A 57,671-nucleotide genomic window follows, 5' to 3' on the forward strand; every position below is an offset into this window, starting at 1 on the left:
GCGGCAAGATATCGGCAGTGCGCTCGCGAAGTGGACGCCAGGCCAGGGGGAAAACCGACAGACGGTAAAAAAGGTCTTCACGAAAACGCCCTGCCGCCACTTCGCCGGCCAGATCACGGTTGGTGGTGGCGACCACGCGAATATCCAGGCTGATCGGCTTGCGCGCACCGACGCGCTCGACTTCACGCTCCTGCAGCACCCGCAACAACTTGGCTTGCAGACCCAGGGGCATTTCGGAAATCTCATCGAGCAGAATAGTGCCGCCATCGGCCTGTTCGAACTTGCCGACCTGCGCCGCAATGGCGCCGGTGAACGAGCCCTTCTCGTGCCCGAACAGGGTGGCTTCGAGCATGTTGTCGGGAATCGCCGCGCAGTTGATCGCAATGAACGGCTGGCTGGCGCGATGGGATTGCTGGTGAATGTAGCGCGCCAGCACTTCCTTGCCGGTGCCGGACTCACCGGAGATCAGCACCGTGGAATCGCTACGCGCCACCCGCGCCGCCAGTTCGAGCAACTGTGCACTGGCTGGCTCGACCGCCACCGGACCTTCACCCTCCGTCACATTGATGCAACCCAGAGCATGCCGCGACACCAGGTCCAGCAGAGCCTTGGGCTCGAACGGCTTGACCAGATAATCCGCCGCGCCCTGACGCATCGCATCGACTGCACGCTCGACCGCGCCGTGCGCAGTCATCAGCAGCACCGGTAATTGCGGCTGCCGCGCACGCAGCAAACCGAGCAGTTGATGGCCATCCATACCGGGCATGTTGACGTCGCTGACCACCAGACTGAACGCTTCGCGCTCGACCGCCTGCAACGCCTCTTCGGCGCTGCCGACCGCATGGTAGTCGTGGCCCGCCAGCAACAGCGTATCGGCCAGCGCTTCGCGCAACGAGCGGTCATCCTCGACCAGTAAAACCTTGATGCCCATGACGTTTACTCAGCTCCCTGTACAGCGGAAAACAGCGGCAGGATCACCTGCGCGCACGTGCCGCGCCCGACTCGCGAACGCAGCTGCAATTCTCCCTGATGTGCCCGGGCCACAGCCTTGACCACGGTCAGGCCAAGACCGGTGCCGGTCACTTTGGTAGTAAAAAATGGCTCACCGAGACGCTCGAGCACCACCGGATCAATGCCGCTGCCGCTGTCGCTGACGCACAGGCGCAGGCTGTTGTCGCGGGTGTAGCAATGCACTTTCAGGCGCACGCTGCCATCGCTGGCCTGAATCGCGTTTTCGATCAGATTGAGAATCGCCCCGACCAAGGTGTCGCGGTTGCACAACAGTTCGCCTGCATGGCTGTCGCACTGCCAACGAATGGGCAAATCCTGCACATGAGTCAGCGCCGCCGCTTGCAGCGCCTGCATCAGAGTATTCGGGGTGATCCGGTCGGTCAGCGGCAGCTCGCCACGTGCGAACACCAGCATGTCGCGCACCTGATGTTCCAGCTCATGCAGGCGCTCTTTGAGGCGGCCGGCGAAGCGCTGCTGGGTGGCGACGGGCAATTCCTGCTCAGTCAAATGGCTGGCGTAAAGCAACGCGGCGGACAGTGGCGTGCGGATCTGATGGGCCAGCGAGGCGACCATCCGTCCCAGCGACGACAGGCGCTCATGGCGCGCCAGTTGATCTTGAAGATGGCGGGTTTCTGTCAGGTCGTTGAGCAACACCAACTGGCCCGGCTCGGCATCCAGCGAGCGGGTGGCGATCGACAGGCGTCGACCGTTTTTCAAGGAGATTTCATGACCGTCGTCTTCACGCGGGGCGAAGCAACGCGCGATGACGTGGCGCCACAACTCGCCTTCCAGCGGCAGCCCCAACAGGTCGATCGCCGCCGGATTGGCTTCGCGGACCATGCCGTGGCCGTCAATCACGATGACGCCACCGGGCAACAGATCAAGGAGGTTTTGCAGGCGATTGGCCAAGCGTTCTTTTTCTGCCAGCTCCTGCATGCGCTGGGCACTGACCACAGCCAGCTCGCCCTTGAGTTCGGTGACCCGGGCTTCAAGCATGCTGTAGGAGTCGGTCAACTGGCTGGACATCTGATTGAACAGCGCGAACGCCTGCTCAAGACCCAGGCGGCTCGTCTGCTCTACGGACGACGGTTGCCCCTCGGCATTGGAGGCAGATGACATCTGGGCGTGGGGCATTGTGTTCTCTCGCTTGGCTGACCGTCAGTTAAACGGAACGTTGCGAGGGATGTAGCAATACCCGTGCCTAAAAAAAACTGCTTATAAATGAGGGAGTTGAAAAACAGGCGTCAATCATCCGCCTGTTCGTCACCTTCGCGCCGGCTCATGCCGTACTTGCGCATCTTCTCCACCAGCGTGGTGCGTCGAATACGCAGGCGTTCGGCGGCACGCGCCACAATGCCATTGGCGTCGTCCAGCGCCTGCTGGATCAGGCCCTGCTCCAGACCACCGAGATAGTCCTTGAGGTCCAGGCCTTCCGGCGGCAGCATCGCGTTGGCGGTGAAGTCCGGCGTATGACCGTTGATCGCCACGCGCTCTTCGAGATCGCTGCGCAGACTGTCGACCATCTGCTCGTCTTCGTCGTCGACGTAGCGGAATTTCTTCGGCAACTCGACCACGCCGATCACCCCGTACGGATGCATGATCGCCATGCGTTCCACCAGGTTGGCCAGCTCACGGACGTTGCCCGGCCAGCCGTGACGGCACAGCGACATGATCGCTGCCGAATTGAAACGGATCGAACCGCGCTTTTCGTGCTCCATGCGCGAGATCAGTTCGTTCATCAACAGCGGGATGTCTTCGACGCGCTCACGCAGCGGCGCCATCTCGATCGGGAACACGTTCAGGCGATAGTAGAGGTCTTCGCGGAAGGTGCCGATCTCGATCATGCTTTCGAGATTCTTGTGGGTCGCGGCAATGATGCGCACGTCGACGCTCTGGGTCTTGTTGCTGCCCACGCGCTCGAAGGTGCGCTCCTGCAGGACGCGCAGCAGCTTGACCTGCATCGGCAGCGGCATGTCGCCGATCTCATCAAGGAACAGCGTACCGCCGTTGGCCAGTTCGAAACGTCCGGCACGGCTGGTGATCGCTCCGGTGAAGGCGCCCTTCTCGTGGCCGAACAGTTCGCTTTCCAGCAGCTCGGCCGGGATCGCCCCGCAGTTGACTGGCACAAATGGCGCATCGCGACGCTTGGAATGGTAATGCAGGTTGCGCGCAACCACTTCCTTGCCGGTGCCGGACTCGCCGAGGATCAACACGCTGGCGTCGGTATCGGCCACTTGCTGCATCATCTGACGGACGTGCTGAATCGCCCGGCTGGTGCCGACGAGGCTGCGGAACAGGTTGGGTTCGCGATGACGGCCGCGCTCGCGGGCCTGGTCGTACATCTCGCGATAGACCTGGGCACGGTGCAGGGAGTCGAGCAGCTTGCTGTAGCTGGGCGGCATTTCCAGGGTCGAAAGCACACGGCGGCGCTGGTCTTCCGGCAGGTCGACGGAAGAATTATCGCCCATCAGCAAAACCGGAAGGAACTCATCCCATGTCGAGAGTGTCTTTAACAAGCCCAAAAGTGCACCCGGAGCATTTACCGTCCCGATCAGTACACAGATGACTTCACGACTCGATGACAAAGAGCCGACAGCCTGCTGCCAGTCATGGCTGCCGCAGGGTAAATTTTCTTCGCCGAGAAAATTTAAAATCACCGCCAGGTCGCGGCGGCGGACGCTATCGTCATCGATCAGCAGAATTTTGGTTTCACGCCACATGCAATAGCAACTTCCCTAGTCAACTCAATGCCCGAAAAATGGGGCAAGCGAGACGCTTGCAGGACACCTTGTGCCTGTAGACGCCTGAAATCTGAAAACAGCCACTAGTTAAGTCAAAAAACCGTGCACAGTCAAATTTATGGCGCACATGTCTGGATTAACTGGGGGTTAATTAACCAAACAGATGGTAAACCTTTGCCGCCTTTTGCGCTTGGGTGATCTGCGACATCTCGTTGGCTATCGCCTGCCGCTCACCCATCGCCGCCTCCAGAAGCTCCTTGTAGACATGGAGCAACTCCTCAAGGTTACTGCGCAAGGCCTCCTCATCCAGCGAGGCCTCGGCCATGACGTCTTCCATGCAGGAACGGCAAGCCAGATCCAGCTCACCAATGGCTTCCCAGTTGCGTTCGGCCAGCGCGCTGACCAGCGCTTCACGGGTGTCGGCAATTCGCTGCAATACAAGACTCATGGTGATCTCCTTAAAACTGAGGGCCTGGCGGAGCAATGCCGTCCCAGCCTTCCTTGACGGTGCGCAGCAGGCCGGCAACTTCGTCGAGTATCTTCGGATCACTCTTGACGTTGGCCTCAGCGAGTCGCTTCATCATGTAGATGTAAAGCTGGTTGAGCTCACCCACCGAGTCCGCACTGTTTTCCAGGTCCAGGCCTTCACACAAACCACCGATGATGCCGACGGCCTTGCTGATCGCCGTGCACTTGGCAGGAATATCCTTGCGCTCGATAGCGCCCCTGGCCTGAGCGATGCGCTCCAGACCACCTTCCATCAACATTTGCACCAGACGGTGCGGGCTCGCCTCGGATGTCTGGGCGTGCGCGCCGACTTTCTGGTATTGCCGAAGGGCTAACATTGGATTCATGTTCTACCTCATTTGCCACATTGACTCGTATAACCAGTGTATCGCCAACGAGCCACAGAACTTTAGATCAAAAGACAAAAACCCGGCGCACGCCGATAAAGCGTAGCCGGGTTTTTGTCGTTCCTGCCTGTTACTTCGCGGATTGCTGAGCGTTCAGCGAGCTGAAGAACGACGTGATGTTGCTCGCCGTGGCCTTCATCTGCCCGACCAACAGGTCCATGGCGTTGTATTTTGCCGTCAACGTCTTGGTCAGGTTGGCAACACGCAGATCCAGCGCCAACTGCTGTTCAGTCAGGCTTTTGGTGTTTTTGGTGAGAATGGCCATACGCTGATCAAGCAAACCGGTACCGGACTTATTATCCGCCGGTGGCTTGAGGTACGGGTCCACCGCCTTGCTCATACGCGCCAGCAGACCATTGGTGTCATCGGTGCCGGTGAACAATTGCTGAACCTGACCGGTCATGCCTGGCTGCGCCATGGTTTTGGTGAAAGCAGCGGTATCAAACGTCAGATTACCGGTGTTGCGATCGGTCATTACACCCAGCTGGGACAGCACGGCCAACGGACCGCCAGCACCTTTCGCCGTCAACTCACCACGAATATCGGCAATCAGTGCGCGCGGCATCGCATCGCCTGTGAATGCCGCTTGCACGGTCAGCTTGCCATCGGCATCCGGCGTCGCCTTGGACAGCGTATCGATGGTGGTCTTCAACGTGTTGTAAGCGTCGACAAACGACTGAATCGACGTTTGCAGGCCTTTGGTATTGGCATCCACGCTGACAACCGTCGGCTTGCTCGGCGGCGTGCCCTCGCTGACAGTCGTCAGATTCAGGGTCAGCCCACTGATTGCGCCGGAAACCGTATTGCTCTTGCTGCTGACCTGGAGGCCGTCGATGGTCAACTGGGCATTTTTTGCAACGCCGTTGACGGCGCCCGAATCACCTGCCGCCGGGGTGCTGCTCATCGCCTTGGTGCCGTCAATTTCCAGACCGGCAATACCGCTGACGGTGAGGTCGGAACCTTCGCCGGTCTTGCTCGAACTGATCACCAGACGCGAAGCGCCATTGGCGTCGGTCACGATGTTGGCGGAAATTCCGTTGGCGCCCTGGGCCTTGTTGATGGCATCACGGGTGCTCTGCAAGGTGGCATCGGCCGGGATGTCGACGTTGTAATCAGTGCCATTCTGACTGATTTTCAGGGTACCACTCGGAATGGCACTGGAGGCGCCGCCAGCGAAAGAGGCACTGGCAACTTTCGAGCCCGTGGCCAGCTGAGTCACGACAACGTTGTAGCTTCCCGCTACCGCGGTGCTGTCGGCAGTGGCGTTCAGAACCGCCGTATTGGCCGAAGTGGCGCTGAAGCCGGCAAACGCAGGGTTGGTTTTGCTGCCCAGATTGGTCATTGCCGTCTGGAACGCAGTCAGCGCGCTCTTCAACGAACCAATACCGGAAATCTTCAGCGTGTTGGCTTTGGTCGCAGTATCGATCTGCGTCTGCTTCGGAGCCTTGTCGGCATTGACCAGCGCAGTAACGATCGCACCGATGTCCAGGCCGGAACCCAGGCCCGTACCCGGTAAAATTGGACTTGCCATGTGCATCTCCCTTCAGATTGCTGCCGTTCTTTTGACCCTTCCCGGCGTCATTAAAGAAAGACAAACACTATTCATGCCAGCTCTCAGACCTTGGCGTCGAACAATACGTGACTCGCGTTGGCGAGACTGTCTGCCAGCTTGAGGGCTTCTGCGGAAGGGATCTGTCGAACGACCTCACCCGTCTCGCTTGCGATCACCTTGACGATGACCTTCCCGGAATGCTCGTCGATAGAGAACTCCAGATTGCGCTTGATCGACTGAACAAACTTTTCGATCTCCTGCACCGCCAGTTTCAACTTGGCACCGTCCGTGTCCTGACTCTTGGCCGCGACCGGCGCTTGCACCTTGGCAACTTCAGGCGTCGCTGACGGTTTGTCAGCAACCGGAGTTACTGGCTTGGGAGCCGGATAAGACTGGTTAAGCTTCACGCTCATGTCCATGCTCATCACCTCCTAACGTAAAAAGGCGAGAGAGCACGACTAGCGCACTCCCCCGCCCGAACTCATTCCGAAATTACTGAAGCAGCTTCAGTACAGCGGAAGGCAGTTGGTTGGCTTGAGCCAGAACGGAGGTCGAAGCCTGCTGCAGAGTTTGCTGCTTGGTCAGGTTAGCAGTTTCTGCGGCGAAGTCGGTGTCTTGTACACGACCCTGTGCAGCAGTGGTGTTCTCAACGATGTTCTGCAGGTTGGCGATGGTGCTGGTCAGACGGTTTTGCGAAGCACCCAGGCTGGCACGGGTATCACCGATCGCAGCGATAGCAGCGTCGATTGCAGTGATAGCGTTGTCGATGTTGGAGCCAGCGGTAGCAGCGTCAGTACCGGTCAGAGCCAGAGTACCTTTGTCCACGGACAGGTTGACGGCGTCGAACTTGGAGCTCAGTACCAGGTCGATGTGGTTGGCAGTACCGGTGTTTGCGCCAACTTGCAGAGTCACAGTACCAGCCGAACCGTCCAGCAGGTTTTTGCCGTTCAGGTTGGTGGAAGCTGCGATACGGGTGATTTCGTCCGACATGTCGGCGAATTCTTTGTTGGTCGCTTTCTGGTCAGCAGTGCCGTTGGTGCCGGTACGTGCTTTAACAGCCAGTTCACGCATACGCTGCAGAATGTCGGTAGTAGCTTGCAGAGCGCCTTCAGCGGTCTGAGCAACGGAGATACCGTCGTTGGCGTTCTGGATAGCCTGGTTGCCACCGCGGATTTGCGATTGCATACGAGTGGAGATCTGCAGGCCAGCGGCGTCGTCTTTAGCGCTGTTGATTTTCAGGCCGGAAGACAGGCGCTGCATCGAAGTCGACAGAGCGTCGGAAGCGCGGTTCAGGTTTTTCTGAACGTTCAACGATGTGGTGTTGGTGTTTACTGTTAAAGCCATGACGAATTCCTCGTTGGTTGGGTACTGCGGCTTCCGGCCCTGGCAACCGCCGGGTATGGCCTAGAGAACCTTCGTAATAGTTATCGTCGGGTTTGCAGGTTGCTTGAGGGCTTTTTGAAAAAAATTTGCCATCACCCTGCCACCCCCGAGAAAACAAGGGCTTAGCGCCCTCCCAACCGCGAAAAACTGACGCCATAAAACTGACCCGAGCGCAAAGCCGCGGGCCAGTGCGGTCGCTCACGCTGCCAATCGTGCTTTTTGCAACACTTCGATCAACTCGTACTCCATCCAGTCAGCCAGCCCCAACCAGTCCTGACGCTCCTGACAGTCGAGCATCTGCGTGAGTACAAAGGCCCAGTCCTGCTGAATCGGCGCAGGCGCAGCTTTCAGCAACTGCTGCGCACCCTCGAACACATCGACCATATCCAGCGCCGCCTCGACATCACGCCCCAGACGAAACAGCCCGGCGCACTGACGGCACTCGTCGACGCACTGCTCAATCGTCGTCATTGCACAAACTCCTGATTGAACTGCGTCCCGGCGATCATTGCGCCTGCCCGACTGCTGTTGAAAAACTGCACCTGCGGATGCGCGGCGATATAACGCTCCAGCACGCACAGGTAACCGCGAAAGTTCAGCTGGGTGCTGACTCGTCGGCCATGGCCGTCCTGCACCCAATGCCGCGCCTGATCGACGCTCGGCCCCAGATCGCCGTCGTTCCAGCCGGCATGGGTCTTGTTCATCGGGAACGCGAAATCGGCGCCAAACAGGGTAATGCGCGACGCGCCCATTTTCACCGCCAGATCCACCGCCGGATGAATCACGCTGCCACCGACATGCAGTTGTCCGCGCGGATACTGCTCGCGCAACGCGGCGTAAACCGGACTGGCCGAGTAACCGCCGTAGCGCTTGCCCTTCCAGGCGGTCAGCACCGCAGGATCGCTCATGGGCAGATACACCAGCGGAATGCCAGCGGACTCCTCGAACGGCAAATGCCGAAAGCTGATGCGCTGATCGATAGTGACCACCAGATCCGGGACGATGCCGTGTTCGCGCAGTGGCCGGTAAGCGGTATCGACGCATATCAACAATGCACGTTCAGCCTGTGCGTGCACCGCCGCCAGACGCTGGAAATGCCCTTCCAGGGTCGGCCCGGTGCCGATCACATAGATTTCCCGGCCCTTGGCGCTGCCGAACAACTGCGCCACATCGTCATCGCCCAGCAACACCGGCAGGCAGTCCTGCAAGCGCTGTTGAATGAACGGCAAGTGCGGATCGAACTCACGATTGTTGAAGCTCAGGTGCACTTCACTGACCAGCCGATCACGGATCTTCGCGTTGAAGTCATCAGCCAGCAGCATCTCCGCCGGCAGGGCGAAAAACGGCGTGCAGATGTCTGACAGATCACCGGCATAGAACAGCTGCACGCGCGGATCTTCCAGCCATTGCCGTTGATCGAGGAGTTGCAGCACCAGCGCGAACAACGCGCCATTGAGGATATGCACGTACAACCGCTCAAGGCCAGCGCGCTCCAGCAGCACCGTCGGCAGATCACCGAGGCCAGTGCCATAGACATGCAACTGCGGTTTTTCCACCAGGCTGGCCGCCTGGATTCGGGCTTCGTGGACGCGGTCGTGGCGGCTGGTCAGTTGCACGCCATTGACGCTGAGCGTCGAGCCCAATCCCTGCACCAGTTCGGCTTGAACGACTGAGGTGTCTTCCGCCAGCAACCGCTCGAACAACGCCGGCCAGCGTTGCTGGATAACCTGGGCATTGGGTTGGAAAAACTCGCTCATGACGCCTCGCGTTTCGTTCGGGCAAAAAAATAGCGTTCAAGGGTAACCTTGAACGCTATTTTTGTATCCGCCGTTTTTAACCGACTCAAGGACGATAGATGATCGCCGAGCCCCACGACAGACCGACACCGAAACCGCTCAGGGCAATGCGCTGCCAGTCGGAATCGAGTACGTGTTTCTCCAGCAGCAGCGGGATGCTCGACGACACGGTATTGCCGGTCTCGACCATGTCCTTGATGAACTTCTCCGGCTCGCCTTCGAAACGTCGCGCCACCGCATCGACGATCGCCGCACTGCCCTGGTGAATGCAGAAGGCGTCGATGTCGTCAGCCTTGAGGCCGGAGTCGTCGAGCAATTCGTGCAAGTGCGCCGGGACTTTGAGCAGCGCGAAGTTGAACACCTGACGGCCGTTCATGAAGAACACACCATCGGTGACTTTCAGGTGCGGTGCGCCGGAACCGTCGGTGCCGAACTTGGCCTTGCCCAGCGCCCAGGACGGGTCTTCGCCCATCCAGGTGGCGGTGGCGGCATCGCCGAACAGCATGGTGGTGTTGCGATCTTCCGGGTCGACGATTTTCGAATACGGGTCAGCGGTAATCAGCAGGCCGTTCTTCAGGCCGGCGGCTTCCATGAAGCCCTTGATCGCGTAGATGCCGTAGACGTAACCGGAGCAGCCCAGGGAAATGTCGAACGCCGCGACATGGGTCGGCAGACCGAGTTTGTCCTGGACAATCGCCGCGGTGTGCGGCAGACCTTCTTCGTCACCGTTCTGGGTGACGACGATCAGTGCGTCGATCGATTCACGCTTCAGTTCAGGGTTGCTGGCAAACAGCGCATTGGCCGCTTCCACGCACAGATCGGAGGTTTCCTGTTCAGCGTCTTTGCGCGGCAGGAAGGCCGAACCGATTTTGCCGAGGATGAATTCTTCATCCTTCTCGAATTTTGCACCTTGTGCGTAATTGTCCACGCCGGCTACAGGAACGTAGCTCGCAATGCTTTTTATGCCAATCATTACGGCTTCCCAATAAAAAACAGCCCAAAACCACCGCTCGCAAGGATTCGAGGGGCGCCGACAAACAGAAAACGGCCGCCACGACGGGCAGCCACGGGGAGCGCAAAGGGCTATCACTGGAACCGATTACACGGCCAGGCGCCATCTCCCCGGTCAATACAATACAGTGAAGATGCGCGTTATGACTCGCAGGTCACGCTATTTTGCCGAATCGGGTGCAGATCGGGTTATTCGACCAACGACCAGTCCAGCGGCGTGCCACGTTTGATCGCCTGACGAGCGCGGCGACCGAGGACGGCATCGGTGTGCTTGGGCGGCAGACCGAGGCCGGGGCGAATGGCGCGCAGGTTGTCCCGAGTAAAGGGATCACCCGCGGCCATGTCGGCGGCGATGTACAGCGAACGGCGATACACCACCGACTTGAGTTCGGCTTCCGTAGGGCCGTATTGCACGTGGCCCAAAGCCTGCCAGGCACGCTCGGTTTCCAGTACCAGGCTGGCCATTTCTACAGGCTCCAGCGAGAAACTGGCATCCACCCCACCCGCCGAACGGTCGAGGGTAAAGTGCTTTTCCACCACCGTCGCCCCGAGCGCCACGGCGGCCACGGACACGCCAACGCCCATGGAGTGATCGGACAGCCCCACCTCGCAACCGAACAGCTCACGCAGATGCGGGATCGTGCGCACATTGCTGTTGAGCGGCGTTGCCGGGTAAGTGCTGGTGCACTTGAGCAGCACCAGATCCTTGCAGCCTGCCTCACGGGCAGCGCGCACGGTTTCGTCGAGTTCGGCGATGCTGGCCATGCCGGTGGAGATGATCAGCGGTTTGCCGGTCGCGGCTACACGGCGGATCAACGGCAGATCGGTGTTTTCGAAACTGGCGATCTTGTACGCCGGCACATCGAGGCTTTCGAGAAAGTCCACCGCCGTGTCATCGAACGGCGTCGAGAACGCGAGCATGCCCAGCTCTTTGGCCCGGGCGAAAATCGGCGCGTGCCATTCCCACGGGGTGTGGGCCTTCTCGTACAGCTCGTACAGCGAAGTACCGGCCCACAGACTGTTCGGGTCCCTGATGAAAAACTCGCCCTCGGCCAGATCCAGGGTCATGGTCTGCGCGGTGTAAGTCTGCAACTTCAAGGCATGCGCGCCAGCCCTGGCGGCGGCCTCGACAATCTGCAGGGCCACCTCCAGCGACTGGTTATGGTTGCCGCTCATTTCGGCAATGATGAACGGCGGCGCATCGGCACCGATCAGACGCTCGCCAATCTTGAAACTACTCATCGCGGTGATCCTTCAAAACCTTGGTGAACGCGCAGGTACTCTGGGTGAATCCGGCGTCACGAAACACATTCAAAGACGGACGATTGCCCGGCAGGACCTGAGCGGTAATGGCGGTCATCTGCGGCCAGTGCTCGCGGGCGAACACCTCACCTCGCGCCAGCAGCGCCCTGCCCCAACCCAGACCGAAACGTCCGTCCAGCAGATACAGCGACACTTCAGCCTCGAATCCACGCAAGTCATAGCGCAAGACGCCAACCGCGCCGTCATCGGCCTCGGCAATCAACAGCAGGCGCTGCGGGTTGCACAGGCTCGCATTCAGCAAGCCCAAGTGCTGCGGCCATTCGATTGCAGCCGTGTCCAGTGACCAGCGCCGTACAGCCTCGGCATTGCGCCCCTCGAACAGCAATTGCGCATCACCGAGGGTCGCCGGGCGCAGCTTGAGCACCGCACCGGCCAGCGCCGCCGCCACGCGCAACGCACCGCGCCCATCGACCAGTTGGCGTGAACGCTCGGCCAGACTTTGGCGCAGATAGACATTGTCGACGACAAAACCGATGGCGTCGCGCAATTGCTCGACGCTGACCTGTTCACGGGCGCCCAGGAACACATGCGCCCCCGCCGCCGCCATCACTTCGCCGTTGACCTGCTGATTGTTCGATACCGCGATGCACAGAGTTGGCAGGCCCAGAGCCGCACGCTCCCAACTGGTGCCGCCACCGGCACCGATAAACAGATCGGCCGCGCTCATGCGTTGCTGGAAATCGCTGACGAAACTGTGCAGGCGCCAATGCGGCCGTGTTTCGGCCAGTGCCTGCATTTGTGCCCACGCAGGATTGTCTGCACCGGCGACGAAATCCACTTCCAGCTCGGTGAAATCCTTCAGTGCCAACATCGCGTGATGAGTCTGCATCGCCGCGTCGAAACCACCGAAATTCACCAGCACCCGGCGGGCCTTGGGTTTGATCTCGATGGCCGGGCAGACGAATTCTTCACGCAGCATGGCGTAACGCGGGCCGAGCAAGGTGCGGCAATCGGCGGGCAGCAGCGGCGCGTAGTTTTCGCTGAGACCGGACAGGTTCTGATTGAGCAGCAGATCAACGCTGTAATGCCGGGTGGCGAGATCGTCCACCGCCGCGATCCGAGGCGCCCAACGACGGGCAGCGGTCTGCCACTGATAGTCGAGGCCGTAGTGGTCGGCAATGATCCAGTCGAATGCGGCGTGACCTGCCAGCAAGGCGTCCAGAGCATCGATGTCAGCCTGCCATGGCAGCATCGATTCGATGGCTTGCTGCGGGTCTTCGTCAGGGTAGACATCCGGCAATGCGAAGGTCTCGAAACCTTCGGCAGCCAAGGCATCGAGCCGATGCCCCGGCAACCGCCGGCAGGCAAAGGCGACATGACTGCCCTGTTTGCGCAGCACTCGCGCCAGCGTCAGGCAGCGGGCGATGTGGCCACTGCCAATGGTCGGCGAAGCGTCAGCGCGGATCAGCACTCTCATTGCAGTTCTCCGCCGGCCTTGAGCGCGGCGTAGAGGTATTCGGCGCGCTTCCAGTCTTGCAGCGTATCGATGTCCTGCACCAGATGCCGCGGCAGTATCACCGGCAGGCTGGCGGGTGAATACAACACATCACCGCGCAACCACGCCTCGCTACGGCCCCAGTAGAACTGGCCGGCGTCCTGAAAGGCGTCGGGCAGATCCTGCGAGCGGGTGTTGCGAAATTCCGGGTACAACGCGGTAAGCGCGCCCTCTGCGTCCAGCGTCAGCGCCCGCTGCACCGGGAAACCAAAGCTGCACACTGAGAACGTGAAGGCTTTGTCCGGGTGCTGCTGCAGCAGCTCAAATCCTTGCCGCAGAAATCGCGCCTGCAACAACGGCGCGGTGGCGTATACGCAGCAGGCATATTCAAAGACCGGCAATTGCTGCAAGGCATGCACAATCACCGCAGCGGTGCCGGTGAAATCATCCGCCAGTTCAGCCGGGCGCAGGAACGGCACTTGCGCGCCATGGGCTCGCGCCAACTCGGCAATTTCGGCGTCATCGGTACTGACCACGACCTGTTCGAACAGGCCACTGTCGAGCGCCGTACGGATCGAGCGAACAATCATTGGCACGCCGTCGAACGGCAACAGATTCTTGCGCGGGATGCGCTTGCTGCCGCCACGGGCCGGGATGATTGCAACGCTGCTCAAGGACGTTTTTCCAGCAGGAACCAGGTGACGTCGTCCGCCGGGAATTGCGGATCACGGTGATAAACAAAGCCGTAATCGAGCAGTTGCAGATCCGGATAGCGATCAAGTATTTCGCCAGCGAAATCGCGCTTGAACAGTTTGCCGCTGTTGCCGCGATAGGACACTTCCACCGGCGCCGGATTGTAATACTCGGCGATCAGGATGTAGCGCTGGCTCAACGCATACAACTGCGCATAGGCGGTCGGCAGCAGCTCCGGCGCCAGATGGATCAGCACGCCTTTGCTCAGGGTCAGGTCGTAATTGCGCTCGCGGAGAAAGTCGAACAGCGAGCCGTGCCAGATCTGCGCGATGCCCAGTGCCCGCGCCTGAGCACAGGCGTTTTGATTGATCTCGACGCCGAACAATTCACTGTGCGGCAGCAGTTGATGCAGCGCCTGCAGGTTGTTGCCGGCATTGGTGCCCAGCTCAACCACACTGTCGATGCGCCCGGCGCGGCTCAGGGCCTTGGCGAACAGCGCCAGATTGGCCGCCACCAGCGGCTGACCGACGTTGCGATCGACGTACTGGTTGCCGAAATCGCCCTGCCAGAATTTTTCCTGCTCACTCAGATCACGCATTGCACAGTCTCATTCACCGCCGCAGCGGGATTTATTCGGTCAGCCGGCGCAATTGCTCGACCACATGATCCTGCTGCTCATCACTGAGCAACGGATACAGCGGCAGGCTGATCGCCTCGGCGTAATAACGCTCGGCTTCGGGGAAGTCACCTTCGGCAAAACCCAGGTCGCGATAGTACGGCTGCAAATGCACCGGAATATAGTGCAGGTTCACGCCGATGCCGGCGGCACGCAAGCCTTCGAACACCTGACGGTGGGTCAGGCCGATGCGCTCGGTCTGCAGGCGCACCACGTACAGGTGCCACGCCGATTCTGCCTCCGGCTGCGCGCCGGGCAAGGTCAGCGGCAGATAGGCCAGCAAACGCTCGTAACGCGCGGCCAGTTCGCGACGACGGGCGATGAAACCGTCCAGTTTGGCCAGTTGCGACAGACCCAGCGCCGCCTGCAAATCGGTGATCCGGTAATTGAAGCCCAGCTCGATCTGCTGGTAATACCACGGGCCGTGGCTGGGTTCGCTCATTTGCTGCGGATCGCGGGTCATGCCATGGCTGCGCAGGCGTTGCAGACGCTCGGCCAGTTGCGGGCGATTGGTCAGCACCATGCCGCCTTCGGCGCTGGTGATGATTTTCACCGGGTGAAAACTGAACACGGTCATCGCCGCAAATTCCCCGCAACCCACCGGACGCCCGGCGTAACTGGCGCCCACCGCATGCGAGGCATCTTCGATCACGGTGAAGTTGTAGCGCTCGGCCAGTTCGGCAATCTTGCGCAGGTCGCAGCTCTGCCCGGAGAACGCCACCGCCACCAACACTTTCGGCAGCGTGCCGTCCTGCTCGGCCTGATCGAGCTTCGCGGCGAGGGCGAAGGCATCGAGGTTCCAGGTCAGCGGATCGATGTCGACGAAATCGACGTCGGCGCCACAATAGCGCCCGCAGTTGGCCGAGGCCAGAAAAGTGTTCGGCGTGGTCCACAAGCGATCGCCCGGGCCCAGGCCGGCAGCAAGGCAGGCAATGTGCAGCGCCGCGGTGGCGTTGCACACCGCCACCGCGAAGTCGGCCTGGCAACGTTCGGCCATCGCCTGCTCGAAGCGCTCGATAGTCGGGCCCTGGGTCAGCCAGTCCGATTGCAGGACCTCGACCACCGCATCGATGTCCGTCTGATCAACGCTCTGGCGACCGTAGGGAATCATGCCGACAACTTCGCGTGCAGCTCGGCGATCTGCCCGACCGAGAGGTAGTGCGGATTGGTGTCGGAGCGGTATTCGAAATCTTCACTCACCGGCCGACCACGTTCGCCGAGCTTGTCGACGGCAAAATCGACATCGACGCTGGTGAAGCGGATCGAGGGCTGAATGGTGTAGTGGTCTTCGAACTCCAGGGTCATCCGCGCATCGTCCAGCGGCACCATCAGTTCATGCAGTTTTTCCCCCGGACGAATACCGACGTTCGTGTGCGGCAGATGCTCGGCCATGCCCCGCGCCAGATCGACGATGCGGATCGACGGGATCTTCGGTACGAACACTTCGCCGCCGTGCATCCGCGCAAAGCTGTCGAGGACGAACTGCACGCCGTGATCGAGGGTGATCCAGAAGCGCGTCATGCGCTCGTCGGTGATCGGCAGCTCCTGCGCACCGTCGGCAATCAGCTTGCTGAAGAACGGCACCACCGACCCCCGCGAGCCCGCCACGTTGCCGTAGCGCACCACGGCAAAACGCGTTTGTTGTTCGCCGGCAATGTTGTTGGCGGCGACGAACAGTTTGTCCGACAGCAGCTTGGTCGCACCGTACAGGTTGATCGGGCTGGCCGCTTTGTCGGTGGACAGTGCCACAACCTTTTTCACGCCGTTATCGATGGCGGCGGCGATGATGTTCTCCGCGCCATTGACGTTGGTGCGGATGCACTCGGTGGGGTTGTACTCCGCCGCCGGCACCTGCTTGAGCGCCGCCGCGTGCACCACGTAGTCGATGCCGCGCATGGCCTGCCGCAGACGGTCGGCGTCGCGCACGTCACCGAGAAAATAACGCATGCACGGCGCGTTGAACGTCTGCTGCATTTCGTACTGCTTGAGTTCATCGCGGGAGAACACCACCACGCGCTTGGGCTGGTATTGCTCAAGCAGACGGGCGATGAATTTGCGCCCGAACGAGCCGGTGCCGCCAGAGATGAAGATTGATTTACCGTTGAACATGTGCTGATTCCTGTTCCTTGTCCGACGGACTCAAGCGAGTAACTGTGCCCAGTCGATCGAGGCATTTTCAGCCAGCGTAAAACCTTTGCCGGTCAGGGCCAGGTTGGCGTTGTAGGCCGGATCCTGTGCAAAGGCGCCGCTCCATTTTTCCCGCAAAGCCTGCAGCGCCTCGGAGGCTTGCGGCAGCTCGCCGGTATGCAGCACCTGCACCGACGGCGTCCAGACGGTGAGGTAGCCCGCCTGTCCAGCCTTGAGGCACAGATCGACATCGCTGAAACCGCTGGCGAAATCGACTTCGTCCAGACCGCCCAGCGCGTCGAACAGTTCTTTGCGCACCATCAGACAAACCTTCGACACCGCCGAGTAATTCTGCTCGAGCGCCAGACGTTGCATGTAACCCGTAGCCGCATGTTTTTCGCCGATAAAGGCCGATCCCACGCCGCCGTTCAGACCGAGAATCAAACCGGCCTGAGAGACCTTGCCGTCGCGGTCGACCAGTTTGGCACCGACGATACCGACCTCGGGACGCTGGGCATGGTTGAGCAACGAATCGATCCAGTTCGGATTGACGATTTCGCTGTCAGTGGCCAGCAGTACCAGGTATTCACCCTGCGCCTGTTCGCTGGCGGCGTTGTACAACGCAACCTCACTCAGTGGCTGGTCGGCACGCAACACGTTCACTTTGCCGTTGCGCAATGTGCCCAGCCAGTCGTTGACCTGCGCCGACTGATTCGGGTTGGCCGCGATCAACACTTCGTAGCGGCTGTAACGGGTACGCAGCAACACACCTTCGAGGCAGCGACGCAGGACCACCAGATCATCACCGGCAGGCAGGATGATCGACACCAGCGGCTGCTCGGTATGGCGATAATCGACTTGCCAGGTCCCCGGCAGCGACGACGTGACCTTGGCCTTGTAGCCGCGATTGGTCAAATGGCGCAGTAACGCCTGACGCTCATGGGCCACTTCTTCCTGCGCCGGAACCTGGGTGATCAACAGCGGCTCGTCAAGATGCGCCAGACCGTCGAGGCCACCCTGCTCAATCAGGCGCAACAACAGGTCGAACTCCAGCGCCTTGCTGAAATCCGCCTGGTATCCGCCCGCTTCAAGGAACACGTCACGACGAATCAGCCAATGGCGCGCCATCAACGACGGGTTGCTTTGCAGCAAGTCGAGATTGAAACCAGGGCGGAACACGTCGATCAGCGCGCCCTCTTCATTGCGCTGGATTTCATCAGTGGCGACCGCGCGAAGGCCCGTGGCCGACATCAATTCCAGGCCGGCACGCAGCAGGCCACCCGCGGTGAACTCATCGCCCACTTGTGCCAACAGCAGCCAGTCGCATGGCGACTGGGCCGCACTCAGGTTGAGCTTGTCGACGAAATTGCCCGGGGTGACGCGGACAAAGTGCAAAGTGTTCTGCGCCGTGGTCGCAGCCTGCGGCTCGCCCGTGGTGAAGACCACGATCTTGAAGGCTTTACTGTGACCTTCAACCAGGCTGTCGAGGGTTACCTGCAACTTGTCGACGTTGTTGTCCAGGTCCAGCAGGAAAATGCCGAACTGTGGCCCGCCGTTGTTCGCCGCCAGGTAAGCGGCAATCAGCGCCCGCTGCTCGGCGTCCGGCGTACGGCACGCCAGCCATTCGAGCAAACGTCCCGAACGCATCTTGCTGAAGACCGGGTAATGATCGGCCTTCGACACCGTCTCGAGACGCGCATCCCAGGCAGCCAGTTCCTGAGCTTGTGTGTCATCGCCGGATGCCTGCAGTTGCTCGACCAGACGCTTGACCACTCGGCGATTGAACGCGTTGCTGTCGTGGGCCTGCCACAAGCGATCGAGCACACTTTCCGGGGTATCGTTATTGCGGGCCTGCTGCAGGTATTCCTGCCGGGTCCAGACACCCTCGAGCTGTTCCAGTTGCACACGGCCGGCCGGCATCGCATGCAAGAGAAATTCGAACTCGGCCAGCAAGTCAAAAAAGCGCTGGTTGTAGAACGGCATCTCGACGTACTGCAGCGGCCCGAATCGGCGCTCCGGGGTTTTGGTTACGTTGTTCCAGATGGACTGGAAAATCAGCTCGGCCGTCAGTGCACGACCGGTCACCAGGCTATCGGTCATCGCCGCGAAGCTTTCCAGGGCGAACGCCTTGCGCTGCGCCTGGTCGAGGTCGGTGATCCCCGTCGGGAGCGAGGCGAGGAATTCGGCGAAGGCCTCACGCTCGGCCACCGATTTGGCATCGGTGTACGACAGCGCGTGATACACCTCGGTGTTGTGGTCAGAGAAACCGACGTTGATTTCGCGTACGACATACGGGATCGGCAGTACGCGCGCCTTGGCGTTCGCCAGCAGGTAGTAGCTGTGACCAATCTCCTGCCATTCGAAACTGGTGCCCGCCGGCAATGCCGCATACCAGTCCTGGATGATCGCGGTTCGGCACACGCCATAGAACGGCGGTACGTACTGATGCATGAAGTCGAGGACACGATCCTCGGCACGTTCCGACGCGTAGTCTTCGCAGATTTTCTTGTCGCGGCGGTAGTAACTGACACTCCCGGCCAGCGCCAGGTACATCAGGCAATAGCCGTGGCACAAACCGTAGTCGCGGTTGGCTTCAAGGAAGCTCACCGATTCGGCCAACGACTCATGCAGGATGAAATCGTCGTCGGCAGCGAAGACCATATACGGCGTGGTCAGTTGCTCGACGCCGTAAGTCAGTTTGGCCTGCATGCCCCAATAGGCGAATTGCGGCAGGTGCTGATAATCGACCGAGGAAAAGTCACCTTCCGGGCGCTCGGGGGAAGAGTCCAGCACCAGCACCTTGCAAGGCAGGCTGCTGTAGTACTGCAGCGCTCGACGCAAAAAAGCCGGGCGGTTGTGGGTGATCAGAACCACCGTCAGCAACTCGCTCAATGGCAGCCTGTTTTCAGAAACGTACTTGCCTTGCATAACTTCTCCCACAATCGGCGAAACCGCCCGAAAAACGCTTTGATGATGGAACCGATTAACGAACCCGACGCAGATAGCCGTCCGCAGCAACGGTGATCAGCAGCTTGTCCTGCATGTGCTGGTCGATCTCGAAATCAGCGTTCTCCTTGAGGTAGGCCCAGACCGCTGTTTTCGGGTTGTCGCCCGGCCCCCATGGACGATCCGGGAAGGCATCGGCCGGCATGTCTTCAACCACGGTGTCCATGACCACGCAGTAGCTGTCCACCGAGACCAGTGGCGCATAGAAACGCAGCTCTTCGAGGACGTGTTCGTGGGTATGGTTGGAATCGAGCACCACGATCACTTTCTTGCCGGCGGCGGCCTGACGCACTTGCTCGACCACGGCCGGATCCAGACTGGAACCTTCGATCATGCTGATGCGCTTGATCATCGGGTGGCTTTCGATGGCTTCGCGGTTGTGCGCACGAATGTCGCGATCGATACCCAGCACTTCGCCGTGGCCCTGCAACTCCAGCAACGAGGCGTAGTAAATGATCGAACCGCCATGGGCAATGCCACACTCGATCACCAGGTCAGGCTTGATGCGCCAGATCAGTTCCTGCATCGCCATCATGTCTTGTGGCAATTGAATGATCGGACGGCCCATCCACGAGAAGTGATAGGTGTACTTGTGTCTGGCCGACTGGTTGTAGAACTCCTGGGCCAGCGCCTTCAGATCCTTGTCCTGGCCCTGGGCATTGACTTCGGCGTGGCACTCCGCCTCGAAAGCTTTGATTACGTTATCGCTCATTGTCCGGTCTCACTGAAAAGTCATTTGATAGTCGCGCTGCCAAAAGGCATTCGCGTCGAGGCGCATCAATGGGTTCGCTGCGCCTCAAGCAACTGTTGCAAACGGTCGACCACCGCCCAGAACGCCATGGGTTCGTGTGTCGGATAGGGGTAATGCCCCAGGTTCAAATCGATCGAAGCACCGCGTTCACGCAGGCGATGCTCGACCAGGGTTCTTACCGAAATCGCTTGGCCGCTGGCGCAATTGATCACGCCATGGAAATCACGTTGGTGCAGGATCGCCGCGAGGTAACCGGCAGCGGTCTGGATCGGCAAAAAGTCACGCAACTGTTCGCCCGCCGACATGTTGAATGACGCGTCGCCGCTATCGATCGCCCGATCCAGCGCTGCCAGCAGACTGCCGGGGTTCTGCCCTTCGCCATGCAAATAGAACAGGCGCGCCCACTGCAAAGTGAACGGATGTTCTTGCGCAAGGTTCTGCAAAAACAGGTGCAAGGTGTGCTTGGCCAACCCGTAAGGATTGCTCGGCCGCGGCTCGACGCTTTCGCTGAGCGGGCCGCTTTGCATGCCGTACTCGAAGCAGGTGCCGGTCACCAGGACTTGCGGCACACCCGCCTCGACTGCGCCTTTGATAAAGCGGTAGTCGGCCATCAGGTTGTGCTCGAAATGGAACAGCGCCCGGTAATTCGGCAACCCCGGCCAGGCCAGGTGCGCGAGGACGTCGATGCCGTCGGTGAGCGCCGCAATGTCCAGATCCGCCGCGTGAATATCCGCCGCGACGAATTCGACGTGGTTGATCCACGGCATGCTCGCGGCAGTATCTGTACTGCGCGCCACCGCACGCACCGCGCAGCCGCGCCCGAGCAACGCCGCGACCAGATGCCGGCCGACGAAGCCCGTGGCCCCGGTGACCAGGACTTTCACAGGACTTTCATCTCAGGCACGGCGATCACGAAGCGCCCGTCCCACTGGCGCACCTGCGCCAGTTGCTGACTGACTTCGTGCAGCAGATTCCACGGCAGCACCAGCACGTAATCCGGTTTTTCGATATCGATCTGCGCCGGCGCGACAATCGGGATACGACTGCCCGGCAGGTACTTGCCCTGCTTGTGCGGGTTGGCATCGGCCACCCACGCCAGCAGATCCGGTTTGACCCCGGCGTAGTTGAGCAAGGTGTTGCCCTTGGCCGCCGCGCCGTAACCGACCACACGCTTGCCGTCGGCCTTGGCCTGCAACAGGAAACGCAGCAGTTCATGTTTGATGCGTTCGGCAGCCGGCGCGAGGGTCGCGTAGTACTCAGGGGTTTTCACCCCGGCATCCAGTTCGGCCTGCAGTTGTTGCTGCACCGCCGGCTGCACCGCACGACGCTCACCGTCCTGGCGCTGCACAAACACCCGCAGCGAACCGCCATGGGTCGGCAGTTGGCTGACGTCGAACACTTCCAGACCATTGCGTTCGCACAAAGTCTGCACCGCGGTCAGCGACAGATAGGAATAGTGCTCGTGGTACAGCGTGTCGAACTGCGCACCGGCCATCAGCGTCAGCAGTTGCGGGAATTCGAACGTAGCGACGCCGGTCGGCTTGAGCAGCGTGGCGAAACCACCGAGGAAATCATTGATGTCCGGCACATGCGCGAGCACGTTGTTGGCGGCCATCAGGTCGGCGCCCCAGCCTTCGCTGTGCAGCTGCGCAGCGCTGTCGCGACCGAAGAACACTTCACGAATCTGCAGGCCCTTTTCCCGCGCCGCTTGCGCGGTGCTGCGGGTCGGCTCGACACCCAGACACGGAATGCCGCGAGCAGCGACGTACTGCAGCAGGTAGCCATCGTTGGCGGCCACTTCGACCACACGGCTGTCGGCATTCAGCGCAAAGCGCTCGACCATCTCGGCGACATAACGCTCGGCATGGGCCAGCCAGGTGCTGGAGAACGAACTGAAGTAGGCGTATTCGGCGTCGAACAGGCTGTCGGCACGGGTGTAATCCTCGGTCTGCACCAGCCAGCATTGCTGGCACACGGCAACCTTGAGCGGCACCCATTGCTCGGCCTGTTCCAGGCGCTCGACGTGTACGTAGGCGTTGGACGGTGGCGAGGTGCCGAGGTCGATCAGCGGCAGGCTCAGCGGTGCGGCGCACCCACGGCAGTTCATAGACGCACTCCAGCAAAGTGTTGATCGAGCGCGGGATGGCTGGAATCACGCGCTGACAAATTATTGACAGCCAACGGCCAGGCAATCGCCAGCCGTGGATCGTTCACCGACAGCCCGCCCTCATGCTCCGGCGCGTAATCGGCGCTGTGCAGGTAAAGCAGTTCGGCGTCGTCGGTGAGGGTCTGGAAGCCGTGGGCGAAGCCGGCGGGAATCAACAGGCTGCGACCGTCGCCGGCCTTGAGATGCTCGGCGTGCCAGTGCAGGAAGGTCTCGGAATCCGGACGCAGATCCACCGCCACGTCCCACACTTCACCGCGCAGACAGGTGATCAGCTTGGCTTCCGGCGCATTGGCATTCTGATAATGCAGACCGCGCACGCTACCCTTCTCGCGGGTGCAGGAATGGTTGATCTGGCGGATGTGAAATTCGCTGCCGAACGCGCTCAGGCTACCTTCGCAGAACAGCCGGGCGAAATGCCCGCGCTGATCTTCGAAGCGTTTGTGCTGGACACCGAACAGCCCGGCCAGCGGCAACGGTTTCAAGGAAAACTCGCTCACAGCGCGCCTCGGTACAGGTTCAGTTGGCCGAGAGTGACGTTGCGCATGTCATCGCCGTTCTGCCACGCCAGATGCCAGTCGAGGGTCTGGGTCAGGCATTGCTGCAAGGTCCAGCGTGGCTGCCAGCCGAGTGTTTGACGGGCGCGGCTACTGTCGAGGCGCAACAGACCCGCCTCGTGCAGCTCGCTTTTTTCGATGCGCAGACCGCGTGCCTGTGGCCAGCGAGTGGCGAGCAGTTCGACCACTTCGCCGACGCTGCACATGTCCGCCTCGCCCGGGCCGAAGTTCCACGCCCCGGCGTATTCCGGGCCTTGTTCGTAGAGGCCGGCAGCCAGTTGCAGGTAACCGGCCAGCGGTTCCAGCGCGTGCTGCCACGGGCGCACGGCTTGCGGGTAACGCAGGGTCACCGGCTCGTCTGCAGTCCAGGCCTTGAGCACGTCGGGAATCAGTCGCTCCGGGGCGAAGTCGCCGCCACCGAGCACGTTGCCGGCGCGCGCGGTGGCCAGGGCCAGGCCGTGCTCGGCGTACTTGTCCGCCGGGAAGAACGACGCCGCATAAGACTGCGCCAACAGTTCACAGCAGGCCTTGCTGCTGCTGTAAGGATCGTGCCCGCCAAGCGCTTCGTCTTCGCGGTACGGCCATAGCCATTCCTTGTTGGCGTAGACCTTGTCGGTTGTTACCAGCACACAGGCGCGCACGCAACCGACCTGACGGATCGCTTCGAGCAGGTTCAGCGTGCCCATGACGTTGCTGGAGTAAGTGCCCAGCGGATCGCGATAGCCTTCACGCACCAGCGGCTGCGCGGCCAGGTGCAGGACGATTTCCGGCTCGGTGTCGGCAATGATCTCCAGCAACGCGCCGAGATCGCGCAGATCGCCACGCTGGTCGTTGATCCCTTCGTGAACCCGCGCCAGTTCATACAGGCTCGGTTCAGTTGCAGGGTCCAGCGAGAAGCCGCTGACTTGCGCGCCGAGGCTTTGCAGCCACAGGGTCAGCCAACTGCCTTTGAAACCGGTGTGACCGGTGACCAGTACACGCTTGCCGCGCCAGAAATCCGCACTCAGGCCCATTGCTTCCATGGGGCCTCCCCGCTCTGCCACAGCGCTTCGAGGTGGTTCTTGTCGCGCAGGGTGTCCATTGGTTGCCAGAAGCCGTCGTGCTCGAACGCCTTGAGCTGTTCATCCTGGGCCAGGCGCGCCAATGGTTCAGCCTCCCAGGTGGTTTCATCACCGGCGATGTACGGCAACACTTTTGGCGACAGCACGAAGAAGCCGCCATTGATCCAGCCACCATCACCACGGGGTTTTTCGGTGAAGCCGAGAACCTGATCGCCCTGGCGTTCCAGGGCGCCATAGCGACCCGGTGGTTGCACCGCCGTCACGGTCGCCAGACGGCCATGGGCCTTGTGGTAGTCGACCAATTGGCGAATGTTCAAATCGGAAACGCCGTCGCCGTAAGTGAAGCAGAACGCCTCTTCATCCTTCAGATAACGGCCGGCACGCAACAGACGGCCACCGGTCATGGTTTCCTCGCCGGTGTCGATCAGGGTGACACTCCATGGCTCGCTGTAATTCTGATGCACGTCCATGCGGTTCTCGCGCATGTTGAACGTGACGTCGGAGGTGTGCAGGAAGTAATTGGCGAAGAAGTCCTTGATCGCATAGCCCTTGTAGCCCAGGCAAATCACGAAGTCGTGGATTCCGTGGGCGGAATACTGCTTCATGATGTGCCAGAGAATTGGCTTGCCGCCGATCTCGATCATCGGCTTGGGCTTGAGGTGCGACTCTTCACTGATGCGCGTGCCGAGGCCACCCGCCAAAATTACTGCCTTCATCGTCTCCCCTCTTGTTCTTCACCGGGCTGCGCATGGCTTTCTTGAGCGATGCGGGCCTTCTGGCTAAACCTTTTGCCGCTTGCGACGCCGCTGCGATGACCGCGAGCGCTCGTTTTATGGCGATTTGAGGGGGACTTGCAGGAAACGCGCCAGCTCGGTGCGCAGTGTGTGGCAGGACCTGCGGCCATGAAAAAAGGGATGAATCCGTCACCAGACTCAAAAACCCCGTGACCGCTTAAGCCGTCGGCAAAAAAATGTATCAGGATTGATGCAATTACGAGTTTCACAGGCAAAAAAAACAGGCGACTGCAAAGTCGCCCGTTCTTTCAAGAAGGCCTGCGCGAATCAATCAATCCGCCAGCCAGCCATTCTCCCAGTAACGCAGGTTATCGCCTCGCAGCACGTAATCGCGCAGCACCACCTCGCGCAACTCGTCACCCATGCGGTAGCTGGCATCCGGGTCAGCCAGGTGCATGCGGATTGCCTGCAGCCATTCATCCGTGGTGTTGGTCTTGACCCGCGTGCACGGCAGGTAGCCGCGATAGGCCTCGGTGTCGGTGCAGATCACCGGGTAACCGCAAGCCCCGTACTCCAGCAGACGCAGGTTGCTCTTGCAGTCGTTGAAGATGTGGAACTCCAGCGGCGCCAGGGCCAGATCGAGATTGAGGCTGGCCAGTTTCGCCGGGTACGCATCAAGGGGAATCACCCCGTGGAACTCATGCATGTAGGGGCGCAGGTCATCCGGGCACATGCCGAAAAATACCCAGTCGACTTCATCGGCCAGTTCGCGCACGACATCGGCGATCACTGCCAGGTCACCATGGTGACTGGTGCCGCCACCCCAGCCGACTCGCGGTTTTTTCGAAGTGCGGCGCTGGCTGCGCAGGTTGCACCAGAACTCTTTCGCCAACATGTTCGGTACAACGCGAATGTCGTGATGCATGTCCGACAATGCGTTGGCCAATGGCTGAGTCGAGACCACGACACGGTCGCACATGCCGATCGCCCGCCGAACAATGCGCTCCATCTCATACTTGTCCGGCATGTTACGGATATGCGCATTGCGATGCGGAACATCGATGACGTAATCGTCCAGTTCGTAGATGCGCCGCGCATTGAAGTAGTTGCACAGCACCGGCATTTCGTTGACCGGCGCCTCCGTGTAACGCCCTTGCAGAACGATTACATCAGGCGACATACGCTCGATTTCAACGATCGGCGGCAGGTTCACGCTATAGCGAATCTGCCCTTGCACCCGACCTGTCGCTTCGAGTTCGATCAACGGCTGTGTGATGCGATAGTGACCGATTGCGGAGGCGTTGATCGGCAACCCGAGAATCTTCGGCAGAGTGCTAGTGCTGAAAGGACTCCAGCCGGTGCGCAAGCCCGGTTCGAGCGTGAAGCTTGAGCCCGTGTGCTTGTGCAAAGACAGATTGGGATTGTAGGCAGGGTCACGGGCAACAACCGGCAGCCAGCGCTTGAAGAACGCTTCTTCTTGCTGATTGTGCGAAACCCCTTCTTCATCGTTGACCGCATCGACTGGCTGCGCACCCAGCGCCAGCGCCGCATAGGGCGTCCACACCACCAGATAACCCTGCCGGGCTACGCGCAGCGCCAGATCCACTTCATACAGCATGCGCGGCAGGCTCTGCTCATCCAGGCCGCCCACGGCTTCGAACACCGACTTGCGCACCATCAGGCAATCGGCGCCCACGGCGCTCAGATCCTGAACCACCTGCAAACGGAACATGTAGCCGGAGGATTGCATCGACTGGCCATAGAACGGCAAGCCGGCCGGCCCCTGCAAACCGAGCACCAGACCTGCATGCAAAACATAGCCATCAGGATTGAAAAGCTTGGCACCGACGATGCCGACTTCCGGGCGCTGAGCGTGATTGAGCAGTTCGTCGAGCCATTCAGCCTGAGTGATCACCGTATAAGGATTGAGCAGCAGGACGTATTCGCCCCTTGCCTGACTCACGGCAAAGTTGCGCAATGCGGCGACATTGCCCTGCTGCGGGTAGCTCAGCACGCGTACACGCTCGCTGCCCAATTGCGCCATGCCATCCAGCCAGGCACGGGCCTCGGCGGTCTGACTGCCATTGTCGACCAGCAGCAGCTCATATTCGCTGTAAGCGGTTTTTTCCAGCAGGCTCTCGACACAGCGTTGCAGCGCCGCAATCTGGTCGCGCGTCGAAATGATGATCGAGACCAACGGCCGATGCGCATGCCGATAATCGACTCGATTGAGCAGTTCGACACTGCCTCGGCGCAGGTCGTGGGAGATACCCAGACGGTCAAGATGGGCCGACAGCAATCGTGAATTGTTTTGCGTCACGGCCGGCAGCGACAGCCACTGGGTCAGGTCGAATGTCGACTCGATGGCAATCTCGGCCAGATGTCCGACCGCCTGGGTCCCGTGGTCTTCAACCATGCGCCAGAGCATGTCGTGAGGCGCAAGCTCAGTGAAGGTCGAATCGAAACCGCCGAGCGCCAGAAAAACCTCACGCCGGAACGCCAGCGCGCGGCCGACATAAGGGTAGCTGCGCATCAGATCCAGGTTGAAGTCGGGCTTGAATGCCGGCTCCACCGATTCCCCTGCACGCAAGCTGCCTTCATCGCTGTACAGACAATGCAGGGCGCTGTTGAAGGCAATGCGCTCGGCCATCATCAGCAGGGCCGGGGGCACCAGACGATCACCGGCGCGCAGCAGATAAAACCAGTCAGCACCTTCGAGCTGCGGCAGCAGCTGATTGATCTGTTGCAGGTAATCGTCCTGCAACGGCAAATGGAACACCCGCCCGTCCAGTACCGGTTCGGAACAATCGGTGGACAGTACCAGCGTCAACTCGGGTGGATAGACCTGCGCGGCGAGACTCTCCAGGGTTCGTTCCAGCGCCGCCGGACTGCCCTGCTCATCCACCACGACTGGCACGATTCGCGGCGTGGACGGCCAGCTCGCCAGCGTGTCCGGCAGCAATCTGCTCTGCACGTCACTGAGCCTGCGGCACTCCAGCCATTGCGCATAGAGTTCGGCAAAACTCTGGCTGTCCGCGCCGACCTGCCAGATCTGCGCACTTTGTTTGGTACCCAGCGTGCGGCTCAGCGGCAGCTCCACCCAGACCCGGGGCGACTCATCTGCCTTGGGCATAGGCACATAACGCACCCACCCCTTCGCGGGCGCCGATTCTCCACTGCGCGCCTTGAGCATTTGCAGCAGCCATTGCTGCTCGACGGCCAAAGCATCCTTCATCACTTGCTGGCCACTCAGGCGATCCGGGTACAGGCGTTCGATACTCAAGACATGATTGGAGATCACCGCGTTGCCGCGTCGCAGCAAACACACGAACAACGCGAAATCGAGGCTCGCCACGAAACAGTGGTCCGGCTGCGTCAGCGCCGGCAGCAATTCGACAACGTCGGCGCGACGAAACAGGGCATTACTGAAACCACCGAGAAGGTTCGACGGGAACGTCTCGAAGAGCGCCAGCAGGTCATCCCCCTTGAACAACCCACTGACCGGTGACAGTGGCGTATTTTCCAGGCGTGAAGGCAGCACCATGTCGTCGGCGTCCCAGAACAGACGCTGGGCCAGCACCAGATTGACTTCGTCACGATTGGCCAACACATCAGCCTGACGCTCGATACAGCTGGCGAACAGCTGATCGTCATCACACAAAAACTTGATGAATTCGCCCTGGGCCAGATCCAGGCAGGCTTGCAGATTGCCGACCATGCCCAAGGTGCGCGGGTTACGCACGTAATGCACGGCAACCCCGCTCTGCTCGGTTATCGCCGCGACGATGGCTTCGATTTCAGGACCACGACTGTCATCGCACACGATGATTTCGAGATGGCCATAACCCTGGCTGACGGCACTGCGCAATGCGCGCTCGAAGAAGCGCGGATTGAAGGCAGGAATGACAAGGCTGACGAGAGGAAGTGGATTCACGGCGGGCTCGCAGGCGGTACGAGCCCGCTCGGTAAAGCGAGCCCATGAAACCGCTAAAAACATAAACTGAGGAACTGGGCAAACGGGCGCTCGCGCGCCCCGTTAGCGTCAGATCTTGTTGAACAGCCCCAACTGACTGATCTTGCTGAAGGCCAACTGCGAGGCTTGCAGCATGGTCTGCTGCAAGGTCAGGCGGGTCATCACCTCGGCCGGATCCGAGTCACGGATCGAACCCTGGGTCATGGTGTTGGCCTGAATCAGACTCTGGTTAGTCGTGTCCTGGTCGTCGAGCGACTGTCCACGAGCACCGATCGAGGTCACGGCAGCGCCAATCTGGTTGGAGGCGCTATCGAGGTTGCCCAACGCCGACTCCATGGCCCCCTGGAATTGCTGCTTGACCACCGGATCACCATCGATCGGCAGGTTCAGCGCCGTGACCATCTGGCCCAGGGTGTCGAGCACGTTCTGGGTCTGGTGGTTGTTGGACTGGATCGAGAACTGATCGCCCGCGCCCGGCGTACCGCCGATGGCGAAAGTCACACCGGCAGCCGTGGCGTTGCCACCGACCATGGTGCCCGAGGACACCGGTTTGCTGTCAGCGGTCACGGGTGCCGCGTACAGATCGAAGTCGGTGGCGCTGGTGAACTTCAGCACCGCACCGCCGCCCGACGGGAAAGCCCCACTGTAGGCCGCCTGGTCGGTCACGCTGGCGCCGGTGATCACTGCGGTCGACGGATTGCCGGGGCTGCGCGCGGTGGTGAATGAGTCAGGCGTGGCCGACAGCTGGAAGCTGTGACCGGCGATGACCGCGTCCGGATTGGTGTCACCGGCCTTGAGGTTGATGTTCAACTTCAAGTCGACGCCGCGGAAGCTGACGGCCTGGTTGGTGCCGTTGCTGTTGCTGATCACGCCGTTCTGGCTGGCTTCGGACGTCACGTCGTTGCCCAAGGCATCGGTGATCTTCAACTGGGTGCTGCTGACAAAGCTGACAGTGTACGGCTGTCCGCCGGAGAATTTGGCGTTGTACGTCGCCGCAGTGCCGACCGTACCGTTGGACAGCACCACACGACCGTCATCCACCGCCGGAGCGGTCATGGTGGTCTGGGTGCGGCTGGTGTTGATGGTCTGCTGGAACGCGTCCCAACCGGTAGTGTTGGTCGCGACCGACATACCGTCACCAATGCCCAGATTGATCTGGGTCTGGTCACCGTTGTAGGTGTAGGTGCCGTCGACGTTCTGCGAGTACGGCGCGGTATCGGTCTTGGAACCGGAGAACAGATAGTTGCCGTTGGCGTCCTTGGAGTTCATCAGGCCCAGCACCTGTTGCTGGATCTGGCCCAGTTCCGCCGCGTACGCCTTGCGGTCAGCATCGGTGGCGATGCCGTTGTTGGCGGCCAGGCCGATTTCCTTGGCGCGCTGCAAAGCTGTAGTGATGGAGTTCAGAGTGGACTCCTGCACGGTCAGCGCGCTCTTGGTGGTGTCGATATTGCCCTGATACTGGTCGAGCATCGCACTTTGCTGACCCAGCTTGAGCAGACGACCGGCGCCGATCGGATCGTCGGCAGCGGTGTTGATGCGCTGCAGACTGCTCGCTTCGTTGGCGGTCTCGACCGTCTTGCTGTAGTTGCGCTGATATTGAGCAGCTTGCGTCGCGTAATACTGGGCGGTGGAAATGCGCATGAATTACGACTCCTTAAAGACTGTTGATCAGCGTGGCGAAGGTTTCCTGCGCAGCTTTGATGATCTGCGAAGACGCTGTGTAGTACTGCTGATACTTGACCAGGTTGCCGGTCTCTTCATCGAGGTTGACCTGGGACAGCGAATCACGCGCGCCCTTGGCCTGATCCAGAATCACCGAGGTGGCGGCGTTGTCGGATTTGCTCTGCGCCGCTTTAGTACCGACATTGGTCACCAGCTTGTTGTAGGCGTCGGTCAGGCTGATGCCTTTGCTGCCGCTGCCGGTGTCCACGGTCTGCTTGGTCTGCAGGCCAACCAGTGCCTGTGCGTTGCGGTTGTCCGAAGAGGCCGCGCCGGTCAGGTTGATGGTGAAGGTTTCGCCGGACTTCGGCGTCGCGCCCACGGTGGTCTGTACGGTGAAGGTCTTCTGCACGTTCGGCGTGACAGTGGTGTCCATTACCGGCGCACCGGTGGAGTCGACCATACCGACCTTGAGGTTCAAGGTGTTGGCCTGCCCCGGCACGATGGTGCCCGAACCGATGGTGTTGCCCTTGGCGTCGACCATGTTGTACGACTGACTGCCGCTGGCGACCGCACCGAACACCAGCTTGACCGGCGTCGAATATTTGAGCGCATTCTGCAACTCGGTCTGCGACGCCGGGTTGTAGATGTTGATCGAATCGGTCAGCGTCGGCTGGGTGTAGGTGCCGGAATTGTTGGCACTGGCCACGCCGGTCAACGGTGCCGCCGCAGCGATTTTCTTCGGATCGGTCAGTACCGTCTGAATAGTGCTCGCCGCGTTACGCGTCGGCGTCACCTTGAAGGTGTCGCCAGCGCTCAGGGCGCCGCCGTTGAGGGCCAGGGTGAAGCCGTCGATCACCGGCGGTGGTGTGGTCGTGGTGCTGAACGACCCCATGTCGGTGCCATCGGAGCGCTTGACCGAATAGTTGGTGGCGCTGGTGAAGGTCACCTGATAATCGCTGGTGGTCAGCTTGCCGGTGTCCTTGATGGTGACATCGAGGTTGCCCGAGCCGGCACTATTGGTCGACTGCGCAATACTGCGCTGACTGACCAGCGCGGCACTGTTGATGTTGTTGAAGATTGCCGCGCCGAAGTCACCGTTCTTGTCGATGCCCTGGGCTTGCTGGCTGTTGACCTGATCGGCCACCACCAGTGCAACACGCCCCAACTCATTGAGCGCCGGGTCGAGCACTTCTTTGCGATAAGTCAGCAGGCCACCGATTTCGCCACCGCTCATGGCCGACGTAATGTCGATCACGCTTGAGCCGCGGTCCAGCTGAATGGCCATCCGCGTCGGATCGTCCTTGCTCGGCACGGTGCTCAGGGTGTTGGTGGTGTTGCCGATCACCAGCGGCTGGCCGGTGCCGATATACACGTCAAAACTGGTGCCACGTTCGACGACCTGCGCCCCAGTCAGCTCGGAGAGCTGGCGCACGGCTTCGTTACGGCTGTCGAGCAGATCGTTCGGCTGGCCGCCGCTGGTGGAAATCTCGCCGATCTTCTGATTGAGATTGGCAATCGAAGTGGCCAGTTTGTTGACCTGAGAGGTCATGTCGCCCAGGTTGCCGTTGATCGTGGTGTTCTGATCGTTCAGCTGTTTGGCCAGCGCATTGAAACGGCTGGTCAGCGCCTGCGCACCGGTCAGCACCGACTGACGGGAAGTGTCGTCGGTGGCCGAGGTCGCTACGCCCTGCATCGAGGTGAAGAACTTCTGCAGCACACCGGTCAGGCCGGTGTTGGTATCGGACATCGAGGCATCCAGCGCAGTGGCCTGGGCACCGTACGCAGCCGCTTCGCTGTTGAGCGAGGTGGCGGTATGCAGCTGGTTTTCAAGGTAAGAGTTGTAGACCCGGCGCACATCGGCCAGGGTCGTCCCCGTACCGATGAAGACGTTGCCGAACTGCTGCGAGGACTTGGTGCCCTGCACGGTTTGCTGACGTGAATAACCGGCGGTGTCGACGTTGGCAATGTTGTTACCTGTGGTCGCGAGAGAGGAAGAACTCGCGGACAACCCCGACATCCCGATATTGAGCAAACTCATGATTCAAACCTTACCGTGTGTTTATAGAGGCGTCGTTGAAACGCCGGCCGCAGCGTAGTTTTCGAAACTGTTCATCTGCTTGGCTATCTGCGAAATCTTCGTCGCGTAGTTCGGGTCGGTCGCGTAACCGGCCTTTTGCAACTCGCGTACAAACTGTTCTGGGTTATCGGCCGACTTCACGACATCTTGATAGCGATTGTTGGTCTGCAGCAAAGTCACCAGATCGTGGAAACTGTCTTTGTACGAGGCATAGGAACGGAACTGCGCCGTCTCCTTGACCATCTGCCCGTTGCGGAACTCGCTGGTGATCGCCCGGGCCGAATCGCCGGTCCAGTTGCTGCTGGCCTTGATGCCGAACAGGTTGTGACTGCTGCTGCCATCCTGGGCGCGCATGACCGATTTGCCCCAGCCGGTTTCCAGTGCGGCTTGTGCCACCAGATAACGCGGATCGACGCCAATACGCGCGGCGGCTTCTTTGGCCATCGGCAGCATGGTGTTGACGAATTCATCGGCGGAGCCGAACGCGCGCTTGGCCGGCGCCAGCGGAATCTGCGCCATCGCCCGACCGTAAATCTGCATTTGCCCGCCGGACGCCTTGGCGTCTTCGGCACGGGTCAGCCAGTCGCCGTTGTACAGCGGGCCGGCGCCGGTGGCGGCCGTGGTCGCGGCACGTTGCGGCAAGGCATTGGCCACAGTCGGCGTGGCGGAAGGCACCAGACCGGCGAGCAAACGATCAGCCAGCTTCGGTGGCAATGCCAGACGACGCTTGTTGATCATTTCCATGTCGTTGGTGTGCACGGCTTCGGTATTGGCGACACGCCCGGAACGCGACGCCCACAACGGGCGCTCGCCATTGAGCCGTGACAGCGGGCCGATCCCCGTGGTGCCGGCGGCAATCGGCGTCTGCACCGCAGCGGCTTTCGCCGCCTCTTGCTTGGCGGCGGATGCGGCCGCCGCCTCACCCGGTGCCAGCGGTTTGTTCCTCGACATCTGCTTCATCAGCACGTCGGCCAGACCGATACCACCGCCCTCGCGGGACAGCGACACCGCCAGTTGCTGGTCGTACATCTCCTGATATTGCTTGGCCGCCGGCGTGTTCATCGGGTTGTCTTTACCCAACGCCTCGGTGGCCGAACGCATCGACTTGAGCATTTCGCCAAGAAACAGCGATTCGAATTCCTGCGCCACCTTGCGCATGTTCGCATCGCTGTTCTTGTCGCCGACCTTGAGCTGGTTCAGACGATTGAGATCGGAGTACGAACCCGAATCGCCAGTGCCCACCAGACTGCCTTTGCGCATATCCATGGTCGCCGCCCTCAGATCACGATCAGGTCGGCTTGCAACGCGCCGGCCTGCTTCAGTGCTTCGAGAATGGCCATCAGGTCACCCGGTGCCGCGCCGACCTGGTTCACCGCCCGCACGATTTCGTCGAGGGTGGTACCCGGGCCGAACTTGAACATCGGCTTGGCTTCCTGCTGGGCGTTGACCCGCGAGCGTGGCACCACGGCGGTCTGGCCGTTGGACAACGGGCCCGGCTGGCTGACGATCGGGTCTTCGGTGATGGTCACAGTCAGGCTGCCGTGAGTCACGGCGGCCGGCGAAACTTTCACGTTCTGGCCGATGACGATGGTGCCGGTACGCGAGTTGATGATGACTTTCGCCACCGCCTGACCCGGGTCGACTTCAAGGTTTTCGAGGATCGACAGATAGTCGACGCGCTGGCTCGGATCGAGCGGCGCCGTCACACGAATCGAGCCGCCGTCGATGGCTTGCGCCACGCCAGGGCCGAGCATGTCGTTGATCTTGTCGACGATGCGTTTGGCGGTGGTGAAGTCGGAACGGTTGAGGTTCAGCGTCAGGCTGTTGCCCTGATTGAAACCGCTCGGTACCGAACGCTCAACCGACGCACCACCGGGGATACGACCGGCCGACGGAACGTTGACGGTGATTTTCGAACCGTCACGACCTTCGGCATCGAAACCGCCGACCACCAGGTTGCCCTGAGCGATGGCGTAGACGTTGCCGTCGATACCCTTGAGCGGGGTCAGCAACAGGGTGCCGCCGCGCAGGCTCTTGGAGTTACCGATGGAAGACACGGTAATGTCGACCTGCTGACCCGGTTTGGCGAACGCCGGCAGATCGGCACTCACCGATACCGCCGCGACGTTTTTCAACTGCACGTTGCCCGATCCCGGCGGCACCTTGATGCCGAACTGCGAGAGCATGTTGTTGAAGGTCTGCAGGGTGAACGGGGTTTGCGTCGTCTGGTCGCCGGTGCCGTTAAGCCCGACCACCAGGCCGTAACCGATCAACTGGTTGGAACGCACGCCGGAAATGCTGGCGATATCTTTCAACCGCTCGGCGTGAGCACCAAAGGCAGCGGACATCATGGCCGCCGCCAGCATGAAGCTTTTCAGATTCAACGTAGCCACCTAGAAAGGGAACAGCGGGCTGAGGAAGAAACGGTCGAACCAGCCTGGCTGACTCGTATCGGCGAACGCGCCGGTACCCGAGTAGGTGATGCGTGCATCGGCAACACGCGTCGACGACACGGTGTTATCGGTGGCGATGTCATCGGCACGAACCATGCCGGCAATGCGCACCAGTTCGTCACCGGTGTTGAGGGTCAGCCACTTCTCGCCACGCACAGCGATGATGCCGTTGGGCAGCACGTCTGCGACGGTCACGGTGATCGAACCGGTCAGGCTGTTGCTCTGCCCGGACTTGGCGTCACCCTTGGTCGAGCGGTCGGCGCTATAGCCGGCGTTCAGACTCAGGTCGTTGCCCCCGATCGGGTTGTTGGTGGTCAGGCTGGAGCCGAACAACGAAGTCAGACCGATCGAGTTGTCGCTGTTCTTGTCCATTTGCGAGTTGGCGTTCTTGCTCGCCTGGGTGCGCTCATTCAGGGTGATGGTGATGATGTCACCCACCCGAAACGCCTTGCGGTCGCTGTACAGGTTCTGTTCGAAACCGGCCTGATAGATCGAGCCGTTATTGGCGGCTGCCGGCAACGGCGTGCGCGGCAACACCGGAGCGTAATAAGGGTCATTGGGCTTGGGTGTCGGGGCGACACAGCCCGCGAGCGAGACGACCCCACCCAATGCCAGAACAGATACGAAGCGTTTCATGACCCTACCTCACGGTGTTGCTGGCGGCCTCAAGACCGCCCCATAGACTTGATTACAGATTCTGCGTTACGAACGAGAGCATCTGGTCGGCGGTGGAGATCACCTTGGAGTTCATCTCGTAGGCGCGCTGAGTGGTGATCATGTTGACCATCTCTTCAACGGTGCTGACGTTGGAACCTTCCAGGGTGTTCTGCAGCGTGGTACCGAAACCGTTCAGGCCCGGGGTGCCGATTTGCGGCGCGCCGGAAGCAGCGGTTTCCAGGAACAGGTTGTTGCCCACCGCCTGCAGACCGGCCGGGTTGATGAAGTCGGCGGTTTGCAGGTTGCCGATCACCTGAGCAGCCGGGTTGCCAGGCACGGTGATCGACACGGTGCCGTCGGTGCCGACGGTGAAGCTCTGCGCGTTGTTCGGGATGACGATGGCCGGTTCCAGGGCGAAACCGCTGGCGTTGACGATCTGGCCGTTGGAGTCGAGGTGGAAAGTACCGTCACGGGTGTAGGACGTGGTGCCGTCCGGCTGCAGGATCTGGAAGAAACCGCGACCGTCGATGGCCATGTCCAGCGGCTGTTCGGTGGTTTGCAGACTGCCGGCGGTGAAGTTTTTCTGGGTGCCGACGATGCGCACACCGGTACCCAGTTGCAGACCCGACGGCAGTTCGCTGTCCTGGGTCGACTGGGCGCCTGGCTGACGCTTGATCTGATACAGCAGGTCCTGGAACTCGGCACGGTCACGCTTGAAACCCGTGGTCGAGACGTTCGCCAGGTTGTTGGAAATGGTGGTCAGGTTGGTGTCCTGGGCGGACAGACCGGTTTTGGCAACCCATAGAGCCGGAAGCATTCGATTCTCCTCGTGCGCCTGTTTTACGGCGCGACGTTCTGATAATTAGCTGATCTGCAAGACCCGAGCCATGGCCTGGTCGTCGTCTTTGGCGGTGTTCATCATCTTGACGTGCAACTCGAACTGCTTGGCCAGGGCCAGCACCGAGGTCATTTCTTCCACGGCGTTGACGTTGCTCGACTCAAGAAAACCCGACACCAGTTTGACGTTGGCATCGGCCGGCGCCGGCTGGCCGTCCTTGGTGTAGATCGAGCCGTCGAGACCTTTGTTGAGGTTCTTGATGTCCGGGTTGACCAGTTTGATCCGGTCCACTTCCGCCATGACGCGCGGGCCTTCGCCCATCGCACGAATACTGATAGTGCCGTCTTCACCGACTTCGACCTGCTGCTCCGGCGGCACGGCGATCGGACCGCCATTGCCGAGTACCGGCATGCCGTTGCCGGCGCGCAATACGCCGAGGGCGTCGATGTTGAGGCTGCCGGTGCGCACGTAGCTTTCGCCACCGTTAGGGTTCTGCACGGCAATAAAACCGTTGCCGGTCACGGCCACGTCGAGGTCACGCCCGGTCTGCACCAGCGAACCGGCGGTGAAGTCGGTGGCGGGCCGTTCGCTCATGGCAAACGCACGCGCCGGAAAGCTGTCACCGAACACCGGCATCGAACGCGCCTGCTCCAGGTCGCGCTGAAAACCATTGGTGGAGATGTTCGCCAGGTTGTTGGCATGGGCCTTTTGCGCCAGTGCGTTCTGACTGGCGCCGGTCATTGCCACATAAAGGTACTTGTCCACACTCTTTCCTCTGCATGCCGGACGTTTGCCGCCCACCGCTGTACTGCTGAGCCATAAGCAATTTGCAGACCAACTTTTTTCTGGCGGCTTGCGGCCCGGTAAACAAAGGACTTGAGGGGTTTTGCGGGGAAATTTGAAATGTATCGAAGTCGAAAAACCGGCGGTGTTATGCCGCTAGGCGGCAAAGGATCAAAAGATCGCAGCCTTCGGCAGCTCCTACATTGAAAATGTCTGCCCGTGTAGGAGCTGCGGCACGCTGCGATCTTTTGATCTCAAGCTTCAGGGTCTTTACCGACTTCGTATTCGCGGAGCTTATTAGCGATGGTGGTATGCGAAACCCCCAACCGCTTACCCAGTTGCCGACTGCTCGGGTGTTCGGAATACAGGCGCTCCAGCACCGCTTTCTCGAAGCGTCCAACGATCTCGTCCAGCCCCCCCTCCAGCGAGAAATCGCCAAGCGGCTGACGCACGCCGTAGTCCGGCAAACGAATGTGCTCGACCTTGACCGTGCCGCCCTCGCACAGCGAAACCGCCTGGAACAGCACGTTCTCCAGCTGCCGCACGTTGCCCGGCCAGTGATAATGACTGAGGCGATCCATCGCCGCCGGCGCCAGCTTCGGCAGCGAGCAACCGATCTGGCGACTGGCCTGATCGAGGAAATGTTCCACCAGCGGAGTCAAGCCGTCGAGGCATTCGCGCAGCGGCGGGATGTGCAGCGACAGCACGTTCAAGCGGTGATACAGATCCTGACGAAACTCGCCGCGCGCGCACAATTCGGACAAGTCGACCTGGGTCGCGCAGATCACCCGCACATCCAGATACACCTCTTCATCGCTGCCGACCCGGCGGAAGCAGCCGTCCTGCAGAAAGCGCAGCAACTTCACCTGCAAGCGCGGGCTCATTTCACCGACGCCATCAAGGAACAGCGTGCCGCCCGCCGTCAGCTCCAGCAGACCGAGCTTGCCTTCGGCCCGCGCGCCTTCGAACGCGCCGGGGCCGTAGCCGAACAGTTCGGTCTCGGCCATCGACTCTGGCAGCCCTGCGCAGTTGAGCGCCATCAGCGGCGACTGCCCGCGCGGACTGGCGAGGTGACAGGCACGGGCGAGCAATTCTTTGCCAGTGCCGGTTTCGCCTTCGATCAATAGCGGCGCATCCAGCGGCGCCATGCGCCGGGCTTCACGCACGACAGCGGCCATCACTTTCGAGCTCTGGAAGATGCTGTCGAACCCACGCAGCTCCTGCTTGCGCACGTTATAGATGCGCTCACCAACGCGGTCGGCGCGGTGCAAGGTCAGTACCGCACCGGCCATGGCTTCGCTGTCGTCGTGCTCCGATTGCAGCGGCGCGATGTCGGCGAGAAAGATGTCGCCCTTGACCTTGACGCGCATGCCGTTGATTCGCGATTTGTTGGCGCGCACCAGTTCCGGCAGGTCGAAATCCTCGGCGTAGCGCGACAGTGGAATCCCCGGCACTTCATCCACCCGCACCCCGAGCAACTGCGCCGCCGCGCGGTTGGCAGCGACGATCGAGCCGCCCATGTCGATCGACAGCACCGGGAACTCCAGCGCACCGAGCAACGCGTTCAATTCCATGTGCCGACGCTCGCTGGGCATGAGCCCGACGCGTTTGACCCCAAACACCCCGGCAATCGCCTCGAACTTCGGCCGCAACGCCTGGAACTGAATGTTGATCAGGTTCGGGCAGTGCAGGTAGATCGCATTGCCGTGCTCACCGCCAACCTCGCCGCGCGCAACGTTGATGCCGTACTCCACCAACAAGTTGAGGATGTCGCGCAGGATGCCGATGCGATTCTGGCAGTGGACTTTGATACGCATATAAATGACCCGACAAACCAGTAATAACGTTGAACACAGAACCTGTGGGAGCGAGCCTGCTCGCGAAGGCGGCTGCACACTCAGCATTGAAGTGTCAGATAGACCGCATTCGCGAGCAGGCTCGCTCCCACAGAGGGGGGTTAGCGCCTGACTTTTCTGTGATGGCGCGCAGATAGTTGTCAAGATTATGTGACAGCCACGCCCCTTTTCAAACCTGCAAATCACCGCAAATGCGAGATACCGGCCAAAGCGTAACGATTTATTTACGAAATACGCCGATTATTCCTGCAAGGACCGCGTTCAACCTGCTGCACCCCACCCCACTCTCGGGTAATCCTGACCCCATCGCTGGACATAACAAGAACGAATTCCCCTAGCAGGAGAGCAGTATGAAGCAGACGCAATACGTGGCTCGCGAGCCCGATGCGCAAGGGTTTATCGACTACCCCGCCGAAGAACACGCGGTGTGGAACACGCTGATCACCCGCCAGTTGAAAGTGATCGAGGGTCGTGCGTGCCAGGAATACCTGGACGGTATCGAAAAACTCGGTCTGCCCCACGACCGCATTCCGCAGCTGGGCGAGATCAACAAGGTGCTCGGTGAGACCACCGGTTGGCAGGTTGCCCGCGTCCCGGCACTGATCCCCTTCCAGACCTTCTTCGAATTGCTCGCCAGCAAACAGTTTCCGGTGGCCACGTTCATTCGTACCCGTGAAGAACTGGACTACCTGCAAGAGCCGGACATCTTCCACGAGATCTTCGGTCACTGCCCGCTGCTGACCAACCCATGGTTCGCCGAATTCACCCATACCTACGGCAAACTCGGCCTGCAGGCCTCCAAGGAAGAACGCGTGTACCTGGCGCGCCTGTACTGGATGACCATCGAGTTCGGCCTGGTCGACACGCCGCAAGGCAAGCGCATCTACGGCGGCGGCATCCTGTCCTCGCCAAAGGAAACCGTTTACTCCCTCTCGGACGAACCCGAGCATCAGGCCTTTGATCCGCTGGAAGCCATGCGCACACCGTATCGCATCGACATCCTGCAGCCGCTGTACTTTGTCCTGCCGAACCTCAAGCGCCTGTTCGACGTCGCCCATGAAGACATCATGGCCATGGTTCGCCAAGGCATGCAGCTGGGGTTGCACGCACCAAAGTTTCCGCCAAAACCAAAAGCCGCGTGATCCGCGACTTTTGCTGACAATTGAGTCTGTCAGTCGCCGCCACTTTGGTTTAGCGTGACGGCATTGACGGGCCGATAGTTTCTATAAAAAAAACACACTCGATTTCAGGAACCACACCATGTCCACTTTGAACCAAGCCCACTGCGAAGCCTGCCGTGCCGATGCGCCACAAGTCAGCGACGAAGAACTGCCGATCCTGATCAAGCAGATCCCTGACTGGAACATCGAAGTACGCGACAGCATCATGCAGTTGGAGAAAGTCTTCCTGTTCAAGAACTTCAAGCATGCGCTGGCCTTCACCAACGCGGTCGGCGAGATCTCCGAGGCCGAAGGTCACCACCCGGGCCTGCTGACCGAGTGGGGCAAAGTGACCGTGACCTGGTGGAGCCACTCGATCAAAGGCCTGCACCGCAACGACTTCATCATGGCCGCGCGCACTGACGAAGTGGCCAAGACCGCAGAAGGACGCAAGTAATGCACTTTGACGCCATCGGCCGGGTACCCGGCGACCCGATCCTCGGTTTGATGGAGGCCTATGCGCAGGACACTAACCCGCGCAAGTTCGACCTCGGCGTTGGCGTCTACAAGGATGCCCAGGGCCTGACGCCGATCCCCGAAGCGGTGAAAATCGCCGAGGCGCGACTGGTCGAAAGCCAGGACACCAAGACCTACATCGGCGGGCACGGCAATCCGCTGTTCGGCAAAGTCATCAATGAACTGGTGCTTGGCGCCCACTCCAGGCTGATCGCCGAACAGCGCGCCGGCGCCACCCAGACCCCGGGCGGTACCGGCGCGCTGCGTCTGGCGGCCGACTTCATCGCCCAGTGCCTGCCGGGCAAGGGCGTGTGGCTGAGCAACCCGACCTGGCCGATCCACGAAACGATTTTCGCCTCGGCCGGGGTCAAGGTCAGTCACTACCCGTACGTGGGCAGCGACAACCGCCTCGACGTCGATGCAATGCTCGCCGTGCTCAACGAAGTGCCGAAGGGCGACGTGGTGCTGCTGCATGCCTGCTGCCACAACCCGACCGGTTTCGACCTGAGTCACGACGACTGGCAGCGTGTGCTCGACGTCGTGCGCCGCCGTGACCTGCTGCCGCTGATCGACTTTGCCTACCAGGGCTTCGGCGACGGCCTGGAGCAGGACGCATGGTCGACCCGACTGTTCGCCGCAGAAGTACCCGAGCTACTGATTACCAGTTCCTGCTCGAAGAACTTCGGCCTGTATCGCGAACGCACCGGTGCGCTGATCGTCTGCGCGAAAACCGCTGACAAGTTGATCGACATCCGCAGCCAACTGGCGCACATCGCCCGCAACCTGTGGTCGACGCCACCGGATCACGGCGCGGCCGTGGTTGCGACCATCCTCGCCGACCCGGAGCTGAAAGCCCGCTGGGCCGACGAGGTGGAAGCCATGCGCTTGCGTATCGCCCAGTTGCGCAGCGGTCTGGTCGAAGCACTGGAGCCGCACGGTTTGCGTGAGCGTTTTGCGCACATTGGCGTGCAACGCGGGATGTTCTCTTACACCGGGCTGTCTCCGGAGCAGGTCAAACAACTGCGTGAGCAGCACAGCGTATACATGGTCAGCTCGGGCCGGGCCAACGTCGCCGGGATCGACGCCACGCGCCTGGCGCTGCTGGCCGAGGCCATCGCCGACGTCTGCAAGTAACACCGCCACCGCAATTGATCGCTCCCGATCGACTCCGCAATACCCTGTAGGAGCTGCCGCAGGCTGCGATCTTTTGATCTTTGTTTTCAAAATCAAAGTCAAAAGATCGCAGCCTGCGGCAGCTCCTACCGTTGTTTCGCGGCGACTCTCTTCCCCCTGCGGCCATCTGTCGCATTATTTTCAATTAAAAGTCTGATTGTCATTTTTCCTGCTGTATCCTGCGCAGGCTTTCAAGAAGCGCGGATCTACCAGATCTATCAACAGACTTAGCGAGGAGCGCAACCATGCACGAGATTCCTAATCTCCCCTTCCCAAGCCTGCACGAAACTGAGCAGACGACCACGCAACAAGCCGGCGCCCAGCAGCCCGAGCCGAAAGAAGCCGTTGAGAGCCGCAAGGCCGATAGCGAAGAGTAAAACCCCGCCGTACAGACCGTGTGGAAAGCGCTAAGATGCGCTTTCCACACCGCCTGAAACCGAGCCCGCCATGACCGACGAATTCTCTGAAAGCCAAGCTGCCGTTCTGATCGGTGCCACCGAGAAAATGATCGAGATCTGGAACCGCCTCTCCCCGGAAAAACAGGCCGCCCTGCTCGCCCGTTTCGGCAGCGAAGAAAACGCCCTCGCCGCCCTCGTCACCACGCAACTGGTCGCCCCGGCCAAGTCGTGAAGCTGCCCTCCGGCAAATAGTTTTACTTTTCCCCGCCCCTGACACGTCCGCGCCGGTATCATAAGCAGCCTATCTAATCCTGCTTTGCCGTGGATCGTTCCCCATGTCGTCCTCTATGCCACAACCCCAGCGCCCCCTGGCGGTCACGCTGCAAGTCGTGTCCATCGTCCTCTTCACCTTCATCGGCTATCTGAACATCGGCATTCCGCTCGCGGTGCTGCCGGGTTACGTCCACAGTGACCTGGGCTTCGGCGCGGTGATCGCGGGGCTGGTGATCAGCGTGCAATACCTCGCCACCCTGCTCAGCCGTCCGTACGCCGGCAAGATCATCGATAACCAGGGCAGCAAGCGCGCGGTAATGATCGGTCTGGCCGGTTGTGGCTTGAGCGGTGTGTTCATGCTGATTTCGGCCTGGACACCCAACTTGCCGATGCTCAGCCTGATCAGCCTGTTGATCGGCCGTCTGGTGCTGGGCAGCGCGGAAAGTCTGGTCGGTTCCGGATCGATTGGCTGGGGCATCGGCCGCGTTGGCGCGGCGAACACCGCCAAAGTCATCTCGTGGAACGGTATAGCCAGTTACGGCGCACTGGCGGTCGGTGCGCCGTTCGGCGTGTGGCTGGTCGGCCAGCTGGGATTGTGGAGCATGGGCGTCAGCATCATTCTGCTGGCAGCCCTGGGCCTGCTGCTGGCGTGGCCGAAAACCGCGGCGCCGATTGTTACCGGTGAGCGCCTGCCATTCATGCATGTGCTCGGTCGGGTGTTCCCGCACGGTTGCGGACTGGCGCTGGGCTCGATCGGTTTCGGCACCATCGCCACCTTCATCACCCTGTATTACGCCACCCGGCACTGGGATAACGCGGTGTTGTGCCTGAGCCTGTTCGGTGCCAGCTTCATCGGCGCGCGGCTGCTGTTCGGCAACCTGATCAACCGTCTCGGCGGCTTCCGCGTGGCGATCGCCTGCCTGTCGGTGGAAACCCTGGGCCTGTTACTGCTTTGGCTGGCACCGGATGCGCACTGGGCGCTGGCCGGTGCGGCGCTGAGCGGTTTCGGCTTCTCGCTTGTGTTCCCGGCGCTGGGCGTGGAGGCGGTGAATCTGGTGCCAGCGTCCAGCCGTGGTGCGGCGGTCGGCGCGTACTCGCTGTTCATCGACTTGTCGCTGGGGATCACCGGACCGTTGGCCGGGGCGATTGCGGCGGGTTTCGGTTTTGCTTCGATCTTCCTGTTCGCCGCCCTCGCCTCGCTCAGCGGCCTGGCGCTGAGCGTGTACCTTTACAAGCACACGGCGAAGTATCGCGAAGACTAGAAATCCACTTTGCCACGCCCGGCCTTGATGCTGCCGCGCTTGGTCTTGGATTCGAGCCGGCGCTTCTTCGAGCCGAGGGTCGGCTTGGTCGGACGGCGTTTCTTTTCGACCTTGGTGGCGCTGAGGATCAGCTCGGTCAGACGCTCCAGCGCATCGGCACGGTTGGCTTCCTGCGTGCGGTATTGCTGAGCCTTGATGATCAGCACGCCATCGCTGGTGATGCGACTGTCACGCAGCGCCAGCAGCCGTTCCTTGTAGAACTCGGGCAAGGACGAGGCCGGAATGTCGAAGCGCAGGTGCATGGCGCTGGAGACCTTGTTGACGTTCTGTCCGCCGGCGCCTTGCGCGCGAATGGCTGTCAATTCGATCTCGGCGTCCGGCAGATGCACGTTGTTGGAAATCACCAGCATGGAAAAGCGTCCGTATTCAGAAGGTGCAGGATACCGCGAAACCGTCCGAGCCTCCGATCCCCCTGTAGGAGTGAGCCTGCTCGCGATAGCGGAAGTCAGATAAATATTCGTCGACTGATACACCGCTATCGCGAGCAGGCTCACTCCTATAAGGGATTGTGTAAACCCCAGAAACGACAAACCCGGCACGTTGGCCGGGTTTGTCGTTTGTTGCGTCAACGCTTACTTCGAAGCACTCGCCGCGTGCAGCGCCTGTTGCGCCCCACGCTTGTTCTTGATCACGTAGCAGACCCACATGAACACGACCCACACCGGGATCGCGTACACCGAGATCTGGATGCCCGGGATCAGCAGCATCACGCCAAGGATGAACGCCACGAACGCCAGGCAGACATAGTTGCCGTACGGGTACCACAGCGCCTTGAACAGCGGCGTCTGTTGGGTCTTGTTCATGTGCTGACGGAACTTGAAGTGCGAGAAGCTGATCATCGCCCAGTTGATCACCAGCGTTGCAACCACCAGCGACATCAGCAGCTCCAGCGCGTGCTGCGGGATCAGATAGTTAAGCAGCACGGCGACCAGCGTCACCGCTGCGGAAGCCAGAATCGAGCGCACCGGCACGCCGCGCTTGTCGATCTTCGCCAGACCTTTCGGCGCATCGCCCTGCTCGGCCATGCCCAGCAGCATGCGGCTGTTGCAGTAAGTGCCACTGTTGTAAACCGACAGCGCCGCAGTCAAAACCACGAAGTTAAGGATGTGCGCGGCGGTGTTGCTGCCGAGCATCGAGAACACTTGTACGAACGGGCTGCCGCTGTACGAATCGCCGGAAGCGTTGAGCGTTTCCAGCAGGCTGTCCCACGGAGTCAGCGACAGCAGGATCACCAGCGCGCCGATGTAGAAAATCAGGATGCGGTAGATCACCTGGTTGATCGCTTTCGGGATCACGGTTTTCGGCTTGTCGGCTTCAGCAGCGGTGAAACCGAGCATTTCCAGACCGCCAAAGGAGAACATGATGATCGCCATCGCCATCACCAGACCGCTCACGCCGTTGGGGAAGAACCCGCCGTGCGACCACAGGTTGCTGACCGAGGCCTGCGGGCCGCCATGGCCGCTGACCAGCAGGTAGCTGCCCAGCGCAATCATGCCGACGATCGCCACGACCTTGATGATCGCGAACCAGAATTCGGCTTCACCGAAGACTTTGACGTTGGCCAGGTTGATCGCGTTGATCAGCACGAAGAAGGCGGCAGCGGTGACCCAGGTCGGGATGTCCGGCGCCCAGTAGTGGATGTACTTGCCGACCGCGGTCAGCTCCGACATGCCCACCAGAATGTACAGAATCCAGCAGTTCCAGCCCGACAGGAAACCGGCAAAACCGCCCCAGTACTTGTGCGCGAAATGACTGAAGGAACCGGCCACCGGCTCTTCGACGATCATCTCGCCGAGCTGGCGCATGATCATGAAGGCGATGAAACCGCAGATGGCGTAGCCGAGGATCATCGACGGGCCGGCGGATTTCAGGACCCCGGCCGAGCCGAGGAACAATCCGGTACCGATCGCGCCACCGAGGGCGATCAGTTGAATGTGGCGATTTTTCAGGCCGCGTTTCAGCTCGCCTGATTGCGAGGGTTGTCCACTCATGAAAAAGGTCTCACGCAAGGTTTGATGATGTTCAGTAGACGTTGCTGCAAGGTTGCGATTTCAGACAACCCCGATCAAACCCCAGCGCAAGCACCAGGAATTCAGCTTTTTTACAACGGTCATGCGTCACCTGTTTGTTTTTATCTGTGACGAAATCGAACCCGACACGCTTGTGACGCGGCGGAGTGAACAAGGCGGATGGCCTTGAGGTTTCGCGATTACGCAGAGGGTCACAGTTAAAACGCGGCGCATTGTACACCGCTAACCCCCTGCTGCCAGACCCCGCTGGATCAGCGTGGCGCTTGCCGGGATTGCGTGGATCCGCCTCGAGATGCCCGGGCGGCTGCAAAAATTGAGTCAGGCCTTTGCAGGCCATCGACGGGGACGAGCGAAAAACCGCCCCACGGAGAGAAGTGAAGATCAATCTCGGCGTTCATTGCGCCTCCTTCTTGTTATGTACCTGCACGACAGGCATGAGGCGCATCTCACCCTGCAAACGGCGCTGAAACAAGCGCGCCAGAGCCTTGCGCGACGCCTTTTCGACCATGCTTCGGCAGGTTTTCCTTACAGCGTCGGCAAGGGGGTAAATCCAGTGGGCTTTACCGGTGTTTTCGTAAACTTTTCTTTACGATGCGTAACGCAGATTTTCCATTTCGGAAAATTCTGTAGGACGTCTGCAAATTGACGGTAGCAAGCTTGCTAACGAAAGTTGCCGCTTAGTTTTTTGTTTTCAAATAAGAAATCCACCAGTCAAAAACAGAATAAAAAGTTTATTTAAATTTTAAATAAATAATTTTTTGCATTACAAAACACCCTGAACTAGGTTCTTCACGTCTTGCCGGCCAACTCGACCGGCCAGTCATAACCGTGAAAGTCATCTAGGAGATCGACCATGCAAGCACTGGAAAAAGACCTGGACACCGAACTGCAACTGGACGAATGGTTCGAAGCACCAACCCATGAGGCGGCTGTGGAAATGATGCAAGCCGACGCGGTGGTTCCGTTCGGCACGGCGATGTGGCCTCTGTAAGACATCCCCGGGCAGGCACGATCCGGCCGGTCGTGCCTGCCGCTTTCTTCACGGTCAGTCAGGGAGGACACATGGATAAGCCCCGCGCGATCTCGCATTTCCTTTACTACCTCGAACATCACCCTGCCCTTGCCGGTCTCGACTCGGCGAAGGTACTGCTCGGCCACACCGCCGATTACGAAGCCCTGACCGGCGCCATCGCCGAACAGGCCGGCGATCACCCCCGCTTCACCTTCAACGCCAGACGCCTGGACCTGGAAAGCACCGCCACGCTGACCGCGGCCATCGCCGACAGCGATCTGTACATTTTCTTCTACGACTCTTCCACCCTGCCCAACCCGCGCCCCGACGGCCCGGAGTTCGTTCGCGCCTTGCAAGGCGTGATGGCGGAAAACTGGAAGAAGTCGCTGCTGTTCAAGGATTACGGCGACTATTTCTACGACACTTTCAGCGTCACCCCGCAGCGCATCGCCGGGCTCAACAGCCACTTGATCCAACGCATGTCGCAGGCCACCACGCTGAGCTTCAAGGACGAACATGGCTCATGGTTTGAAACGCCGCTGAGCAGCATCAAGAAGTGGACCGACATCAACGGCGTCGGCAACTTCGACCTGGCCCCCGGCGAAATCGCCACCCATAGCGAAGCCATCAACGGCCATGTGAAATTCAAGGGCACGTTCCTCAGCACCATCCCTTTCGCCCGCAAGTACGGCGTGCTCGAGTCGCCACTGGAGCTGTGGATCGAGAACTCGACCATCAGCCGCATCGCCACCGACGTGCCGGGGCTGGAGCATGATTTCAACAAGTACCTGGACGCCAACCCGTCGAACCGGCGGATTGAGGAGCTGGGGATTGGCACCAATGAAGGCGTGAAGGACCTGTATGCGCGCAATGCCGGGTTCGAGGAGCGCCATTGCGGCCTGCACCTGGGCCTCGGCGGTGGCGCCAAGGGCAGTCATCACCTCGATCTGATCTTCTCTGGCGGGGTGTTGGCGCTGGATGACAAGCCGGTGTTTGACGGACGCTTCGTCTTCTAAGCAGTAACTTCTGTTTTGCAGCCACTGCTCCCTGCAGGAGCTGTCGAGTGAAACGAGGCTGCGATCCTTTGATCTTGCTTTTTCAGATCAAGAGCAAAAGATCGCAGCGTGCCGCAGCTCCTACATGAATAGCGCGCAACCCAACCAATAATCCAGACGGACGCCTTGTGTTTCAGGCGACTGACGCCTTCGCGAGCAGGCTCGTCCCAACAGGGGATTTGTGTTTGACGCAATTCCAATGTGGGAGCGAGCCTGCTCGCGAAGAGGCCGAATCAGTCGCTACATAATTTCTGCCAGACGAAAAAAAACGCCAACCCTGCGGTTGGCGTTTTTGCTTTAGCTCGAAGCTTGCCGCTCAAAGCTCACAGCTGCCTTATTCCGGCTTCTTGCGACCGAAACCCGGACGCTGACCGGAACCGGCCGGTGCGCCGCGGCGCTTGCCCGACGGCTTGTCGCCGTCGACCAACTTGATGCCCGGACGCTTCGGTGCAGGCTTGGCCGGACGCTTGTTGGTGGTGTCGGCAGGACGATCCGCTACCGGCGTACCACGACCGGCCGGCGCACGACCTTCACCACGCTCGGTGCGACCGTTGGCCGGACGCGGTGCGCGCTCGCCATCACGGGCCACTGGCTTGCGGCCCGGACGCTCGCCTTCGATCTGCGGCTCACGGCTAGGGCGCGGACCGGTTGGCGCGCCAGCGGCTGGACGCAGAGTACGCACGCGCTCGGTCTTGGCCATCGGCCGCGACGATTTACGCTGCATACGCTCCAGCTTGTCCTTGCTCTTGGCGTTGAGTTGCGGCATCGCCACCGGGGTCAGGCCGACTTCGGCGCTGAGCACGTCGACTTCGTACTGGCTCATTTCGCGCCAGCGGCCCATCGGCAGGTCGGAGTTGAGGAACACCGGACCGAAACGCACGCGCTTCAGACGGCTGACCACCAGCCCCTGGGATTCCCACAGACGACGAACCTCACGGTTACGACCTTCCATCACCACGCAGTGATACCAGTGGTTGAAGCCTTCGCCGCCCGGCGCCTGTTGAATGTCGGTGAAACGCGCCGGGCCGTCTTCCAGCACCACGCCGGCCTTCAGGCGCTCGATCATTTCGTCGTCGACTTCACCGCGTACACGCACGGCGTACTCACGGTCCATCTCGTAGGACGGGTGCATCAGACGGTTGGCCAGTTCACCGTCGGTGGTGAACATCAGCAGACCGGTGGTGTTGATGTCGAGACGACCGATGTTGATCCAGCGGCCTTCTTTCGGACGCGGCAGCTTGTCGAACACGGTCGGACGGCCTTCCGGGTCGTCACGGGTGCAGATTTCGCCATCGGGCTTGTTGTACATGATCACGCGGCGTACCGACTCGGCAGCCTCTTCGCGCTTGATCACCTTGCCATCGATGGTGATGGCGTCGTGCATGTCGACGCGCAGGCCGAGGGTGGCGTCTTTGCCATTGACCTTGATTCGGCCCTGGCTGATCCAGGCTTCGACGTCACGGCGCGAGCCAACGCCGATACGGGCGAGGACTTTTTGCAGTTTTTCGCCTGCTGGGCCGATTTCCTGGTCGTCTTTCTGATTGATGTCACTCATCTGGGCACCTCCCGGTGTGGTCTGTTCAGGCGGCGCCTGAAGCATTGAAATCTGGTTTTCGGGCGAAGGGATCGCCGAAGGGTCGCGAATCATACGCGGATGTGCGCCATCGCGCATCAGAGACTAGCTGATCGATCGCCAGTTATTTCTTTTTCCGCCGACCGGCGCCACCAAGTTTGATCAGGCGCAGCGCGGCTTCGGCCAGTACGGTGCGCTTGTCGTCCTTGTCGAGTTTCTTCCAGGCTCGAATCTCGCGCTTGCTGCGGCCACAGCCCTGGCAGATGTCGTCGGTGAACTTGCAGAGGCTGATGCAGGGGTCTTTGGTGGAACTCATGGGGTTTCCCTTGAAGATCAAAAGATCGCAGCCTGCGGCAGCTCCTACATTGGAATGCGGTCCCTGCAGGAGCTGCCGAAGGCTGCGATCTTTTCGGCGCGCCTCAGTCCTCGAACTCGCGGCGTTCGGCCTCGATCGCTTCCGCCAGCGCGCGGGCCTCGGCTTCTTCTTCGCTCAGCTCGGGTTCGCGCGCTGGTACAGGTTGTTCGAGGGCGGCGACGGCGGCCAGAAGTTTTTCCCGGGCTTCGGCAACGCCAAGAATGTCCTCTTCCGGTTCGGCTTCTGGCTCGGTCTCAAGTTCAACTTCAACCGCCGGCTCGGCGGTCTCGGCCTCAGGCTCAGGCTCAGACTCAGACTCAGGCTCAGGCTCAGGCTCAGGCTCAGGCTCAGTCGTCGACGCTTCACCATCGGCGGCATCACGCAACAGATCATCGAAGTCGGTCTTGATCCCCTCCTCCATGCTGTCCAGCTCCAGCAGCAAGGTGTGGAAACTGGTTTCCTCCTTCGGTTCCTCCGCCTCGGCGCTGGCGTCGGCCTGTTCCTGCAGGGCCTGCGGTACTGGTGCGTCGTCGAAATCGAGGACGGGCTCGGTTTCCATCTCACGCAGCTCAGCCAGCGGGGGCAGGTCTTCGAGGTTCTTCAGGTTGAAATGATCGAGAAACGCCTTGGTGGTGGCGAACATCGCCGGTTTGCCCGGTACGTCGCGGTAACCGACGATGCGGATCCACTCGCGCTCGATCAGCGTCTTGACGATGTTGGTGTTGACCGCCACGCCCCGTACGTCTTCGATCTCGCCCCGGGTGATCGGCTGGCGATAGGCAATCAGCGCCATGGTTTCCAGCAGCGCCCGGGAATAGCGCTGCGGGCGTTCTTCCCACAAACGCCCGACCCACGGCGAAAACTTCTCGCGAATCTGCAAACGGTAGCCGGAGGCGACTTCCTTGAGCTCGAACGCGCGGCCCTCGCAGGACTTGGCCAGCAGGCTCAGGGCTTTCTTGAAGACCGGCGGTTCGGGCCGCTCGCCTTCTTCGAACAGTTCGTAGAGGCGTTCAAGCGATTGCGGTTTTCCCGAGGCCAACAGAAAGGCTTCAAGCAGGGGCGCCAGCTCGCGGGGTTCAGTCAGGTTCATGTTTCGACTCGTTATTCGGCTCGGGCTCGCACGTGGATCGCGGCGAACGGCTCATTCTGCACCAGCTCGACCAAGGATTCCTTGACCAGTTCAAGGATCGCCATAAAGGTCACCACCACACCGAGGCGGCCTTCCTCGGCGGTGAACAGCTCGACGAACGGCACAAAGCCGCCGCCCTTGAGCCGTTCCAGCACATCGCTCATGCGCTCGCGGGTCGACAGTGCCTCGCGGCTGACCTGGTGGCTCTCGAACATGTCGCCCCGGCGCAGCACCTCGGCCATGGACATCAGAATCTCTTCCAGCGCGACATCCGGCAACAGCTTGCGCGCCCGGGCTTCGGGGGCGTCGAGCTTGGGCACGACCACGTCGCGACCGACCCGGCTCAGGCCGTCAATGCCTTCAGCGGCAGCCTTGAAACGCTCGTATTCCTGCAAGCGACGGATCAGTTCGGCGCGCGGGTCGTCCTCTTCGTCTTCGACGGTTTCGGCGCGCGGCAGGAGCATCCTCGACTTGATCTCGGCCAGCATCGCGGCCATCACCAGATACTCGGCGGCCAGCTCCAGGCGCACCGACTGCATCAATTCGACATAGCCCATGTACTGGCGGGTGATTTCCGCCACCGGAATGTCGAGGATGTTGATGTTCTGTTTGCGGATCAGGTACAGCAGCAGGTCGAGCGGGCCTTCAAAGGCTTCGAGAAACACTTCCAGCGCATCCGGCGGGATGTACAGGTCCAGCGGCATTTCCGTGACCGCCTGGCCATAGACCATGGCAAACGGCAGTTCCTGCTGGGCGCCGGCCTGCGGATCGACAACGGTTTCCACTGCGGACATTCAGGCCTCGACCATGAACGGCGCGGGGTCGCCGCAACCGACGCGGATCACTTCCGGCTCGTCGCCGGTCAGGTCAATCACGGTGGACGCCTTGATCCCGCCAAAACCGCCGTCGATGATCAGGTCCACCTGATGTTCAAGCAACTGGCGCATCTCGTACGGGTCGCTCAGTGGATCTTCATCGCCGGGCATGATCAGGGTCACGCTCATCAGCGGTTCGCCGAGTTCGGCCAGCAACGCCAGGGCAATCGGATGGCTCGGCACCCGCAGGCCGATGGTGCGTTTCTTCGGATGCATCAGCAGGCGCGGCACTTCGCGGGTGGCGTTGAGGATAAAGGTGTAAGGCCCCGGCAGATGCGCCTTGAGAATGCGGAAGGTGCCGGTGTCGATCTTGGCGTAGTTGCCCAGTTGCGACAGGTCGCTGCAGATCAGCGCGAAATTGTGCTTCTCGTCGAGCTGACGCAGACGGCGCACGCGCTCGATAGCGGTCTTGTCGCCGATCTGGCAACCGATGGCGTAGGAAGAGTCTGTGGGATAAATCACCACCCCGCCTTTGCGGATGATCTCGACCGCCTGTTTGATCAGGCGCGCTTGCGGGTTTTCCGGATGGATCTGGAAAAATTGACTCACGTTTTCTACCTGTTCAGACGGCGGCAATAACTGTGTCATGTTTGAACCGACACCACAGGGGTGGAAGGTCCTCGGGAACCGGCCGGTACTGGCCAATCTCGGACCAGCCTCCAGGGCCATGGAAATCACTGCCGGCGCTGACCAGCAGACCGAACTCACGGGCAAGGATTGCCAGGCTGCCAACCTGTTCCGCAGGCTGATGGCCATTGACCACTTCGATTGCATGCCCACCCGCTTGAATATAGTCGGCAATCAGCTTTCGGCGCTTGCTGCGGGTGAAATCGTAGTGCCACGGATGCGCCAGACTGACCCACGCCCCGGCGGCGCGCAGGGTGCCGACAGTGTCTTCCAGGGTCGGCCAGTGCTGCTTGACGTCACCCAGCTTGCCGGCGCCGAGCCATTTGCGAAACGCCTCGGCGCGATCCTTTACAAAACCTTCACGCACCATCCAGTCGGCGAAATGCGGACGGGCCGGCGCGTTGCCGCTGTCGCCCAGCTCCTGCTGGATCTGCCGGGCGCCGTCGAGGGCACCGGGCATACCTTTGAGGCCGAGCTTGCGGCTTATTTCTTCCGACCGCAGCCAGCGGCCATCGTGCAATCTGGCGATCGCCTCGACCAATGGCGCGGCGTTGACGTCAAAACCGTAACCCAACACGTGGATGGTCGCGCCGCCCCATGTGCAGGACAGTTCGACGCCATTGACCAGTTGCATGCCCAGTTCTTCCGCGGCGCTGCGCGCTTCGGCGAGGCCTTCGAGGGTATCGTGATCGGTCAACGAAAGGATTCGCACGCCGTTTTCGAACGCACGCGCAACCAGAACCGCCGGCGCCAGGGCGCCATCGGAGGCCGTGCTGTGGCAATGCAAATCAACATTCACGGGGAGTTGTAACCTCAAATCAGCTGGCGCTATCGCGCGCCCATATGTTTGTTATTATGCCGCCACATCCAGCTTCTGGCTCTCACTGTGAAACAATTCATCGATTTCATCCCGCTTCTGCTGTTTTTCATCGTTTACAAACTGGATCCACGGGTTGTCGACATCGCCGGCCATGAAGTGACTGTAGGCGGTATTTACAGCGCCACGGCGATGCTGATCATCAGCTCCCTGGTGGTCTACGGTGCGTTGTTCATCAAACAGCGCAAGCTGGAAAAGAGCCAATGGCTGACCCTGATCGCCTGCCTGGTGTTCGGTAGCCTGACCCTGGCCTTCCACAGCGAGACCTTCCTCAAATGGAAAGCCCCGGTGGTCAACTGGCTGTTCGCCCTGGCCTTCATCGGCAGCCACTTTATCGGTGACCGCCTGCTGATCAAACGCATCATGGGCCACGCGCTGACCCTGCCGGATCCGGTCTGGACTCGCCTGAACATCGCCTGGATCGCCTTCTTCCTGTTCTGCGGCGCTGCCAACCTGTTCGTGGCATTCACCTTCCAGAGCATCTGGGTCGACTTCAAGGTGTTCGGCAGCCTGGGCATGACCGTGCTGTTCCTGGTCGGTCAGGGCATCTACCTGTCCCGCCATCTGCATGACGCCGATACCACAACGCCAAAAACCGAGGACTGACATGCTCTACGCAATCATTGCCACCGACGTCGCCAACTCGCTCGAAGCCCGCCTCGCTGCGCGCCCGGCCCACCTCGAACGCCTGCAAGTGCTCAAGGGTGAAGGCCGCATCGTACTGGCCGGCCCGCACCCGGCGGTCGACAGTAATGATCCGGGTGCTGCGGGTTTCACCGGCAGCCTGATCGTCGCCGAATTCGACTCCCTGAGCGCCGCTCAGGCCTGGGCCGACGCCGATCCGTACATCGCCGCTGGCGTGTACGCCAACGTGATCGTCAAGCCGTTCAAGCAAGTCCTCCCGTAAAAAGAGGCAACCCTGTGGCGAGGGAGCTTGCTCCCGCTGGGGTGCGAAGCGGCCCCGCTCTTTAGCGCAAAAGCATGGGACTGCTACGCATCCCTCGCCACAGGGCCGATATCCCCCTTCACCATCGACATTGCCTCTGGCACTGAACCTTCCTGATTCTCACCGCTCTCAATCGCTCATTATTCTCGTTTGTCTGCCGACAACCTGCCCAATATCCATTTGCAAGCAGGAATCGCAATGCGCAAAGGTCCGTTGTGTCTGATGTGGGTCACGTTGTCGATCATGGCGCCCGCCCATGGTGAGGAAACCACCGAAAACGGCAGCTCCACGCCATTGTCTTTAAGTGCTGGCGGCCAGATCACCGAGTTGCAACAGCGCCTGAAGGCCAGCGAGCAACAGCGGGAAGAACTGAGCAAACAACTGCAAAATGCCGACAACACCCGCGAAAGCGCCCAGCTCGCCCGGTTGCGCCAGGAGAACCAGCGCCTGAAGCTGCAACTCAAGGAAGCCCAGGCCAGCCCGTTGCCACGTCTGTTGACCGAACAGCAGCAATGGTTCGTCACGGGCGCCGGGGTAGCGCTATTGGCGCTGCTGTGCGGTATCTTTGCCAGTGGAGCAAGCCGAAAACGTCGGCAATGGCTAAATTGAGTGAGTCATGAGCGAGCTGTTACTGATTGATGATGACCAGGAGTTGTGCGAACTCCTGAGTAGCTGGCTGAGCCAGGAAGGCTTCCAGGTACGCGCCTGCCACGATGGCCAAAGCGCGCGCAAAGCGTTGGCCGAATCTGCCCCGGCGGCAGTGGTGCTGGACGTGATGCTGCCCGATGGCAGCGGTCTGGAACTGCTCAAGCAACTGCGCAGCGAACACGCCGATCTGCCGGTGCTGATGCTCTCGGCCCGGGGCGAACCACTGGATCGCATCCTCGGTCTGGAACTGGGCGCCGACGATTATCTGGCCAAACCCTGCGATCCGCGTGAACTCACCGCGCGTCTACGCGCCGTGCTGCGCCGCAGTCACCCGGCTGCCGTGTCGACCCAGCTCGAACTCGGCGACCTGAGCTTCAGCCCGGTGCGTGGCGTGGTCAGCATCGACGAGAAAGAACTGACCCTCACCGTTTCCGAAAGCCGTTTGCTCGAAGCCCTGCTCAAGCAGCCCGGCGAGCCGCTGGACAAACAGGAACTGGCGCAACTGGCCCTCGGCCGCAAGCTGACGCTGTACGACCGCAGCCTCGACATGCACGTCAGCAACCTGCGCAAAAAGATCGGCCCCCACCCCGACGGCCGCCCACGGATCGTCGCCCTGCGCAGCCGTGGTTACTACTACAGCCTCTGATCCAACCACCGCGACGAGGTCGTCCGACACAACGACGCCCCCCTGTAGGAACTGCCGAAGGCTGCGATCTTTGCTTTTGAAGATCAGAAGATCGCAGCGTGCCGCAGCTCCTGCAGGGGATTTGTGTAAGGCTGGAAACAAAGCGTCTTTACCCAAGCTTTACGCAGCGCTGACCGCCGCTGACCTTGATCTCCGTAATCTGAACTCATCCGGAACGTACCGGGAACGAGACAAGGAGATACACCATGCGCAAGACTCTCATCGCTCTGATGTTCGCTGCCGCTCTGCCAACCGTCGCCATGGCCATGCCACAGGATGGTGGCCCGATGGGTGGCCCGCTCGACGGCCCACGCCACGGCGGTCAGATGCACGGCGAACACGGCAAAGGCCCGTACAGCCAACTCGACCTGTCCCGTGAACAACGCGATCAGATCCGCAAGATCATGGGCGAGCAGATGCACGAGCGTCGCCAGGTGGTAGAGAAGTACCTGGAGAAACTCTCGCCGGCTGACCAGAAAGCCATGAAAGACGAGATGGCCGCCAATCACAAGAAAGCCGAAGCTGACGTACGCAACCTGCTGAAACCGGATCAACAGAAGAAATTCGACGAGATCCAGAAGAAACAGGCTGAACGTCGCGCCGAATGGGCCGAGTTCAAAGCGTGGAAAGCGCAACAGCCGCAAAAGGCGCAATAATGTTCTAATCACAGGCCCGACGGCTAACCCCGTCGGGCCTATTTTTATCCGATCCCTGTAGGAGCTGCCGAAGGCTGCGATCTTCTGATCTTGATCTTGAAAACAACATCAAAAGATCGCAGCCTGCGGCAGCTCCTGCAGGGATTTGTGTCTGTTCTGAGGGTTTTCCGTGCGTTCATTGTTCTGGCGTATTCTCGCGAGCTTCTGGCTGGCCATCACTCTGGTGGCGGGGCTGTCGATCCTGCTCGGGCACATGCTCAACCAGGACGCGTGGATCCTCAGCCGCCATCCGGGCCTCAACACCCTGGCCGCCGAATGGACGCAAACCTACGAGGCCCAGGGCGAAGACGCTGCGCAGGACATCCTCGAACAGCGCAAGCGCCAGTATCACATCGACGTGCAGGTGCTCAACGAAAGCGGCGACCCGGTGGTGCGCGGCACTTTCCCGCGCCGCGCCGCCGCCTTCGAAGCCCGGCAGAACAACGATGAGCGACGCCTGCCCTGGCGGCGCCTGACCGACGAGTTCACCAGCGAAAAAACCGGCGACACCTACCTGTTCATCTTCCGTATTCCGCACCCGGAACTCGATGCCTGGCACCGTGAAAGTCTGCTCTGGCCGCTGAGTGCGCTGGGCATCGCATTGGTGGTGCTGACCCTGTTCAGCTTGCTGGTGACCTTCTCCATCACCCGCCCGCTCAGCCGTTTGCGCGGCGCAGTGCATGACCTGGGGCAGACCACCTATCAACAGAACAGCCTGGCAAAACTGGCCAACCGCCGCGATGAATTCGGCGTGCTGGCCAACGACTTCAACCGCATGGGCGCGCGCCTGCAAAGCCTGATCGGCAGTCAGCGCCAGTTGCTGCGCGACGTGTCCCACGAACTGCGTTCACCTTTGGCGCGACTGCGAATTGCGCTGGCACTGGCGGAACGGGCCAATCCTGAAGAACGGGAAAAGCTCTGGCCACACCTGACCCGCGAATGTGATCGGCTGGAAGCGCTGATCAGCGAAATTCTGGTGCTGGCGCGGGTCGATGCCGACAACGCCAGTGCCGAAACGGTAGACCTGAACGCCCTGCTCGGCACCTTGCAAAAAGATGCCCAGCTCGGCTCACCCGAGCAGACCGTGC

55 protein-coding genes (2 of these 55 cut by a window edge) are annotated in these 57,671 nt (G+C 60.7%); 14 read left to right on the plus strand and 41 right to left on the minus strand.

From position 1 onward, the window contains the following. The 33 genes from BW33_RS16075 to BW33_RS16235 form a co-directional block, all read right to left on the minus strand. Positions 1–931, minus strand: partial view of a sigma-54-dependent transcriptional regulator gene (locus tag BW33_RS16075; RefSeq protein WP_047599983.1) — the 5' portion only. It extends 461 nt beyond the left edge of the window; the window shows 931 of its 1,392 coding nt (coding positions 1–931); its start codon is at positions 929–931; its stop codon lies beyond the left edge, outside the window. 5 nt (positions 932–936) lie between these two features. Further along, positions 937–2,130 (minus strand): sensor histidine kinase, encoded by a 1,194-nt coding sequence (locus BW33_RS16080; protein WP_177327496.1) that lies wholly within the window; start codon positions 2,128–2,130, stop codon positions 937–939. A gap of 125 nt (positions 2,131–2,255) precedes the next feature. Continuing rightward, on the minus strand, positions 2,256–3,731 hold the full coding sequence (locus BW33_RS16085) for a sigma-54 dependent transcriptional regulator (RefSeq protein WP_003222863.1): 1,476 nt from the start codon (positions 3,729–3,731) through the stop codon (positions 2,256–2,258). Positions 3,732–3,903: 172 nt separating this feature from the next. Beyond that, positions 3,904–4,200 (minus strand): flagellar protein FliT, encoded by a 297-nt coding sequence (gene fliT, locus BW33_RS16090; protein WP_007966233.1) that lies wholly within the window; start codon positions 4,198–4,200, stop codon positions 3,904–3,906. A 10-nt stretch (positions 4,201–4,210) separates the two neighbouring features. Then, positions 4,211–4,606: a flagellar export chaperone FliS gene (gene fliS / locus BW33_RS16095; RefSeq protein ID WP_047599985.1), complete on the minus strand. Its 396-nt coding sequence runs from the start codon at positions 4,604–4,606 to the stop codon at positions 4,211–4,213. A gap of 130 nt (positions 4,607–4,736) precedes the next feature. Next, positions 4,737–6,197 (minus strand): flagellar filament capping protein FliD, encoded by a 1,461-nt coding sequence (gene fliD / locus BW33_RS16100; protein ID WP_047599986.1) that lies wholly within the window; start codon positions 6,195–6,197, stop codon positions 4,737–4,739. 83 nt (positions 6,198–6,280) lie between these two features. Next, complete coding sequence (locus BW33_RS16105; RefSeq protein ID WP_047599987.1) at positions 6,281–6,637, minus strand: flagellar protein FlaG; 357 nt, start codon at positions 6,635–6,637, stop codon at positions 6,281–6,283. 73 nt (positions 6,638–6,710) lie between these two features. After that, on the minus strand, positions 6,711–7,562 hold the full coding sequence (locus tag BW33_RS16110; RefSeq protein WP_047599988.1) for a flagellin domain-containing protein: 852 nt from the start codon (positions 7,560–7,562) through the stop codon (positions 6,711–6,713). 237 nt (positions 7,563–7,799) lie between these two features. Beyond that, complete coding sequence (locus BW33_RS16115) at positions 7,800–8,072, minus strand: hypothetical protein (RefSeq protein ID WP_047599989.1); 273 nt, start codon at positions 8,070–8,072, stop codon at positions 7,800–7,802. Further along, entirely contained in the window at positions 8,069–9,358 is a 1,290-nt protein-coding gene (locus tag BW33_RS16120; RefSeq protein WP_047599990.1) for a motility associated factor glycosyltransferase family protein, read from the minus strand. The genes BW33_RS16115 and BW33_RS16120 overlap by 4 nt, the downstream gene beginning before the upstream one ends. An 85-nt stretch (positions 9,359–9,443) precedes the next feature. Then, entirely contained in the window at positions 9,444–10,370 is a 927-nt protein-coding gene (locus BW33_RS16125; RefSeq protein WP_047599991.1) for a ketoacyl-ACP synthase III, read from the minus strand. Positions 10,371–10,597: 227 nt separating this feature from the next. Beyond that, entirely contained in the window at positions 10,598–11,650 is a 1,053-nt protein-coding gene (pseI, locus tag BW33_RS16130; protein WP_047599992.1) for a pseudaminic acid synthase, read from the minus strand. Beyond that, complete coding sequence (gene pseG, locus BW33_RS16135; RefSeq protein ID WP_047599993.1) at positions 11,643–13,148, minus strand: UDP-2,4-diacetamido-2,4,6-trideoxy-beta-L-altropyranose hydrolase; 1,506 nt, start codon at positions 13,146–13,148, stop codon at positions 11,643–11,645. The genes pseI and pseG overlap by 8 nt, the downstream gene beginning before the upstream one ends. Further along, positions 13,145–13,840 carry a pseudaminic acid cytidylyltransferase gene (gene pseF, locus BW33_RS16140; RefSeq protein WP_047599994.1) on the minus strand — a complete coding sequence of 232 codons (696 nt, stop codon included), beginning with the start codon at positions 13,838–13,840 and terminating at the stop codon, positions 13,145–13,147. The genes pseG and pseF overlap by 4 nt, the downstream gene beginning before the upstream one ends. After that, the gene (locus BW33_RS16145) at positions 13,837–14,457 is read right to left on the minus strand and encodes a pseudaminic acid biosynthesis-associated methylase (RefSeq protein ID WP_047599995.1); all 621 of its coding nucleotides are present in this window, start codon (positions 14,455–14,457) and stop codon (positions 13,837–13,839) included. Before BW33_RS16145 ends, pseF begins: the two co-directional genes overlap by 4 nt. A gap of 31 nt (positions 14,458–14,488) precedes the next feature. Continuing rightward, positions 14,489–15,646 (minus strand): UDP-4-amino-4,6-dideoxy-N-acetyl-beta-L-altrosamine transaminase, encoded by a 1,158-nt coding sequence (gene pseC / locus BW33_RS16150; protein ID WP_047599996.1) that lies wholly within the window; start codon positions 15,644–15,646, stop codon positions 14,489–14,491. Then, on the minus strand, positions 15,643–16,644 hold the full coding sequence (gene pseB / locus BW33_RS16155) for a UDP-N-acetylglucosamine 4,6-dehydratase (inverting) (RefSeq protein WP_047599997.1): 1,002 nt from the start codon (positions 16,642–16,644) through the stop codon (positions 15,643–15,645). The genes pseC and pseB overlap by 4 nt, the downstream gene beginning before the upstream one ends. Positions 16,645–16,674: 30 nt before the next feature. Next, positions 16,675–19,590 carry a glycosyltransferase family 2 protein gene (locus BW33_RS16160; RefSeq protein WP_047599998.1) on the minus strand — a complete coding sequence of 972 codons (2,916 nt, stop codon included), beginning with the start codon at positions 19,588–19,590 and terminating at the stop codon, positions 16,675–16,677. Between the two features lie 55 nt (positions 19,591–19,645). Beyond that, a complete protein-coding gene (locus BW33_RS16165) occupies positions 19,646–20,380 on the minus strand; it encodes a cephalosporin hydroxylase family protein (RefSeq protein WP_047599999.1) in 735 nt (244 codons plus the stop codon). Between the two features lie 65 nt (positions 20,381–20,445). Beyond that, positions 20,446–21,303: an NAD-dependent epimerase/dehydratase family protein gene (locus BW33_RS16170; RefSeq protein WP_047600000.1), complete on the minus strand. Its 858-nt coding sequence runs from the start codon at positions 21,301–21,303 to the stop codon at positions 20,446–20,448. Then, on the minus strand, positions 21,300–22,526 hold the full coding sequence (locus BW33_RS16175) for a class I SAM-dependent methyltransferase (protein WP_047600001.1): 1,227 nt from the start codon (positions 22,524–22,526) through the stop codon (positions 21,300–21,302). Before BW33_RS16175 ends, BW33_RS16170 begins: the two co-directional genes overlap by 4 nt. Further along, positions 22,523–23,083, minus strand: a complete 561-nt coding sequence (gene rfbC, locus BW33_RS16180) for a dTDP-4-dehydrorhamnose 3,5-epimerase (RefSeq protein ID WP_047600002.1) — start codon at positions 23,081–23,083, stop codon at positions 22,523–22,525. The genes BW33_RS16175 and rfbC overlap by 4 nt, the downstream gene beginning before the upstream one ends. Then, positions 23,080–24,162: a CDP-glucose 4,6-dehydratase gene (gene rfbG / locus BW33_RS16185; RefSeq protein WP_047600003.1), complete on the minus strand. Its 1,083-nt coding sequence runs from the start codon at positions 24,160–24,162 to the stop codon at positions 23,080–23,082. Before rfbG ends, rfbC begins: the two co-directional genes overlap by 4 nt. Continuing rightward, positions 24,144–24,917, minus strand: a complete 774-nt coding sequence (rfbF, locus tag BW33_RS16190; RefSeq protein WP_034153269.1) for a glucose-1-phosphate cytidylyltransferase — start codon at positions 24,915–24,917, stop codon at positions 24,144–24,146. Before rfbF ends, rfbG begins: the two co-directional genes overlap by 19 nt. A gap of 349 nt (positions 24,918–25,266) precedes the next feature. After that, complete coding sequence (locus BW33_RS16195) at positions 25,267–28,869, minus strand: glycosyltransferase (RefSeq protein WP_047600004.1); 3,603 nt, start codon at positions 28,867–28,869, stop codon at positions 25,267–25,269. A 108-nt stretch (positions 28,870–28,977) separates the two neighbouring features. Beyond that, the gene (locus BW33_RS16200) at positions 28,978–30,549 is read right to left on the minus strand and encodes a flagellar hook-associated protein 3 (protein ID WP_047600005.1); all 1,572 of its coding nucleotides are present in this window, start codon (positions 30,547–30,549) and stop codon (positions 28,978–28,980) included. A 13-nt stretch (positions 30,550–30,562) separates the two neighbouring features. Beyond that, positions 30,563–32,608, minus strand: coding sequence for a flagellar hook-associated protein FlgK (flgK, locus tag BW33_RS16205; protein ID WP_047600006.1), 2,046 nt, complete (start codon positions 32,606–32,608; stop codon positions 30,563–30,565). A gap of 21 nt (positions 32,609–32,629) precedes the next feature. Further along, complete coding sequence (gene flgJ / locus BW33_RS16210; protein ID WP_047600007.1) at positions 32,630–33,913, minus strand: flagellar assembly peptidoglycan hydrolase FlgJ; 1,284 nt, start codon at positions 33,911–33,913, stop codon at positions 32,630–32,632. Between the two features lie 11 nt (positions 33,914–33,924). Continuing rightward, entirely contained in the window at positions 33,925–35,013 is a 1,089-nt protein-coding gene (locus tag BW33_RS16215; protein ID WP_150113624.1) for a flagellar basal body P-ring protein FlgI, read from the minus strand. 27 nt (positions 35,014–35,040) lie between these two features. Further along, positions 35,041–35,736 carry a flagellar basal body L-ring protein FlgH gene (gene flgH, locus BW33_RS16220; protein WP_047600008.1) on the minus strand — a complete coding sequence of 232 codons (696 nt, stop codon included), beginning with the start codon at positions 35,734–35,736 and terminating at the stop codon, positions 35,041–35,043. Between the two features lie 52 nt (positions 35,737–35,788). After that, positions 35,789–36,574 carry a flagellar basal-body rod protein FlgG gene (gene flgG / locus BW33_RS16225; protein WP_003222804.1) on the minus strand — a complete coding sequence of 262 codons (786 nt, stop codon included), beginning with the start codon at positions 36,572–36,574 and terminating at the stop codon, positions 35,789–35,791. 45 nt (positions 36,575–36,619) lie between these two features. Beyond that, entirely contained in the window at positions 36,620–37,360 is a 741-nt protein-coding gene (locus BW33_RS16230) for a flagellar basal body rod protein FlgF (protein ID WP_007965507.1), read from the minus strand. 272 nt (positions 37,361–37,632) lie between these two features. Next, a complete protein-coding gene (locus BW33_RS16235) occupies positions 37,633–39,195 on the minus strand; it encodes a sigma-54-dependent phenylalanine hydroxylase transcriptional regulator PhhR (protein ID WP_047600009.1) in 1,563 nt (520 codons plus the stop codon). A gap of 389 nt (positions 39,196–39,584) precedes the next feature. Between BW33_RS16235 and phhA the strand changes: the two genes are divergently transcribed. The 6 genes from phhA (at position 39,585) to BW33_RS16260 (ending at position 44,016) form a co-directional block, all read left to right on the plus strand. Beyond that, complete coding sequence (gene phhA, locus BW33_RS16240) at positions 39,585–40,376, plus strand: phenylalanine 4-monooxygenase (RefSeq protein ID WP_047600010.1); 792 nt, start codon at positions 39,585–39,587, stop codon at positions 40,374–40,376. Positions 40,377–40,494: 118 nt separating this feature from the next. After that, positions 40,495–40,851 carry a 4a-hydroxytetrahydrobiopterin dehydratase gene (locus BW33_RS16245; RefSeq protein ID WP_003222798.1) on the plus strand — a complete coding sequence of 119 codons (357 nt, stop codon included), beginning with the start codon at positions 40,495–40,497 and terminating at the stop codon, positions 40,849–40,851. After that, the gene (locus BW33_RS16250; protein ID WP_047600011.1) at positions 40,851–42,044 is read left to right on the plus strand and encodes an amino acid aminotransferase; all 1,194 of its coding nucleotides are present in this window, start codon (positions 40,851–40,853) and stop codon (positions 42,042–42,044) included. Before BW33_RS16245 ends, BW33_RS16250 begins: the two co-directional genes overlap by 1 nt. Positions 42,045–42,328: 284 nt before the next feature. Then, positions 42,329–42,460: a hypothetical protein gene (locus BW33_RS30330; protein ID WP_269079447.1), complete on the plus strand. Its 132-nt coding sequence runs from the start codon at positions 42,329–42,331 to the stop codon at positions 42,458–42,460. A gap of 70 nt (positions 42,461–42,530) precedes the next feature. Continuing rightward, positions 42,531–42,713: a hypothetical protein gene (locus BW33_RS16255; RefSeq protein ID WP_025113527.1), complete on the plus strand. Its 183-nt coding sequence runs from the start codon at positions 42,531–42,533 to the stop codon at positions 42,711–42,713. 103 nt (positions 42,714–42,816) lie between these two features. Further along, positions 42,817–44,016 (plus strand): MFS transporter, encoded by a 1,200-nt coding sequence (locus BW33_RS16260; RefSeq protein ID WP_047600012.1) that lies wholly within the window; start codon positions 42,817–42,819, stop codon positions 44,014–44,016. On the opposite strand, the gene arfB is transcribed toward BW33_RS16260, so the two are convergent. Together arfB and BW33_RS16270 are read right to left on the minus strand one after the other, a co-directional pair. Then, on the minus strand, positions 44,013–44,426 hold the full coding sequence (gene arfB / locus BW33_RS16265; protein WP_047600013.1) for an alternative ribosome rescue aminoacyl-tRNA hydrolase ArfB: 414 nt from the start codon (positions 44,424–44,426) through the stop codon (positions 44,013–44,015). The two genes, BW33_RS16260 and arfB, sit on opposite strands and share 4 nt — an antisense overlap. A 222-nt stretch (positions 44,427–44,648) precedes the next feature. After that, positions 44,649–46,067, minus strand: a complete 1,419-nt coding sequence (locus BW33_RS16270) for an amino acid permease (RefSeq protein WP_047600014.1) — start codon at positions 46,065–46,067, stop codon at positions 44,649–44,651. A gap of 892 nt (positions 46,068–46,959) precedes the next feature. Between BW33_RS16270 and BW33_RS30010 the strand changes: the two genes are divergently transcribed. Both BW33_RS30010 and BW33_RS16280 read left to right on the plus strand, forming a co-directional pair. Beyond that, positions 46,960–47,097 (plus strand): hypothetical protein, encoded by a 138-nt coding sequence (locus BW33_RS30010; protein ID WP_003222780.1) that lies wholly within the window; start codon positions 46,960–46,962, stop codon positions 47,095–47,097. Between the two features lie 71 nt (positions 47,098–47,168). Then, positions 47,169–48,134 (plus strand): hypothetical protein, encoded by a 966-nt coding sequence (locus BW33_RS16280; protein WP_047600015.1) that lies wholly within the window; start codon positions 47,169–47,171, stop codon positions 48,132–48,134. 373 nt (positions 48,135–48,507) lie between these two features. Here the strand turns inward: BW33_RS16280 and rluB are convergent, their stop codons facing one another. From rluB to BW33_RS16310, 6 genes are all read right to left on the minus strand, one after another. Further along, a complete protein-coding gene (gene rluB / locus BW33_RS16285) occupies positions 48,508–49,728 on the minus strand; it encodes a 23S rRNA pseudouridine(2605) synthase RluB (RefSeq protein ID WP_003222775.1) in 1,221 nt (406 codons plus the stop codon). Between the two features lie 142 nt (positions 49,729–49,870). Further along, the gene (locus BW33_RS16290; protein WP_047600016.1) at positions 49,871–50,062 is read right to left on the minus strand and encodes a DUF1289 domain-containing protein; all 192 of its coding nucleotides are present in this window, start codon (positions 50,060–50,062) and stop codon (positions 49,871–49,873) included. A gap of 103 nt (positions 50,063–50,165) precedes the next feature. Continuing rightward, positions 50,166–51,191, minus strand: a complete 1,026-nt coding sequence (gene scpB / locus BW33_RS16295) for an SMC-Scp complex subunit ScpB (RefSeq protein ID WP_047600017.1) — start codon at positions 51,189–51,191, stop codon at positions 50,166–50,168. Between the two features lie 11 nt (positions 51,192–51,202). After that, the gene (locus BW33_RS16300) at positions 51,203–51,901 is read right to left on the minus strand and encodes a segregation and condensation protein A (RefSeq protein WP_171061841.1); all 699 of its coding nucleotides are present in this window, start codon (positions 51,899–51,901) and stop codon (positions 51,203–51,205) included. Between the two features lie 123 nt (positions 51,902–52,024). Beyond that, positions 52,025–52,654, minus strand: a complete 630-nt coding sequence (locus BW33_RS16305) for an L-threonylcarbamoyladenylate synthase (protein WP_047600029.1) — start codon at positions 52,652–52,654, stop codon at positions 52,025–52,027. Positions 52,655–52,667: 13 nt separating this feature from the next. Continuing rightward, positions 52,668–53,531 carry a PHP domain-containing protein gene (locus BW33_RS16310; protein WP_047600018.1) on the minus strand — a complete coding sequence of 288 codons (864 nt, stop codon included), beginning with the start codon at positions 53,529–53,531 and terminating at the stop codon, positions 52,668–52,670. Between the two features lie 87 nt (positions 53,532–53,618). Between BW33_RS16310 and BW33_RS16315 the strand changes: the two genes are divergently transcribed. From BW33_RS16315 to BW33_RS16340, 6 genes are all read left to right on the plus strand, one after another. Beyond that, on the plus strand, positions 53,619–54,215 hold the full coding sequence (locus tag BW33_RS16315) for a septation protein A (protein WP_027613975.1): 597 nt from the start codon (positions 53,619–53,621) through the stop codon (positions 54,213–54,215). Between the two features lies 1 nt (position 54,216). Then, a complete protein-coding gene (locus BW33_RS16320) occupies positions 54,217–54,516 on the plus strand; it encodes a YciI family protein (RefSeq protein WP_007966019.1) in 300 nt (99 codons plus the stop codon). Between the two features lie 237 nt (positions 54,517–54,753). Continuing rightward, entirely contained in the window at positions 54,754–55,164 is a 411-nt protein-coding gene (locus BW33_RS16325) for a translation initiation factor 2 (RefSeq protein WP_047600019.1), read from the plus strand. Positions 55,165–55,171: 7 nt separating this feature from the next. Next, positions 55,172–55,849, plus strand: a complete 678-nt coding sequence (locus tag BW33_RS16330) for a response regulator transcription factor (RefSeq protein ID WP_007966021.1) — start codon at positions 55,172–55,174, stop codon at positions 55,847–55,849. Positions 55,850–56,094: 245 nt separating this feature from the next. Beyond that, positions 56,095–56,544, plus strand: a complete 450-nt coding sequence (locus BW33_RS16335; protein ID WP_047600020.1) for a Spy/CpxP family protein refolding chaperone — start codon at positions 56,095–56,097, stop codon at positions 56,542–56,544. A 169-nt stretch (positions 56,545–56,713) separates the two neighbouring features. Further along, positions 56,714–57,671 carry the 5' portion of a sensor histidine kinase gene (locus tag BW33_RS16340; protein ID WP_047600021.1) on the plus strand. The gene runs 383 nt beyond the window's last position, so 958 of the gene's 1,341 nt are visible here — the first part of the coding sequence; it begins with the start codon at positions 56,714–56,716; its stop codon lies beyond the right edge, outside the window.

Source organism: Pseudomonas sp. RIT288 (assembly GCF_000631985.1).
Lineage (GTDB): Bacteria > Pseudomonadota > Gammaproteobacteria > Pseudomonadales > Pseudomonadaceae > Aquipseudomonas.

Bases quoted from the DNA above. Each gene is read 5' to 3' on its own strand.
- BW33_RS16080 (WP_177327496.1), bottom strand. From the start codon at position 2,130: ATGTCATCTGCCTCCAATGCCGAGGGGCAACCGTCGTCCGTAGAGCAG.
- BW33_RS16085 (WP_003222863.1), bottom strand. From the start codon at position 3,731: ATGTGGCGTGAAACCAAAATTCTGCTGATCGATGACGATAGCGTCCGC.
- fliT (WP_007966233.1), bottom strand. From the start codon at position 4,200: ATGAGTCTTGTATTGCAGCGAATTGCCGACACCCGTGAAGCGCTGGTC.
- fliS (WP_047599985.1), bottom strand. From the start codon at position 4,606: ATGAATCCAATGTTAGCCCTTCGGCAATACCAGAAAGTCGGCGCGCAC.
- fliD (WP_047599986.1), bottom strand. From the start codon at position 6,197: ATGGCAAGTCCAATTTTACCGGGTACGGGCCTGGGTTCCGGCCTGGAC.
- BW33_RS16105 (WP_047599987.1), bottom strand. From the start codon at position 6,637: ATGGACATGAGCGTGAAGCTTAACCAGTCTTATCCGGCTCCCAAGCCA.
- BW33_RS16110 (WP_047599988.1), bottom strand. From the start codon at position 7,562: ATGGCTTTAACAGTAAACACCAACACCACATCGTTGAACGTTCAGAAA.
- BW33_RS16115 (WP_047599989.1), bottom strand. From the start codon at position 8,072: ATGACGACGATTGAGCAGTGCGTCGACGAGTGCCGTCAGTGCGCCGGG.
- BW33_RS16120 (WP_047599990.1), bottom strand. From the start codon at position 9,358: ATGAGCGAGTTTTTCCAACCCAATGCCCAGGTTATCCAGCAACGCTGG.
- BW33_RS16125 (WP_047599991.1), bottom strand. From the start codon at position 10,370: ATGATTGGCATAAAAAGCATTGCGAGCTACGTTCCTGTAGCCGGCGTG.
- pseI (WP_047599992.1), bottom strand. From the start codon at position 11,650: ATGAGTAGTTTCAAGATTGGCGAGCGTCTGATCGGTGCCGATGCGCCG.
- pseG (WP_047599993.1), bottom strand. From the start codon at position 13,148: ATGAGAGTGCTGATCCGCGCTGACGCTTCGCCGACCATTGGCAGTGGC.
- BW33_RS16145 (WP_047599995.1), bottom strand. From the start codon at position 14,457: ATGCGTGATCTGAGTGAGCAGGAAAAATTCTGGCAGGGCGATTTCGGC.
- pseC (WP_047599996.1), bottom strand. From the start codon at position 15,646: ATGATTCCCTACGGTCGCCAGAGCGTTGATCAGACGGACATCGATGCG.
- pseB (WP_047599997.1), bottom strand. From the start codon at position 16,644: ATGTTCAACGGTAAATCAATCTTCATCTCTGGCGGCACCGGCTCGTTC.
- BW33_RS16160 (WP_047599998.1), bottom strand. From the start codon at position 19,590: ATGCAAGGCAAGTACGTTTCTGAAAACAGGCTGCCATTGAGCGAGTTG.
- BW33_RS16165 (WP_047599999.1), bottom strand. From the start codon at position 20,380: ATGAGCGATAACGTAATCAAAGCTTTCGAGGCGGAGTGCCACGCCGAA.
- BW33_RS16175 (WP_047600001.1), bottom strand. From the start codon at position 22,526: ATGAACTGCCGTGGGTGCGCCGCACCGCTGAGCCTGCCGCTGATCGAC.
- rfbG (WP_047600003.1), bottom strand. From the start codon at position 24,162: ATGGAAGCAATGGGCCTGAGTGCGGATTTCTGGCGCGGCAAGCGTGTA.
- rfbF (WP_034153269.1), bottom strand. From the start codon at position 24,917: ATGAAGGCAGTAATTTTGGCGGGTGGCCTCGGCACGCGCATCAGTGAA.
- BW33_RS16200 (WP_047600005.1), bottom strand. From the start codon at position 30,549: ATGCGCATTTCCACCGCCCAGTATTACGCGACGCAAGCTGCTCAATAT.
- flgK (WP_047600006.1), bottom strand. From the start codon at position 32,608: ATGAGTTTGCTCAATATCGGGATGTCGGGGTTGTCCGCGAGTTCTTCC.
- flgJ (WP_047600007.1), bottom strand. From the start codon at position 33,913: ATGGATATGCGCAAAGGCAGTCTGGTGGGCACTGGCGATTCGGGTTCG.
- BW33_RS16215 (WP_150113624.1), bottom strand. From the start codon at position 35,013: ATGCTGGCGGCGGCCATGATGTCCGCTGCCTTTGGTGCTCACGCCGAG.
- flgH (WP_047600008.1), bottom strand. From the start codon at position 35,736: ATGAAACGCTTCGTATCTGTTCTGGCATTGGGTGGGGTCGTCTCGCTC.
- flgG (WP_003222804.1), bottom strand. From the start codon at position 36,574: ATGCTTCCGGCTCTATGGGTTGCCAAAACCGGTCTGTCCGCCCAGGAC.
- BW33_RS16235 (WP_047600009.1), bottom strand. From the start codon at position 39,195: ATGCGTATCAAAGTCCACTGCCAGAATCGCATCGGCATCCTGCGCGAC.
- phhA (WP_047600010.1), top strand. From the start codon at position 39,585: ATGAAGCAGACGCAATACGTGGCTCGCGAGCCCGATGCGCAAGGGTTT.
- BW33_RS16245 (WP_003222798.1), top strand. From the start codon at position 40,495: ATGTCCACTTTGAACCAAGCCCACTGCGAAGCCTGCCGTGCCGATGCG.
- BW33_RS16250 (WP_047600011.1), top strand. From the start codon at position 40,851: ATGCACTTTGACGCCATCGGCCGGGTACCCGGCGACCCGATCCTCGGT.
- BW33_RS30330 (WP_269079447.1), top strand. From the start codon at position 42,329: ATGCACGAGATTCCTAATCTCCCCTTCCCAAGCCTGCACGAAACTGAG.
- BW33_RS16255 (WP_025113527.1), top strand. From the start codon at position 42,531: ATGACCGACGAATTCTCTGAAAGCCAAGCTGCCGTTCTGATCGGTGCC.
- BW33_RS16260 (WP_047600012.1), top strand. From the start codon at position 42,817: ATGTCGTCCTCTATGCCACAACCCCAGCGCCCCCTGGCGGTCACGCTG.
- arfB (WP_047600013.1), bottom strand. From the start codon at position 44,426: ATGCTGGTGATTTCCAACAACGTGCATCTGCCGGACGCCGAGATCGAA.
- BW33_RS16270 (WP_047600014.1), bottom strand. From the start codon at position 46,067: ATGAGTGGACAACCCTCGCAATCAGGCGAGCTGAAACGCGGCCTGAAA.
- BW33_RS30010 (WP_003222780.1), top strand. From the start codon at position 46,960: ATGCAAGCACTGGAAAAAGACCTGGACACCGAACTGCAACTGGACGAA.
- BW33_RS16280 (WP_047600015.1), top strand. From the start codon at position 47,169: ATGGATAAGCCCCGCGCGATCTCGCATTTCCTTTACTACCTCGAACAT.
- rluB (WP_003222775.1), bottom strand. From the start codon at position 49,728: ATGAGTGACATCAATCAGAAAGACGACCAGGAAATCGGCCCAGCAGGC.
- BW33_RS16290 (WP_047600016.1), bottom strand. From the start codon at position 50,062: ATGAGTTCCACCAAAGACCCCTGCATCAGCCTCTGCAAGTTCACCGAC.
- scpB (WP_047600017.1), bottom strand. From the start codon at position 51,191: ATGAACCTGACTGAACCCCGCGAGCTGGCGCCCCTGCTTGAAGCCTTT.
- BW33_RS16320 (WP_007966019.1), top strand. From the start codon at position 54,217: ATGCTCTACGCAATCATTGCCACCGACGTCGCCAACTCGCTCGAAGCC.
- BW33_RS16325 (WP_047600019.1), top strand. From the start codon at position 54,754: ATGCGCAAAGGTCCGTTGTGTCTGATGTGGGTCACGTTGTCGATCATG.
- BW33_RS16330 (WP_007966021.1), top strand. From the start codon at position 55,172: ATGAGCGAGCTGTTACTGATTGATGATGACCAGGAGTTGTGCGAACTC.
- BW33_RS16335 (WP_047600020.1), top strand. From the start codon at position 56,095: ATGCGCAAGACTCTCATCGCTCTGATGTTCGCTGCCGCTCTGCCAACC.